Origin of the sequence: Pseudoalteromonas nanhaiensis, from assembly GCF_051235485.1 — a bacterium.
Taxonomy (GTDB): domain Bacteria; phylum Pseudomonadota; class Gammaproteobacteria; order Enterobacterales; family Alteromonadaceae; genus Pseudoalteromonas; species Pseudoalteromonas lipolytica_C.
In genome coordinates this window covers 70,203-127,873 of the sequence record NZ_JBPNYQ010000010.1, presented here as the reverse complement: position 1 = coordinate 127,873, position 57,671 = coordinate 70,203, and the positions used below count along the sequence as shown (strand labels likewise).

The window sequence follows — 57,671 nt, the reverse complement described above, 5'->3', positions numbered from 1 at the left end:
CGTATCTGCACCAGTGAGTACCACGCAACTTTGGGCACGAAATGCTTGCACATCTTGGCGCGCTTTAGGCCCTGTAATCCACTTACTTTGGCCATTATTTAGCGCAGTTTTACCGTCTAAACTGCAAGCCATTTTACAAATCACATATGGCAACCCAGTTTCCATGCGCTTTAAAAAGCCTTTGTTTAAATCGCGCGCTTGTTGTTCAAGTAAACCTGATGCTACAGCGATACCTGCATCAGCTAAAATCTGTAGACCGCGACCACTCACCGCTGGGTTTGGGTCGACCATGGCAGCTATAACTTTGCTAACACCCGCTGCTTTTAAACCTTCGGCACAAGGCGGTGTGCGTCCATAATGACTACAAGGTTCTAAAGTCACATATGCGGTGGCACCTTTTGCATTATCGCCAGCCACTGCCAGAGCATTAACTTCAGCATGGCCCTGCCCTGCTAGTTGATGAAATCCTTCACCGACTATTTCGCCATCTTTAACCAGTACACAGCCAACATTAGGGTTTGGTGTTGTAGTAAAACGACCTTGTTTAGCTAGCTCTATGGCGCGTGCCATATAAGCCGTATCAAGTTCTGTGAATGACATAGTTAATCACCTAAACGAGCGATTTCTTCACCAAACTCGCGAATATCTTCAAAAGAACGGTAAACTGATGCAAAGCGAACATAAGCCACTTTATCTAGTTTTTTTAGTGACTCCATAATGCACTCACCAATTAAATGGCTAGAAATTTCACGTTCACCCGTGGCACGAAGCTGAGATTTAATAATGTTGACCACTTCATCGACCTGCTCGGTGCTGACAGGGCGTTTTTCTAGCGCACGATGCAAGCCATTGAGTAATTTGTCTTCATTAAATGGTTCACGACTACCGTCTTGCTTTATGACTCTTGGCATCACAAGTTCTGCGCCTTCAAAGGTGGTAAAACGTTCGTGACATTCGTTACATTCACGTCGACGCCTAACCTGGTGGCCGCCGCCAACAAGTCGAGAATCAATTACTTTAGTATCTTTTGCGGTGCAAAAAGGACAATGCATAGAGTTCAACTTCCGTTTATTAAAAACAAAAAAGGCCGCTTATTAAGCGGCCTTTATAATAGCAAAAAACAACGCTATTGTTATCTTAATTACGGTTCAACCAATAATTAAGCGTAAACTGGTAATTTTTTACAGATAGCTTTAACTTTCTCTTTTACTTCAGCTTGTACAGACTCATCATTGATGTTGTCTAGTACGTCACAGATCCAGCCAGCAAGCTCTTTTGACTCTGCTTCTTTGAAACCACGGCGAGTAATAGCCGGAGAACCAATACGAAGACCAGACGTTACGAACGGTGAACGTGGGTCATTAGGAACTGAGTTCTTGTTTACAGTGATGTTAGCGTTACCTAGTGCAGCGTCAGCATCTTTACCTGTGATATCTTTATCGATTAGGTCAAGAAGGAATAAGTGGTTGTCTGTTTTACCAGAAACAACTTTGTAGCCACGCTCTTGAAGAACTTCAACCATAGCTTGAGCGTTCTTTACCACTTGAGCTTGGTACGCTTTAAATTCTGGTTGTAATGCTTCTTTGAAAGCAACTGCTTTAGCAGCGATGATGTGGCATAAAGGACCACCTTGACCGCCAGGGAATACTGCGCTGTTTAGCTTTTTGTAGATTTCTTCATCACCACATGCAGAAACGATTAGACCGCCACGAGGGCCCGCTAATGTTTTGTGAGTTGTCGTAGTAACAACGTGTGCGTGAGGGATTGGGCTTGGGTATACACCCGCTGCGATAAGACCAGCAACGTGAGCCATATCTACGAATAAGTATGCACCAACTTTGTCAGCGATTTCACGGAATTTAGCCCAATCAACGATACCTGAGTATGCTGAGAAACCAGCGATGATCATTTTTGGTTTGTGCTCTAATGCTAGCGCTTCAACTTGAGCGTAATCAATTTCGCCTGTTTCGTCATTTAGGCCGTATTGAATTGCATTGTACGTTTTACCAGAAAAGTTAACGTGTGAACCGTGAGTTAAGTGACCACCATGAGCTAAGCTCATACCTAGTACTGTATCATGTGGCTGAAGAAGTGCTTGGAAAACAGCTGCGTTTGCTTGTGAACCCGCATGAGGTTGAACGTTAGCGTAATCAGTACCGAATAATTCATTAGCACGGTCAATTGCTAGCTGCTCAACAACATCAACATGTTCACAACCGCCATAGTAACGTTTGCCTGGGTAACCTTCAGCATATTTGTTGGTAAGCTGAGAACCCTGCGCTTCAAGTACGCGTGGGCTACAGTAGTTTTCAGACGCGATCAGTTCGATGTGCTCTTCTTGACGAGCCGTCTCTTTAGTGATGGCTGCAAATAACTCTGGATCGAAATCCGAAATATTCATGCTACGTTCTAACATGGGGTCTCCTAAGGCAACGTGTATGGTATTTTTTGAAGGCTATATTGTACGCTTAAAACGCACTTTTGCCTATCTTGTAAAGATGAACATATTTAAACAGGGATTGAATTTATTTCACAGTGTTTTAATAATGATATTTTTTTATTGATACATAATAAAAATTTATAAATTTAAAACATTACATATATTTTTAAAATATGATTTAACGTAAAAAGTTCATCATGCGTTTGCATATGGGCACAATGAAACTAAGCTTGTAATACAAACCCAGATCAAGGATGTTTTGAGTCAATGTTAGCTAAGCCCATTTATGAACTTGTTCCCTACTGCTATTTGTTTTTAGGTATTGCCTGTATCGTCATACCTCATGAGCTGCTCTACACACTCATTGGTATTGTGTTATTTTTGCTGGGTGCAAACATATGGCGAATGCGCTCAGAAGCGCGAAGACGAGATCAAAAAAGTCAGCGAATTAAACAAAGAAGAGCGCGCTATTACTATGAATTTAAACCCTTTATTTTATTCATTAGTGCTCTAACTTTAACACAATGGACGCAAAACGAGATCATCTTATTAAGCTGTGCTTTACTATGTTTTAGTGCGTTAGTGATAATTGCAATGCGATTATTGAACCGCCACAGCCATTCATTATCACATTAAAAAAGAGCGGCAATGCCGCTCTTTTAATTACTTTAAGCTAGTTTATTTAAAAGCTCTGTTCTCAATAGTTGATAATCATGCTTGATGTCTTCTGCTAAACAAGGCTTAGCAAGGGCATCTGCTAGAGGCTTAGGCATTGCTAACTCAATACCTAAAATATCTTCAACACTTTCTTTAAATTTAGCAGGATGTGCCGTTGCTAAAAATATACCGGCACTGCCATCTGCTAAATTTTCTTTTAAGCCTTGATAAGCAATCGCTGTATGAGGTTCTGCGATATAACCCGTTTGATGAATTTTTTTCATCACTTCTTTGGTTTCTTCTTCGCCAACACAACTTGAGTAAAAGTCATCATAGCTAAACCAATTATTATCCAACATAAATTGAACACGTGGCCAGTTATTCGGTTTACTCACATCCATTGCGTTTGATAATGACTCAAGCGTGTCATTCGGTGCCCACTCTTTGCTTTGTAAAAAACGTGGCACAGTATCGTTTTGGTTGGTTGTTGCACTCAATTTTGCGACAGGCATACCAAGTACAGCACCGATCATCGCAGCGCACACATTACCAAAGTTACCACTTGGTACTGAGATATGTGCCTTGCTACGCTTTTCTTTTGGCAACTGGGCTATTGCTTCAAAGTAATAACACACTTGAGCGACCAAGCGACTGATATTGATCGAGTTAGCTGAGTTAAGGCCAAGTTTTTGTTTTACTTCATCGTCTAAAAACGCATTTTTGACCATGCCTTGACAGTCATCAAAACTACCATCAACTGCATAGCAGTGAATGTTATTGCCAAGTGTGGTGAACAGTTTTTGCTGCGCTAATGAAATTTTACCTTTCGGATACAGAATAACTACATCAATATTTGGCTTGTTATAAAACGCATGGGCAACGGCGGCTCCTGTATCACCCGATGTTGCCGTTAAAATCGTTACTTTTTCGCCTTGGTTAAACTGCGCCAAACACTCAGCCATAAAACGACCACCAAAGTCCTTAAAGGCAAGCGTTGGACCATGAAAAAGCTCTAAGCAATACATGTCTTTTTCAACTTCAACCAATTTCACATCAAAGTTAAACGCATTTTGCACCATCTGTGCAACAGTATCGGCAGGCATCTCATCACCAATCAGGTGTGATAAAATTTTGCTGCTACGGCTAACAAAGTCCAAATCAAGTAACGCATCAACATCTTTGATAGGCGTTAAGCTATCAGGAAAAAAGACACCCTGATTACGCCCTAACCCCGTTTTTACCGCTTCAACAAACGACACCTGTTGTGATTCATCTTTTAAATTATGTAATTGCATGTTGTTTCCTTAAATTCTTTAAAGCTCTCGTGTGCCAAGCTGATCGAGTTGACAGATGTGGCTGAAACCCTGCTCATTAATGTAATTATCGTTCAGCCAAGCTGCGCATTTTTCTGCAGCATCTAAACTTTTACACACGGTGAATAATGTTGGGCCTGCACCCGAAATACTGACTATTTCGGCACCAAGCTCTGGTAATGCTTGTTTCGCTTCGGCAAAACCTTGGATAAGGGGTGCTCGATGCGGCTCGGCTATTTCATCAGTCATGATTGATAGCGCAGCATCAAAGCGTCCCGTTAGCAGTAAACTGCTAAAAGCCGAAAGACGTTGTGCAAATTCAACACTGTCATGCATTGACAATTGTTTTGGCAGTACTGAGCGTGCTTTTGCGGTATTTAGCGAAAAGCCAGGAAAAGCCGCCACGTAATACCATTGATTATCAACAGGTAACGAAATTGATTTATTGGGAATGAGTTCGCCAGTTAATTGCAAACCACCTAAATAGCATGGTGTGATGTTATCGTAATGACGACCGCCACTAACCATAGCTTCAAAATCAGCCATCAGCTCAATGAGTTGCTCTTGTGATAAATTGGTTTGTGCAAATTTATCAAGGGCTGCAAAGGCTGCCACCACAGAGCAAGCACTTGAACCTAACCCAGAGCCAATAGGTAGATTCTTTTTAAGTTCAAGTTTTACCGCTGGCATAGCAGGCGCAACGTGTTCTTTAAAGTGAATTAAACATTGATATGCTAGGTTTTCTTCTGCATTGGCAGGCAGTTTATGGGCATAGTCGCCAGAGCATACAAAAGTATCTTGCTCAGCTGGACTTACTTCAACAACATCACCCAATAAAGTGCCATCGATAGGCGCTAAAGCAGCGCCTAATGCGTCAAACCCAACTGCAAAATTGCCGATAGAAGCAGGTGCATATACACGGATCATAACCTGCTCCTATCGTGTTAATGTTTTGAGGATGTCAGCAAATACACCTGCAGCCGTTACTTCAGCACCAGCACCATAGCCACGAATCACGAACGGACGTGGTTGATAGTATTGACTTAAAATTGCTAATGCATTTTCACCATCGCGAATATCATAAAGTGCGTGACTGCTATCGACAGCCTCAATACCGACTTTACAATGACCATTTTCAATTGTGCCTACATAACGTAGAACTTTACCTTCACTGGCTGCACTTTGAATGCGGTCGTTAAATTCAGCATCTAGACTAGGTAGCTTCGCCATAAACTCATCAACAGAGTCGCCTTCTGCAAACCCTTTTGGTAATACAGACTCTACTTCGATATCGCTCAGTTCTAATTCAAGACCTGATTCACGAGCGATGATCAACAGCTTGCGGGCTACATCTGTGCCCGATAAGTCATCACGCGGGTCTGGCTCAGTAAAACCACTTTCTTTCGCTTTTAATGTTGCTTCGCTAAGTGATAAACCATCCTGAAGCGCACCAAACATATACGATAATGAGCCCGATAGAATACCGCTGAACTTAATTAGTTCGTCACCTGCACCAAATAATGATTTGAGATTATCAAGTACCGGTAAGCCTGCACCTACGTTTGTTTCGTATAAAAACTTACGGTTATTCTTTTGTGTCGCTGCAACTAAATCTTGGTAGTACGCATACGAGCTAGTATTGGCTTTTTTGTTTGCCGCAACCACATGGAAACCTGCATTTAAGAAATCAACATATTGCGCAGCAAGTTTATCGGCTGAGCTGCAATCAACAATTACAGGATTAATAAGGTGGTTTTGTTTTACAAATTGCTCAACTAAATTAAGGTCGAAGCCTTGTTCAGAGGCTGCGAGTTTATCCTGCCAACCATCAAAAGCGATACCTTCACTGTCTAGGTATAACTGTTTTGAATTCGCAACACCGTATAAATTAAGCTTGATATTACGCTTTTCGAGCCACGCTTGTTGACGCTCTAATTGTTGGATAAGCTCTTGCCCAACTAAACCACAACCAAGTAAAAACACGTCGATTGATGGGATGTGAGTAAAGAAGTTCTCGTGACACACTTTTACTGCGTCGTTGCATAGCTCACCGTCAATCACTGCTGAAATAGCGCTTTCAGTTGAATCTTGTGCAATAGCTACAATATTCACTTGTGCTTGAGCTAATGAAGCAAAGAACTTGGCCGCTAAACCTTTGTGAGCACGCATGTTATCACCCACTAAAGTGACAATTGCAAGGTTACGTTGTACTTGTACAGGCTCGATTAAACCAGCTTGCGATTCTAATTCAAAGGCTGTTTGCAGTGCTTCTAAAGCAAGTGATAGGTCACTCTCATGCACACAAAAGCTGATACTAAATTCACACGAAGATTGAGTAATTAATACGATTGAGACATTGTCATGAGCCAAGGCATTAAATACTTTTGATGCCATCCCCACTTTACCCTTCATACCAGGCCCTGACACCGTCAACATAGCGAGGTTTTGTAAACTTGATAACGCTTTAACTGGCTCGTTAGATACACTGTCGTTACTGATCACAGAACCTTCGGCACGTGGGTTATGAGTATTTTTAATCTCGCACGGCACACCCGCTTTGGCACAAGGTAAAATCGTTTTCGGGTGCAATACTTTCGCACCAAAATAAGAAAGCTCCATCGCTTCTTTATAAGATAGCGAATCAACTTTAGAGGCTTTTTTAATATAACGCGGATCTGCGTTGTAAACACCATCAACGTCAGTCCAGATTTGGCATACATCAGCGTCTAAACACGCCGCAGCTATTGCAGCAGAATAATCAGAGCCATTACGACCAAGAGTAGTCAATTCACCTTGCTCATTCGCAGCAGTAAAGCCCGGCATAATATAAATAGTGCTTGGGGCAGCTTTTAACGCTTCTTGAAAACGTAATTTGCTTGCATTAAGGTCAGCCTCTGCATCAATGTAGCCACCCACTGAAGCAATACATTCTGTTGCTTCTAAATAACGTGCATTACTTTGTTTGAGCATACACTCCATTAGAGCAACACTAATACGCTCACCAAAGCTAATTACATAAGCGCGCACTTGATCTGGACAACATTTTAATAGCGCCACTCCATCAAGCTTATTTTTTAACTCACTTAAGTTTGGCCAGTTTGCTACTTGACCATAGTCTGCTTCTACCGCCGATTTTAGCTGCTCACAGCGATTAATTAAATTCTGCCACTGCTCACTAAAGTCTTGACCTTGTTCGGCTGTACTTGCCAATGCAACCAAAGAGTCTGTCATGCCACCCGGTGCAGATAGCACTAATAACATTTCATCTTTCAGTTCTTCTTTAACTAACTGAGCTACCTGTTGCAAACATGCGTAGTCGGCCAAGGACGACCCACCAAATTTTAATACTCGCATTATTTATGTTTCCTCATTCCATAAACGAAAAAGGCCTGTGTTCTAGTGAACACAGGCCTATAATTTTGTTGCACCGACCTATGCCACTATCCCGTAAGGATGATGGTTGTAATAATAATGGTCGTTGCGTGATTAAATGTTTTCATAGTCTGTAGACTGCCTTAAAAACAGCCAAGATGTCAACCCTTAAAAAAAGATAAATTATGCATTTAAATAATTTTAAAAGTTAACGAATACCAAATTTATGCAAAGTAGCTTTTAAGCGCACAATATCTATCGGTTTATCAATGAAGTCAATTGCACCCAATCTTACTACTCTTTGCTTCATTTCTGCTTGAATATCAGCCGAAATAACGATAACAAAGCATTCTATTTTTTCCGCCTTGATTGATTCGAGCACTTCGATTCCATCGATTTCTGGCATTGTTAAATCTAGGCACAGCAAGTCAAAACTTTGCTTTCTTAACAAGGCAAGCGCTTCTCGACCATTTGAGGCTTGTTGAATATCAGCACTGAGACAATCATCTAAACAGCGCACAACCTGTTTTCTGGCTATTGTAGAGTCATCACAGACCAGCACGGTAAAATTAAGATTATCCATGAAATAAAATCTTCGTTGTCACAATTACAACGTAAAAAAAGTCTAAAATTAAATACGGTACAAATTTATAACACACTTTTATTAGTGCAGTAAGGCTAAGTTTATTAAGAAATTAGTAACAATTAATAAACTTCCAGTAAAAAAGGATATATTTATTTATTTTTAAGCATTTATTAGCTAACTTTAGAACTAGCTGAATGTATTAATCATGTCACCAAGGAGCTATGGATATTCCATGCTACAAAAAAGCCTGTCAAAAGAGTTATTAACAAATGTACTATCGGTCTACTTTCTACTTACTTTTGTAGTGACATGTGGACAGGTTATTGCTGAATACGTTAACACCAAAGATTACATTCGCGATGAACTAACAACACTGCAAAAAACCTTTAGTCGCAGTTTAACCCGCGCTATTTGGGAACTTAATGATAAACAGACTATTACGACCGCTGAAGGTTTATTAGCAATCCCCATGATTGAAGGCATTATTGTTCGTGACGATAGTGGTGAAGTTCTTTCGCAACTTGGCCGTTCTTTAGATATACATGAACTTTACAGCCAACAGTTAGTGCAAGAAGAAGCCATTATTGAGGACACGCCTTCAGGTTTGTTCGGTTATACATTTCCACTGATTTTTGAGTTTTCAGGTAAAACGACTCAAGTTGGTGATGTCACATTGTTCTCAAGTCGAGAAGTCGTTTTTAGTCGAATCATGATTTCTATCTACTTCTTGATTGGTAATGCAATGATCAAAACCACCTTTTTGATCTTTTTATTCTTACTTGCCTTTAGAAAAAGACTCACAGAGCCTCTTTCACAATTTACAGAACAAATCGAAGATTTAGAGCTCAATGACTTAGAAGGTCGTCATATTGAAGTGAAAACCACCGAGCGTAATGAGCTCAAAGTAATGGAAGAGTCATTCAATCGCCTTATCGACAAAGTTGTACTTTATCGTGAAGAGCTCGAGCACACACAAAAAGAGTTGTTAATCAGTAATGAAAAACTCGATCAACACAATTTGCAGTTAGAACAAGAAGTAGCTCGTAAAACGTCTAATTTGAGTCAAGCGATGATGGACTTACAAGAACAAAAATACGAGCTTGAAAAGCAAAAGCTTACGCTGACCGAAGAAATCGATTTACGTAAACAGACCGAACAAGAGCTGATTGCTAAACAAAACGAGCTGCAGCGTTACCTTGATGAACTCAACATGGCACAAGAGCGTTTAGTCGGTTCTGAGAAAATGGCTGCACTGGGTGGTCTAGTTGCTGGTATCACCCATGATGTAAACACGCCAATTGGCATTGGCGTGACTGCGACTTCATTTTTACAAGAGCGCCTTGATCAAATAGAAGCTGCATATAAAGACAAAACACTCTCGCCAAAAGCGTTAGAAGAATTTATTAATGATGCCAAACAAAGCACCAGCCTATTGACGAGTAACTTAGATAGAGCCTCGGAACTGGTTGCGAGTTTTAAACAAATCGCAGTAGACCAAGCTAGTGAAGCTGTGCGCACTATCAATTTTAAAGAGTACTTAGGTGAAGTAATTCGCTCTCTTCACCCTAAACTTAAGAAAACATCCCATCATATCAATTTAGATTGCCCTAGCGATTTGACCTTAAATTTACCAGCCGGTGCGATTAGTCAGATCTTTACGAATTTGATTATGAACTCTCTGATCCATGGTTTTGAAGGCATCGAAAGTGGCGTGATTGACATAATCATCAAAGATGAAGACGACGAAGTAGTTATCGACTTTAAAGACAACGGGAATGGCGTTTCGAAAGATCAGCTCGAAAAACTGTTTGACCCGTTCTTTACCACTAAACGTGACCAAGGCGGTAGTGGCTTGGGTACGCATATTACCTTTAACCTCGTTAAGCAGACGCTCAGTGGCGATATTGAAGTATCAAGCGAAGTAGGCAAAGGCTTGCATTACCATATTAGTTTTCCGAAAAACATGCCAAAACCACTTTCAATGTTTAACTCATAAGCAATTAGAGCTAATGCCGAAATGATTCATTTCGGCATCAGTTTTTTATTGTTATGATTGGGCAAATTTATTGAAAGGATTAGCCTAATTATGTGGTTTAGTAACCTTATCTGTTACCGTTTTAAACAAGACGTTTCATACTCTCAAGAAGACTTCGACAAAGCCCTAGAGCAAGACCTATTCCGCTCATGTACAGGTCAAGAGCTTTCAACTTTCGGTTGGACAAAAGCGTTCGGTAAGCATGGTCAAACTCTGTCTCATTTCTCTCAAGACAGCATTTTAGTATGCGCTAAGCGTGAAGAAAAAGTTCTGCCAGCCGCTGTTATCAATGAAATGGTGGCAGAAAAAGTTGAGCAAATCGAAGCCGAAGAAAACCGCCCAGTAAAGAAAAAAGAAAAAGACGAACTAAAAGAAAATATTCTGCATACTTTACTGCCTCAAGCGTTCAAAAAGTCGAGCCTACAGTTTGCATTTATTGACCAAAAGAATGGCTGGGTTGTGGTTAACAGCGCAAGCTTTAATAAAGCAGAAGAGCTTTTAGCCCTACTACGTAAATCACTTGGCACACTGCCTGTGGTACCCGCATTTGCCAACTACGATTTAGATGTATTTTTAACTGACTGGTTAACTAATTTCAGTACCCCTGAGGGCTTTTCTATCGGTAACGATGCAGAGCTTGAAGAAGCCGATGACAGTGGCGCTCAGGTAAAATTAAAAGGCCATGACCTATCTTGTGATGAAGTTAAATCTCACCTAGAAAATGGTAAGCGCGTAACTAAGCTTGCTCTTGATTGGCAAGAGCGCGTTAAGTTCATGCTGCAAAACGATGGCTCTATTAAGCGCTTAAGCTATTCAGAAACATTAAAAGAAGAAAACGCCGACATTCCAAAAGAAGATATGGCGGTAAAACTTGATGCAGACTTTATCTTAGCATCAGAAGAAATTAAGCAGTTGCTAGAAGATCTGACCCAAGGCTTAGGTGACGAAGAAGATTTATAAAATTAACTCAGATAATGGTTAATATTAAAAGCGCGACTTGGTCGCGCTTTTTTGTTGTAGTTATTCAGTAAAAATTGCTTTTACTTCATTAAGCATGTCGTGATACTCATCTTCGTTGAACATATCAAGAGATTCAATCACGCCTTTGTCCATGTAGGTTTGTAATGCTGCTGACTTATCAGAAACCTGTAAGATCCCTTCTAATATCGCGCCAATCCGAATGAAGTCGACATAACATATATGCTCTGGACGATAGTTTGGATTTGCCCAACTTTCAGCAACTTCGACAAACTCATCAGTAAAGCCCCAAGCGCGCATAATTGCACCACCTACTTTACCGCCCAACTTTTGGATAGCATGAGCAAGGAAACTTGGGTTTGCGAATACTTCAGGATGCTTTTCAGCTTCAGTTAAAATTGGCAATACACCAATGTTATAAACTAGTGCCGCCAAAGTAATTGTGTCGCGATTAAGCGAGGTTTGCTTATTTCTGCGTAAGAAGAAGTCCATTAAAGTAATTGAGTGACACGCGACTTTAAGGGTTTTTTGCCACGCCTTATCCATATAGCCTTTGATCAACTCATTGTGCGACACAAACAGCTGCTCCATCGCCATTGCTGTGGCGATGTTTTTTATTTGTCGTAAGCCTATTCGTGTTACCGCTTGATGCAAATTGGTCACTTTTACTGAGCGCCCCATAAATGCACTATTAGCTACCTTTATCATTCGCGCAGATAATGCAGGGTCGTGTGAAATAACATCAGCCATGTCCATTAGGTTTACGTTTGGATTATCTGCAGCCTGCCTCACCTTCACTGCAACTTCGGGCAATGTAGGTAGTACTAATGTATCGTTATTAATTCTATCGACCAATATGGTCAGTAATGCATTTTCTGTTGACATATGTGTGCCATCCTCTTGGGGTAGCTCACTTTACAGGTAAGCTACTGACTGACATTATTAGATTAATTATAGTTTTAGTATTAACTAACTTAGCGCTAAAGTTAAGAAAATCACAGCAATAATCTATTTTTTATTATTAGCTAATAATTTTAGGCTAAATACACCCCTAAATAGAGTAAACTTGTCAGGTACGCATCAGTTTTGCTTTAATGCGTGCACGTTTTGTTTTCTAAACAATCACTCTCACCAAAAAATCGGGAACGGGCAAAAATGACATTAAATAAAATTAGCCAAGCACTTATCTTATCTGGCGCTGTTTTTCTTGGCGCATGTTCTGAACAGCCAGCAACATCATCAGAAGCGAAACCTACAACTGAGCAAAGTGCTAAAGAAAATAACCCGCAACTTATTAATATCGATCGCAATCGTTTAGATATTTACACTGACTTTACCCTTACATCAGATTTAAGCCATCTAAGCGACAACCAAAAACAAATGATCGGTAAGTTAATTGATGCATCAAAAATCATGGATGAGCTATTCTGGCGCCAAGCATTTGGCGAGAATAAAGATGCTTTCCTTGCGAAAATTAATGATCAGAAAATACAAAAATTTGCTGATATCAACTATGGTCCTTGGGATCGCTTAAATGGCGATGAAGTCTTTTTATCTGGCTATGAAGAAAAAGCAGCTGGCGCTGAGTTTTATCCTCGTGATATGAGCAAAGAAGAGCTAAACAAAGCAATTTTAGATGATAAAACAGGGCTTTACTCTGTCATTAAGCGTGACGAAAAAGGTTTACTTTATAGCGTTGCTTATTCAGTAGAATACGCACAAGAGCTTGAAAAAGCGGCCAACTTACTGCGCGAAGCAAGCCAGCTTGCTGATGATAAAGAATTTGCAAATTACTTAAGCATGCGCGCAGATGCGCTTGTGACTGATGACTTTAGAGCTTCTGATTTTGCATGGATGGATATGAAAAATAACCCAATCGATGTGGTTATTGGTCCGATTGAAACTTACGAAGATCAGCTATTCGGTTATCGTGCAGCCTATGAGTCGTATGTGCTTGTTAAAGATCTTGCCTGGAGTGAACGACTAGCTAAGTTTGCGGCGTTTCTACCTGAACTGCAAAAAGGCTTACCTGTTGACGACAAGTACAAACAAGAGGTCCCTGGCTCTGATGCAGATTTGAACGCGTATGATGTAGTTTACTATGCTGGTCACTCTAATGCAGGTAGTAAAACAATTGCTATCAACCTACCAAATGATGAGCAAGTTCAACTAGAAAAAGGCACCCGTCGTCTGCAACTTAAAAACGCTATGCGTGCTAAATTTGATAAAATCTTAGTGCCTATTTCTGAGCAGTTGATTGTCCCTGAACAACGTAAACACATTACCTTTGATGCGTTCTTTGCCAACACCATGTTCCATGAAGTAGCGCATGGTTTAGGTATCAAAAACACGATTACCGATAAAGGTACTGTTCGCCAATCATTACAAGAGCATGCAAGCGCACTTGAAGAAGGTAAAGCCGATATCTTAGGTCTTTACATGGTTGAGCAATTACTTAAGAAAGGCGAAATCACTGACGGTACATTAGAAGATTACTACATCACCTTTATGGCAGGTATCTTCCGCTCTGTACGTTTTGGTGCATCAAGCGCACACGGTAAAGCGAACATGATCCGCTTTAACTTCTTTGCTGAAGAAGGTGCTTTCTCTAAAAATGCTGACGGCCTATACAGCGTTAACATGGAGAAAATGAGCCTTGCAATGGAAAAACTGTCTCGCTTAATTCTTACCATTCAAGGTGACGGTGATTATCAAAAAGTGGATCAATTAATCGCCACTCATGGTGAAATTAAAGCAGAACTTGCAAAAGACTTAGAAAAACTAAGTAAAGCAAATATTCCTGTTGATGTTACCTTTAAACAAGGTAAAGAAGTATTGGGTCTATAAGTTTATTGCAGGCGCTCGCTTGCAGTAATTAATTGCAAAACTCAAATAAAAAACGCTGCCATGATGCAGCGTTTTTTAATAATGAGCGACAAAGCTGAGTTCATACTTTTTGTTCAAACGAACAATATCCCCGTTGATCAACATTTTTTGAAACTCAGCATTAAAAGCATTAATAAATTCATCGAGTTCACGACGCTTACTAAAACCAAAATAGCCTTGATTGACTGTCACGATTGGCGATAGCATAACCACTTTATCTTTAATATTTAAACTATCTATAACAGGTTTCGCAGCACGAGGGTGAGTCAGGATAACATCGACCCTGTCATACATTAATTGCAAAAAGCTAGCCCTGACACTGGCGACCTCAGACAGCGACAAACTCGATGCATTGCGTTTAAACTCATCACCATAGTTCCAACCGCGAATAACCCCAATAGTATCTTTTCGTAAACTGGCAAAATTACCTACCCACGTAACCTCACTATCCGGTTTGGTGTAAAAAACTATCGGGTCTTCGTAAAATGGTAAAGCACTATAATGCATGTACTGTTCACGCAAATGGGATTTGTATGGGCCAATAATGGCATCAGCATGGCCTTGTTCAACCATCTTCAAGGCACGTTTCAACGGCATAATATCAATAACTAGCGTATGACCCAGTCGACGACATATTTCGTGAGCAATATCGGCACCAAGGCCAACCACCTGGCCTTGTTCATTATGTTCTAAAATCGATGGAAAATGGCTGCCAACAAAATAATAACTTTTCGCAACGCTAGGTGCTGAACTCAAAGCAAAGAGCACGACAAAAATATACATTTTCATTACGAGGTGCTCTTATATTCTTTCATTTATTTATCCTAGTTCATCCTAGCTATTTTACATTAATTAGAAGTGTGCTTTTAGCTGTTTAATTTGCTCATCAGTATAAGGGATGGCTGGGAGCTTGCCCCACACAGGCGCAGGCCATGCTGGGTCAGATTTAAAGCGCGCGATATGGTGAATGTGTAATTGTGGCACCATGTTGCCAAGTGCAGCCACATTCAATTTATCTGGTGTGAATACCTGTTGAATCAACTTACTAAGCTTAGCTGACTCTTGTAAAAAAACGATTTGCAGCTCTTCGGATAGATCAATGATTTCTCTTAACCCTGCCTGCCTAGGAACTAAAATGAACCACGGATACTGGCTGTCATTCATCAATAACACTTTGCATAACGGCCAATCAGCAAGTTCAATACAGTCTCGTGCTAGTTCTGGGGCCAAAGAAAACAGCATATCGGCATTTTTCATCAATAAATCCTTTGATAATGGGTAAACATCTCCTACTTTATAGCATTTTGTTGCAGTTGCCTAAGCTTACCATTACCATCGTGGCAGTTTTTATTCGAGCGAAGGTACCCTTGTGCTAAAAAAAATTAAATCTCTCTCACTCGCCTTGCCAGTCATTGCAACGGCACTCAATGTAAGCGCTGAACCACTGTCTCTTGAGCGAATTTTTGACGACCCTAGCCTTGCAGGCAAAGCCCCTGTACAACTTAAATTCTCTCCTGACGGTAGCCGAGTTACTTACTTGCAGGGGAAAGCGGATGACTATAACCGCTACGACCTATGGGAATACAATTTAAAAGATAACAAAAACCGCTTATTAGTTGACTCTGCAGCACTATTTTCTGGCCCAGAAAACTTATCTGACGAAGAAAAAGCCCGCCGTGAACGCCAGCGTATTTTTGGTAAAGGGATTTTAGAATATAAATGGTCAAAAGACGGTAAAGCGCTTTTATTCCCGCTTAATGGCGACCTTTACTATTATGAGCTTGCTTCAGCAAAAAGCCGTAAATTAACCAACACAGAAGCATTCGAAACCGATGCACGTTTCTCACCCAAAGGCCACTATGTGTCGTTTATTCGTGAGCAAAACCTATATGCACTTAACTTAAAAACGGGTCAAGAAATCCAATTAAGTAAAGATGGCGGCGGCGTTATTAAAAACGGTATGGCCGAATTTGTTGCGCAAGAAGAAATGGGCCGCATGACTGGCTACTGGTGGTCTGGTGATGAGTCTAAAATCGCTTATACCCGTGTTGATGAAAGCCCAGTAAAAGAAGCAATCCGTAATGAGATTTACGCCGATGAAGTAAAGCTTTTTAACCAACGCTACCCGTTTACAGGTACCGACAACGTTAAAATTCAGTTAGGTGTTGTAAGCATTAACAACCAAAAAACTGACTGGGTTGATTTAGGCGACGATCAAGATATTTATATCGCTCGCGCAAAATGGTTAAAAGATAACAAAACACTTTCTTATCAGTGGCAAGACCGCTCGCAACATAACTTAGAGTTACGTTTTTATAATAGCGACACTAAAAAGCAAACAGTTGCCCTAACAGAAACCAGTGATACTTGGATTAACCTGCACTTTGATTTGCAGTTCTTAAACGATAAAAAACATTTCGTTTGGGCATCTGAGCGCGACGGCTTTAAACACCTGTATTTGTATCGCACAAATGGTGAAATGATCCGTCAAATCACTCAAGGCGAATGGGTTGTTGATAGTTTAAAAGGTATAGACGAGAAAAAAGGCATTGTTTATTTTGCAGGTCGCAAAGATACAGCACTTGAGAGCCACCTTTACAGCGTACCGCTATTCAAAAAAGGCGAAATTAAACGCGTAACTGAGCTAGGTGCTTACCATAATGTGGTGATTGCTAAAGATAACAAAACCTTTATCGATAACAGCTCATCAGTGAATAAGCCTGGCTCTGCAGCATTACGTAAAATTAATGGCGAATTTATCACTTGGCTTGAAGAAAACAAGTTAGATAAGTCACACCCATTAACGCCTTACCTAGCTGATTTGATCACGCCTGAATACGGCACGTTAAAGGCTGAAGACGGACAAATTATGCATTACCGTATATTCAAGCCAACTAATTACCAAGATGGTAAAAAGCACCCGGTTATTGTTAACGTATATGGCGGTCCTCATGCCCAGCGTGTAACGAACAGCTGGCGTAGTAAAAACTTATACTTCCAGTACATGGCACAACAAGGCTATGTTATTTTTCAACTTGATAACCGTGGTTCATACAACCGTGGTAAAAAGTTTGAAGACGTGATTTATAAGCACTTAGGTGTGGCTGAAGTGGCAGACCAAATTAAAGGTGTCGAGTTCTTACGCACCCTTGATTACGTTGACCCTGAGCGTATTGGTATTTATGGCCACAGCTACGGTGGTTACATGGCGCTTATGACTATGTTTAAAGCGGGCGACTACTTCAAAGCCGGTGTTTCTGGTGCGCCAGTAACTGATTGGGCACTTTACGACACTCACTACACTGAGCGTTATGTAGGTCACCCTGCAACTAACGCAAAAGGCTACGAAGCAAGTGCAGTTTTCCCATATGCCGAAGGCTTAAAAGGCCCACTGATGATTTACCACGGTATGGCTGATGATAACGTGTTATTTACTCATGCCACTAAGTTATTTAAACAACTGCAAGATCAAGAAAAACAGTTCGAAATGATGACTTATCCGGGCTCAAAACACAGTTTACGTGGTAAGAGCGTACAAACGCACTTACACCAAACCATCACAAGTTTCTTCAACCGACACTTTAACGTTGAGTAATCACGTTTTATTTCGGTAACTTAGACTAAAGGCTGATTGTTAAATCAGCCTTTTTTTTGTCTCAATGTATTCTACTATTTAACTAGATTTTCGACCCATTTTGGCTACGCTTAATACATTGCTCTTATGAGCATGACGAAGGAAGACACATGAATTTACGCCGTTTTACAATTTTTCAGCGCCTCGCCATGTTAGTGAGTGTGGTCGTGATAGGGCTGATATTTTTAAGCGTCTCGAGTTTAACGCAGCAATACAGCTCGCTAAAACATGAGCAATACATTAAAACCCAAAACCTTGTTGAATCTGCTTACTCTATTATTGAGCATAACTATGCGTTGTTTGAGCAAGGTAAACTGAGTGAGCAACAAGCAAAACAAGCAGCCCTCGAAACAATTTCAGCACTTCGTTACGACAACAACAATTACTTTTGGATCAACGATTATCAACCTGTTATGGTCATGCACCCGTTTAAGCCCGAATTAAATGGTAAATCGCTAGCGGGCAGTAAAGATCCAGATGGCGTGTTGTTATTTGTCGATATGGTTAATATCGTCAAAAAACAAGGTGAAGGTTTTATTCCTTATAAGTGGCCAAAGCCAGGTAAAGACGAGCCGGTTGATAAAATTGCCTACGTAAAAGGCTTTGATAAATGGCAATGGATTGTTGGTTCTGGTGTCTATATTGATACTATTGAAGAAGCATTCTCTTCGCTACGTAACAATGTGATTATTATCGCGGTAGTGATCATTGCCCTACTAGTTGCACTAAGCTACCTCATTGCCAATAGCATCTTGCGCCCGACACAACTTGCCGCCGACATGATGAAAGACATCTCGCAAGGTGAAGGCGACTTAACCCAAAAGCTTGATGAAAATGGCAATGATGAAGTGTCTCGTTTATCGCGCTACTTTAATTTGTACACCGCAAAAATGCGTGAGTCACTGAAACATGTTGCCCACAATGCCGAGCAAGTTAATCAGTTTGCCCATAGTGTTGATGATGCCAGTAAAACAAATCACTCTTTTATTGAGCTACAAAACGATAGCTCAACTCAAGTAGCAACCGCAATGGAACAAATGACTCATCAAATTCACGATGTTAGTCAAAATGCCGATCAAGCTGAGCATGCCGCTAATGAAGCCGCGCAAAATGCCGAAGCGGGCAAGCAGGTTCTTAACAAGACCATTACCGCCATTGAGACCTTGTCGCATAATATTGAACAAGTGAGTAAGGTAACGGCGGATCTTGCTGCAGAGAGTAACAACATTGGCTCAGTACTTGATGTTATCCGCAGCATTGCTGAGCAGACCAACTTACTGGCGCTCAATGCTGCCATTGAAGCGGCCCGTGCTGGTGAACAAGGTCGAGGCTTTGCCGTAGTGGCTGACGAAGTGCGTACATTAGCAAGTCGTACAGGTAAAAGTACTGATGAAATTCAAGCCATGATCAGTAAACTACAAACAGGCGCACAAGCTGCTGTTGATGCTGTATCGGCAAGCCAACAGTTATCAACTGAAACGGTTTCACAGGCAGGTGAAGCAAATAGCTCATTGAGTGAGATTGAGCGACTTGTCTCTATTATTAAAGATATGAACAGCCAAATCGCCCGCGCTACCGAGCAACAAACCAGCGCCGCAGATGAAGTTAATTTACGGATTAATGAGCTTTCACAATCAACCGAACAATCACTGTCGAATACCGAAGGACTCTCGAACGCCAGTGAAAACTTAAAGCAAAGCTCACAAGCGTTAAGTGATGTGGTTAACCGCTTCAAGCTCGACTAACACCACAAAAAAGCCCCGCACTGCTGTGCGGGGCTTTTACAATGAATTAGCTTGCTGCTAATTGAATAAATAGTACTACCTTAATTAAAAAGCTCTTATAGGATTAGGCTTATATTTATCATGCTGACTTAGCCATTCGTAAGGCACATTCAACTGCTCAGAGAGCATTTGCACATCATGTTTAATCCTCGAGTAATTGCTGTGGTCTATTAAAACATGAAATTTATTCTTCGAGGTATAAAAACCAAATTGAAATGAAGTTTTATTAGACGAAGAACTACTGTGAGAAATAACAAAAAACTGGCTAATATCTTCAATACGTGCAAGTTCTTCACCATCCTCTTTATAACAGCCAGAGTCAAAATCAAACTCTTTTTTCACTCGCCTTGATTTAAAAAGCCAAAAAACCAAAAAGCCAAATAAAAATAAAGATGATAAAACAATAAATAACAAAATAAACTCTCCACGAGCAAGCAAGTCATATGAAAGTTTAATTGAGAATAACGTTAGAAAAACATAAAAATAGTATTCCAACGCCCAAGATTTCAAAGTTCGCCTAACTAACACCTTATTTTTATCCACAACTAAATACCCTTCATAGCCACTGTTCGAGGTTGTTAATACCTCTTCACCTTCTTTGAACATAAATCCCTCTAAAATTGTGTTGCATTTAACTTGTTATAAAATTCGCGGCTAGTAAGTACAGAGCTAAATAAAGGTTCATCATATGAATGTTTTAATTTATGGCTTTTTTTATCTACTGCAAACAACATGTAGTTTGAAAATTCAGCATGCTTTACTTTATCAATATAATAAATTGTTTCTTTTGTTTTTAGTGTCGTCACAAATTTTATTTCACTTATATTACCAATAAACTGCATGTACGCTGTCGCTGTATAATATTTGATACTCATATCCTGCTCACCATACATAACAGGTATTAATACTTGCGGATCATAATTGTGCCAAAATTCTGTTGTATCTTTACTATGTTGCCATACTGCTTGAATATATTTGTTTATATTAGCCAAACCCTTATCTTTATTTACATTAACCTCTGCAGAGCTACCTTTGCTAAAGGTAACTTTAGAAGCTAAAGGAGTTAAATCGAACTTAACAGTAACGGGGTTTACTTTATTAACGCCGTAATCAGGAAAGTAATCCACTGTAAAATCAAAGCTTTTTGTGCTTTTAAAATGTGGTTTATGTTCAGCTAAGGCAATAACACTTGATACCATGCCAGAGTTATCACTTCCCCTTACCATCATATCGCTTACTGCACATCTTCGCTGTTGACTACAATAGACTGCATCGTACCAACTCATTGCTTTACCATTAATTCCCCAATCAAGTGAGAGCACTGCATACTCTCCCCATAGGTAGTTATTATTTAGCTCAAGAGCACTTAGCTTGTTGTAGTTTGAAAATTTATCGGGCCTGCGTTTCAATTCTTTACTAATGTTAGCCCGTGTACCATCTCCCTCAAAAAGAGTGGTCAGTAATTGTTTTGTGTTATCAGCTTTTGCAAAACGATAATACTGCTGCAGTGCTTGCAGCTCTTTACTTGGTGCCTTTTTTGTCAGTAAGCCTTGTCCACTATAATTATCAGTCTGTTGAATACTAGCAATAACAACAATCTCACCATCACCATTGCTGGCAAGTGGTACAGATACCTGCTTAGCATTAGTAGAAAAAACAACCCCTATAATGAATAGAAAAAATAGTTTATTCATAATCACTTCCTTTTATACATCCCTTAAAAAATTAGAGATAATTAATTAAAATTAAAAACTTGAATTTAAAATATAAGCCAATAAAGAACATGAAAACTTAAACTACACAAGAAGTGAAAAAATATAAAAAGAAAATAAAATCTTATTTGAGTGCAAGACCATATCCATATATAAAAATCCATTTACAAATTTAGCGTACAAGATAAAACTAACTAAAACAAAAGATAATAATTAAAAAGCCATTAAAACAGATTAATTTATTGCATTATATTTACCAAGCAATAGAAAATAACCAAGCACAAAAAAAGCCCCGCACTACTGTGCGGGGCTTTTAAAACTAAAAACTTATAGCTTTTAGCTTATAAACAATAACGAGCGAATAAGCTGCTTACTGTTGCTGCGGTAGGCTTACCATGTTGCCAATCACCACCTTCTACCCCGCTACCTGCGATATCCATATGAACATACGGTAATGGTTGCGCTGATTCAGTGCCATGTTTATCTAAGCCACCGACAATTGCTAAGAATGCCATTGGGAACTGGTGACCACGAGCAGTCACTGCAGAAGCTGCATTATTACTTGATAATACATCGTCAGCTAACGTGCGAGGACGAATGAAGTCATAATCTTCACGACGGCTACGAGATACTTCGGCGCCATCTGCCCATAAATCGCCTAAATCAGCAATTTGGCGTGAAATTTTCGCTGCGCGAGCTGGACCATTTTCAACATACGCACTGTAAGGCCCCATCGCACGTGCTGCGTGGCCTGTTAATGTTGCAACAGTGAATAACTCTGGATTTACTTCGTTTAAAGCGCGATCTTTCATTTCGCTTAGTAAGTCACCCATTGCTAAACGGCCTTCTGCATCTGTGTTACCGATACGAACGCGAACGCCTTCACGGCTGGTAATGATTTCATCAGGAACAAAACAATCAGAACCAATTGAGTTACGAACTACGGCTAAATAAGCAATCACTTTTACGCCTTTTGGTGCAAAGTCAGCCACTGATTTCATAAAGCCAGCAACCGAAGCTGCACCGCCTTTATCGCGGCTCATACCAGCCATAAAGCCACCCACTTTAAGGTCAGCACCACCGGTATCGTAAACTAAACCTTTACCAACAAACATTAGGGTGCGCTCAACGTCGCTTTCAGGAACATACTCTAGTTTTACAACACGCGGATGATGACGCTCAACAGCGTAAGATGCACGCGCTACTGTGCTCATCATTGGGTAATCTTTATCGATAGTGTTGATATCTGAAATCACTTCTACAGACACCTTGCTACCGGCAAATAACTCAACGCAATAATCAGCAAAGCGAGGTGGTGCCATACGCTCAGGCTCGGTACCACATAAGTCACGTGCAGCGTATTGACCCGCAGCAATGGCATTCACTGCTTTAACCATCGCTGCATCTGCGCCCACTAGGCTAATTTGGCTAATTGGTTCAATCGCCTGACCGTGGAACTCACGTGCTTCAAGTGGTTGCCACAGCGCTTGGCAAGCACCTAAATACGCCACTTCAAGGGCATGCTTGTAACGGCTGTCTTGATTTATATTAGCAAGTAAAATAGCAGGCTGAGTGCTCCCCGATGCTTTGGCTTCTAGTACACCTTGCTTTGCCGCGTCAAAGTAACGGCGTACATCATCATAATCACGGTTTAGAGGGCCTGTAGGGGCTAAAATCACGCGTTTAGAGTCAATGACAAGTAATGTCACTTGTTTGCCAATACGCGCGTCTACAGCTTGTTGAGCGCTAATAGCTTGGCTTAAGCTTGCGTCTGCTAAAGAAGAAAAATCATCACCGATAATAATCAATGCATCGTGATTTGCATCCGCTAATTGAGGGGCTGCAACTGCATGAGGGTATGCCATAAAAAAGGTCCTGCTGTTAGAAACATAGGACCTTATTATCATTGATTTAGAGCGCTATTGCCAGCCAAGTAAGACAGCTTACGATATGGCTGGCAAGCTAAGTTTACTGCTCTGTAATGTGTGCTGAGTCTTTACGATGCTTAACAATCACAGACCAAGCTTCAAGCATAACCAGTACACTCACAACCAGTACCAACAAATCAAGTGTCACCAGTAACCAGTTACCTTGTTGGTAGTATTCGCCCAGTTTAATAACCCCAGCAAAGAACGCCATAACTAATACAAAACTCATTGGTATAAGCGTGTATTTAGCTGGGCGATTCGCTTTAATTAGCATTACCGAGATAACCAGTAAGGTTAAGCTTGCAAGGATTTGGTTAGTCGAACCGAATAATGGCCAAATGATCATACCGCCGCTACCGTCAGCGCCACCAGCACCAAAGGCAAGCAATAAACAGCTAAGTACTGCAATGAGTGTAGCTACAATACCATTACGAATGATGCTGATATTATAAATATCGCCCCATTCTTGGATGATATAACGCTGCAGGCGCACACCAGAGTCCATCGTAGTGCCCGCAAACAATACCACCATTACGGCAAGTAATGTCGAGGCAACTTCTTGCGAAATACCCCAGCCGTTTTCTATTAGATTAGCGCCACCATTAATGAAGGCGCTCACACTACCAGCACCTAAGTGGCTATAAATTTCGTGCCATTCTTCTGGTGATACCGCAAGTGCAACACCACTTACTGCAACCAATGTAATAAGCGCAAGCATACCTTCGCCTACCGCACCTAAGTAACCAACAAAGCGGCCATCAGTTTCTTTGTTAAGCTGCTTAGAGCTAGTACCTGAAGACACAATACCGTGGAAGCCAGATACCGCACCACAGGCTATGGTCACAAATAGCAATGGAATAATACTTGGTGTATCAACCGCCGTTTGAGTATTGAAAGCAGGCGCTGTGATATCAGGCATTGAAATAAATACCGCACCATAAAGCAGTACTAATCCCACTAATAGCTGCATACCGTTGATGAAGTCACGTGGCTGTAACAGCATCCATACAGGGAGTAATGAAGCAATTGCCGCATAAATAAATAAGATGATGATCCAGTTTGCATTAGCACTTAAGCCAAACATTTCATCAGGTAATGCAATTGGCATGCTACTACCAAGGTAAATAGTGTAATAAAGGATCCCCACACCAATTAAACAAAGTGGAATTAACGACACTTTACGGCGTAGCAACTGACCAATGACTAACGCCACGACAATCGCTGACCAAGCAGGAAAAACAGCGTTAGGTTGAGATACAAATGATTTGGCAATTACCACACCAAATACCGCATTCACCATCAGCAGTACTAAAAACACCACAATCATAAATAACGCACGGGTGCGTTTACCAATTACGCTTTCAGATAAAGCGCCCATTGATTTGCCTTTGTTACGCGCACTGGCCCATAGAGCCCCCATGTCGTGAACACCAGCAAAAAAGATAGTACCAAATACCACCCAAAGTACCGCAGGCACCCAGCCCCAATATACGGCAATCGCAGGGCCAACAATTGGCGCTGCACCTGCAACAGAGGTGAAATGGTGACCCCATAACACAACTTTGTTGGTTGGCACATAATCCACACCATCCTCAAGTTCATGAGCAGGTGTGACAAAATTATCATCCATTTTAAATATTTTTTCGGCGATGAATTTCGAATAAAAGAACCATCCGAACAACATACCGACTATTCCGAGCAGCACGATTACGACCGATTGCATAGTCATCTCTCTTATTAAGTTATAATGTTGTCTAAGGTGTTGAACTAGATAGGCCTAGCACCCCAACTAGACACTAACAAACTTTCAAGCACCAAGGTGTTAACCTTTAGTCTAATATACTCAGCTGAAAATGCTCGTGAGCTTGACTCTTTATTCCGACACCTATTCCTAACAGGCGCACTGGCTGGTTGTTACCTCGCTCATAAGCTTTACTCATTAACTCAGTAAAAATGAGTTCGTCTAATTGATGGTGGCTTTGATCGGCACTGGTCACGACAAAATTGGCAAACTTGACCTTCACCGATAACTTATTGATGCGGTTGTTTAATTGCTGTTTATCAAGACGGCGAGTTAATTCATCCATCAAGCGGGGTAACTGGCTTAAACACTCATCTAAATTATTTTTGTTGTATTCATAGGTGTGCTCAACACTGAGCGACTTTCGTACTCGCTCAGTTGACACTTTGCCAACGTACTCGCCTGCACACTTTTGATATAAAGACACGCCAAAATTACCAATATGCTGCTGCATCCAATTAACCCCTTTCGCGCGCACATCAGCCCCTGTGTAAAGCCCTTTAAGTTGCAGCTTTTCTAATGTCACCTTGCCAACGCCAGGGATTTTGCCAAGCGGTAAACTCGCCAAAAAGTCATCAACTTGATCGGGCAATACCACAAACTGACCATTTGGCTTGTTTTCATCACTGGCAATTTTGGCAATAAATTTAATCGGAGCAACACCTGCGGAGGCTGTCAGCCCGGTGGTGTTATAGATTTCTTGGCGAATTTGCTGCGCCATCAGTGTTGCGCTGCCTTTGCATGCGGTACTGTCGGTTACATCTAGATAGGCTTCATCTAACGATAACGGCTCAATAAGATCAGTGTACTTTGCAAAAATAGCGCGAATTTGTGTAGAAATTTCTTTATAGACCTGCATTCGTCCCGGCACGATAACCAGATCGGGGCACAATTGTTTGGCGTGGTAGTTCGACATCGCCGAACGCACACCATATTTACGGGCAATATAATTAGCTGTTGATAGCACCCCGCGACGACTATTACCACCTATAGCCAGTGGCACATTGGCAAGCGCGGGGTTATCACGCATCTCAACGGCTGCATAAAAGCAGTCCATATCGATGTGAATGAATTTTTTCATCAGGAATACAACAACTGTTTATATATACAGTTATTATATTTAAACTTCCTGAGAGTGCAAGCTAAGAGGTTTGGCTTGTTTGTTGGTTTGGTTTTTTTCGGCTAATAAGCCGTGAACCAAATAACCAAAACGCGGCTTCTAATAACAAGCCCACGACAATTAAAGCGATGAATCCTGACATTGTGCCCATGCTGTAACACAGCAGAGCGAGCGCAAGGAGGATGAAAAGAGCGATCCACTTAGCCGCTTTCAAAGTGAGTTGCTGCATAATTAAGATCCTTCAATGTGTGTTAAACCAGTGCACACTTTACGTAAGCGTGAACTTATAAATCTAGCACAATATACTGAGCTTTCTAATTACCTTGAGCTAAAAGCTGCATATTGCTAACCTAAGTTATCTCACAATCAATGAAGATTTACTATGCAATCGTTTATAGAACAACACCCTATCAGAACAAAAATCAATGTTGCATGGGGTGAAATGGATGCCCTGCAACACGTCAACAATGTAGTGTATTTTCGCTACTTCGAAACAGCCCGTATCGATTTTTTTACTCAATTAGGTTTTCTTAAAGATTTACAAGTAACAGGTGTTGGCCCGGTGATCAGCGAAAACAATGCTCGCTATAAACGCCCGGTAACATTTCCTGATACGGTGCATGTTGGTGTTAAGATTAGTGACATTGAACAAGATCGTTTTATGATGCATTACACTGTATTTAGTGAAAGCCAAGATGCTGTAACAACCATTGGCTCATCACAAGTGGTAATGTTTAATTTTAAAACGGGTAAAAAAGCGCAGTTAAATGATGAGTTATTAGCTGCACTTAAAGCCCATTCTAGCGATTAACAAGGATCTATTATGCTTTATAGCCCACTTGGTCGAAGTGGTATTGATGTATCTCGTGTTTGCTTAGGTAGCATGACATGGGGTATGCAAAACAACCAAGCCGATGCCGATGAACAAATCGCCTATGCATTAGATAAAGGCGTTAACTTTATCGATACTGCAGAAATGTATGCAGTGCCACCTTCTCCTGACACCTATGGTAAAACAGAACAGATCATCGGTAACTGGTTAGCTCGTAACAAAGACAAACGCGATAACCTTGTTATTGCCACTAAAATTGCAGGTAACGGTTTGCCTTGGGTACGCGATGCGGGCGACATTACTCGCCAGGCAGTAGTTGAAGCTGTTGATGCTTCACTCAAACGCTTACAAACTGATGTTATCGATTTATACCAGTTACATTGGCCTAATCGTACTTCGCCACACTTTGGTAAACAGTGGCCAGGTAAAGTGCGCTTCTCGGAGGCTGACACCGAGCAAAATATCGCTGGCATGTTAGATATCCTCGAAGGTCTGAATGATTGTGTAAAAGCAGGTAAAATTAAACACTGTGGTTTATCTGATGATACTCCGTGGGGCATTAGCCAGTACCTGCGTTTAAGCGAACAACATAACCTTCCGCGTATGGTATCAATTCAAAACGAGTTTAGTTTGTTGCATGCCAAAGATTGGCCGTATTTGATTGAGCAATGTATTCATGAAGATATTGCTTACCTACCATGGTCACCGCTTGGTGGTGGCATGTTAAGTGGTAAGTACTTAAATGGTGCGCGCCCAGAAGGTAGCCGCTGGACGCTAGTACAACGTAATGGCCTATTTAGAGACACAGCACAATCGCAAGCTGCAATTGCTGAATATGTTGAAATTGCTAACGCCTTTAATTTAACGCCTTCACAGCTCGCGCTTGCTTGGTGTAATCAAGTAGATGGTGTGAGTTCAACGATTATTGGTGCAACATCGATGGCGCAGTTAAAAGAAAATATCGATGCTTTCTCGGTGCAATTAAGCGATGAAGCTAACGATAAAATCGCTGACGTATTTAACCGCTATCCGATGCCATTCTAAGCTATCTTCTAAAACATTAGTGAGTCTACCTTCAGTAGACTCACTAGCACTTATTTATCATTTTAAAGTTTTATCTACGAATTTATCCATACTTTAGTGTATAGTTGTTAACAGTACTTTAGTATTTGGGTTATCGATGAGTAAATACGTAAAACAAGTATTATGCATTGTTACTGGTATATTGCTTACCCCAATCACTTGTGCCTCAGAACAACTTTCAATTACTTGGCTTGAAAATGATGGTAAACCATTCTATATAGAGAAAAGCCAAGCTAACCCGTATGGCGGCTTGTGCAACGAAATCACCGATATGTTGATTGAAGCCTTACCAGAGATTAAACACACCAAGGTGATGTTGCCGCAAAAAAGAGGCAGTAAATACCTCGATGAAGGCCATATGGCGTGTTATGCCTGTATGATCCACCGTGAGGAAAAGACCAATCGCGCAACCTACTCGATTCCAACGACGGTCTATCCTCCATTTAGTGTTTTAAGTACCCCTGACACCGCAGTAAAGATTACGCAAAAACACGGCAACCCAGTCTCATTAATTTCTTTACTGACCGATGCCAACTTCATTTATGGTCAAAATGATGCTCGTAAGTTCGGTAACCTGATAGACACTATTGCAATTAATACAAAGCTATACGAGAGTGCTGCACTAAGTAGTACTGGTAGTAATGCTAATTACGCACTGCTTTCCCAGCTTGAACATGGCTATATTGATTACACCATTGAATACCCTTTTGTTGCTGATTACTACAATCAGACAAACCAAAAGAATATTCAAAAATTGGCCGTAAATATTCCTGAAAAAAATATGATATTCGGTGCAATAGGTTGCTCATCTAGTGCACCAAACAATTACGCCGAAAAAGTTTTAGCAAAAATAAACACTGTACTAAAAAATAAGATTTTAGCTGATGAAAAATATCAACTTAGCCAACGCATTTGGCTAGAGCAAAGCTTTCCTGAGTTTTCGTCACATTATCAGCGTTATATTTTAGAGCCACTTAACGTGATTGCCACTGATGGCTCAAAAGAGTCTGCTCAGCCGCCTGCAAAGTCACCTTAAATATAGCGCCTGAGGTTACCTTACCTACACCTTTAGGGGTGCCGGTCATGATGATGTCACCATCTTCTAAATCCATGAACTCACTAATTTCGGATAAAATTTGCTGTGCATCATGCAGCATTAGCTGAGTATCACCAAACTGCACTTCCTTACCATCTATTTGCAAATTAAATTGATACGCCAAAGCTTCATCACAACTAACAAACTCAGTAAATAGCGCTGCGCCATTAAAGGCTTTTGCACGCTCCCAAGGTAGTCCCTTTTCTTTTAATGCGCTTTGTAACGAGCGCTTAGTTAAATCAAGACCTAATCCAACTCCAGCCAACTGTTTATTTTTTATCAGAAAGCAAAGCTCAGTTTCATAATGTAGAGCTTCACCATTATGCTCGGCATAGAGCTGTTGCGAAATCGCACTATTAGGTTTCACAAACAATACCATGCTGGTAGGAGTTTCATTATTTAGCTCGGCAATGTGCTCGGCGTAATTGCGTCCAACGCAGACAATCTTACTCGGTGTATATTCTTCAGAGGCTAATTTTACTGAATGCATAATCAGATCCTTTTAAGTAAAACTTAGGCAAACACGTATATCATTGAGTAATTCTAACTGAAGATGAATGACAACAGTACTAAACTATGTAGTAGAGTAAAGCTCTTGATAAAGAGAAAGTGGTTAACAGGCAGTATGTTACCTGTTAACCAAAAGGACGTAAGGGAGGAGTTGTTACTTACAAGTATTCGTCAATTCTTGGTTATCGGTCACACCAACGCTTAAATGAGCAATCGACACCTGCCATGCTCCATTGGTTGCCAACTGCCAAGGCGAAAATACCTGCGCTAGATTAACACCTTTATCTGCAAAACAAGCTAAGTTTACAGAGATAGTTTGCCATTCGGTCGTGTCTGCTAGTCGCTCGCGAATATCAAACTGGCCTTCACAGTTTTCACCACATTGCATACCTAACATTAAAGGAGCATCAGCCGCTTTTTCCACTTTAATTAACATCTCAAGTTGACCATTTTTCTCAACGTACGAGCGTAAATCTGACGGAAACGCAGCCACTAAACGCACTGATGCAGGCTCTTTACCGTTAAAACTAATGGCACGAGCATCTTCTTGTACGTCTTTATCAAAGGTTTTTACACTTACTGCATTTACAGCAGCTCGACTACTCGTCATTGCTTGCAATTCACTGCCACTTTGCAACTGAAGTGACCAAGGTGACTTAATTGCTCGCTCAAACATTACTAGATCTTCAAGTTCACTTGTCACCTGAGAAGTTTCATCAAGATTGTCAGCAAGGGTATTCTCATCTTCATATGTTAAACCAAAGCCGTATGGCAGAAGTGGTGCGTAATCTTTATCGCCACGGTTTTGATTGCCGATTGGATCATTTGGCCATGAGAATGACAGCTTACCTTTAAAGTCATGATTGATTGAACCATCTGCATTTTTAAAAAGCACATCGCTTATGGCGTCACCTTCACTACCTGGCAGCCAAGTTGCAACAAACGCATCACTGGCATTTAGCTCTGCATTCACCCACATTGGGCGACCACTAATAAATAGCGATACCACGGGAATACCCGCTTCTTTTAGCTTTTTAAGTAGGGCTAGATCTGTTTTATTACCACGCTGATATTCAAGGTTGTCTAAATCACCATTACCTTCAGCATATGGCTGCTCACCAAACACGACAATCGCTACATCTGGCTTAGTTTCAAATTCGCCATTTAGATCATACTGAACTTGCCCACCGGCTTGCTCAACGGTCTTTTTAATACCATCAAAAATTGAAGTACCACCAGGGAAGTCACTATTTTCATTGCCTGTACCCTGCCATGTGATAGTCCAACCACCTGACTGCATACCAATATTATCAGCACCTAAACCAGCAACTAGTACATTGGCTTTTGGTGATAATGGTAACAGCTGCTGTTTATTTTTCAGAAGAACCAGTGATTCACGTACCGCTTGTTTTGCAACTTCGCGATGCTCTGCACTGCCAATGATCTCTGTTTTACCAGAAAGCGGGCGCTTAGCAGGACTTGGCTTATCAAATAAGCCTGCACGCATTTTTACACGAAGAATACGGGTAACCGCATCATCAATACGACTTTGCGCAATTTCGCCGCTCTTAACCTGCTTAATTAAGTTTTCATATAATGGTTTCCATGCATCTGTTGGAACCATATACACATCAAGGCCTGCATTAGCAGCTTGCGCACAATCTGCATTGTTACAACCAGGAATTTGACCGTGACCATTCCAATCGCCGACGACAAAACCATCAAAGCCCATTTTACCTTTTAGCACATCAGTAAGTAGGTATTTACTACCGTGAATTTTCTCGCCATTCCAGCTGTTAAATGACGCCATCACGGTTTGTGCACCTGCACCTAAACCACCAACATAACCTTGTGCATGAATTTCGAATAACTCTTGTTCAGACGCGGTGTTATTACCTTGGTCATCGCCACCTTCTGTACCGCCATCACCTAAAAAGTGTTTAACAGTACTGATCACGCGTTTATCAGACAGAAAATCTTTATCAACAGCTCCTTGTAAGCCTTTTACGATGGCTGCTGAATAAGCTTTAACGATTTCAGGGTCTTCAGAGTAGCCTTCGTAAGTACGGCCCCAACGATCGTCACGAACAACGGCGACTGTTGGTGCAAACACCCAATCAATGCCCGTCACCATTACTTCTTTTGCTGTAGCGGCTGCAATTTTCTCAATTAGCTCAGGGTTATTTGTTGCCCCTAAACCAATGTTATGAGGGAATAATGTAGCGCCAATCACATTGTTGTGACCATGTACTGCATCGGTGCCCCACATAGTTGGAATTTTGCTGCCATCTAATGAGTCATCAATTGAGGCTTGATACATTTTTTCAGCCAAATCAATCCAATCAGAAGCCTTGGCATGTTTGTCGTTATTAGGAAATGCACCACCACCATTAAGGTAAGAACCAAACCCGTATTTACGCATATCTTCAACGGTAATATCGCGAATTTCAGGTTGGATCATTTGTGCAATTTTTTGCTCAAGCGTCATACCGGCTAACATCTTAGCAATCTTAGCTTCAAGCTCAGGGTCTTCAGCGATCCCGGTTTCAATATGTGGCCAGATTTCTTGCTTCACTTTTTCTTTAACTGTTACTTCTTGCTCAGCACAACCTAACAGCCCCATACTTGCAATCATTAAAGAGCCGAGGGTGAATGTATTTTTCAATTTCATATTTACACCTTTGAAGTCTGAGTTGATACTTTTGAGCCAACTAGCGCAAAATAAGTAATGTATAAGTAGCATGCGATAGGTAAAAAGAGCGCCAGTTGCACGCCAATAGCATCAGCCATAACACCTTGCAATAATGGAATAATTGCGCCACCAACAATCGCTAAGCACAAAATACCTGAACCTTTTGAGGTGTATTTACCTAGGCCATGAAGCGCAAGGCTAAAAATAGTTGGAAACATAATTGAGTTACAAAGCCCAACTAAAAGAATCGCCCACATAGCTAGGCTGCCTTCACCTGTCATTGCGATCACAATTAACACCACAGCAAGTAAGCCATGACACGCAAGCACTTTGCCCGCATCAAATTTTTGCATCACAGCAGCGCCAATAAAACGGCCAACCATCGCACCGGCAAAATAATAACTAATATAGTGAGCGGCTTCCTTTTCAGCTAAACCAGCAATATTATCTAAAGTTAAAAAACCAACTAAAAAACTACCAATAGCAACTTCAGCACCCACATAAACAAAAATACCTACTGCACCTAAAATTAAATGGCGGTATTTCCACACACTGCCTAAGTCAACAAAATCTTCTAAGTCTTGATGTGCAGCTTCATTATCACTTTCTCTACCTAGTTTAGGCAGCTTTAAAAAAGCAAAAATAACGGCAAGAACTAATAAGCTTAATGACAGTAACAAATAAGGTAACTTTACTTGCTCTGCGGTTGCATGACTGACTTCAGATAAAATTAGCCAACCACCAAAGATAGGAGCGACGGTAGTACCAAGTGAGTTGAAAGCTTGTGTCATCGTTAATCGAGATGACGCTGTTTTTTGTGGGCCAAGGACACTCACGTAAGGGTTTGCAGATACTTGTAAAATAGTAATACCCGATGCAAGCACGAATAATGCTAGTAAAAATAATTCGTAAACATGTGCTACTGCAGCAGGATAAAACAAGGCACAACCAATGGCGGCAACCACCAAGCCCACAACAATACCAAACTGGTAACCAATACGGCTGACCAATTTACCCGCGGGGATAGACATCACAAAATAAGCACCAAAAAAGCAAAACTGCACCAACATGGCTTGCGTGTAGTTAAGCGAAAACATACCTTTTAAGTAAGGGATTAAAATATCATTCAAACACGTTATGAACCCCCACATGAAAAATAACGTGGTCAATGATGCCAGTGCAAAGTGTTGCTTAGGCATATCAGCTTGGCTAGCTGAAGCCGCAACAGGCGTTGATACATGAGCCATAATTTTATCTCTAGTTAATTATATTTATCAGTTTGTTACAGCATATCCAGAACTAAACTACTAACAACAAATAGCGAAAAATGTTGCAACATCAAATGTAAGCGCTTACATTTATATCATATTAAATATAATTAGCAATTTATTTACAATAAAAATGTAAGCGCTTACAGATAGACTGTATATGCCTTTGGCAGCCTTACATTATCAATGCGAAGGATGACTCTTCAGTGTATAAATCTATTTCTCTTTTGCCTGATTCGTTTTTGCTTAAACCAGAATTCACTTTTGGTGTAGCGACAGCGTCATTTCAAATCGAAGGCGCCCGCGACACTCGACTTGATTGTATTTGGGACACATTTTGTGAAAAACCAGGAGCTATTGCAGATCAAAGTAATGGCGACAACGCTTGTGAACACATAGCTCACTGGCAAAAAGACGTCGAAATGATTGCCGATTTAGCCGTCGATGCTTACCGTTTATCAATTTCTTGGCCAAGAGTCATGAACCAAGATGGGACTGCAAACAAACAAGGTATGGCATTTTATCTTGAGTTACTAACGGCTTTAAAAGCGCGCAACATCAAAACCTACGTCACTTTATATCACTGGGATTTACCTCAGTATCTTGAAGATCAAGGTGGTTGGTTAAACCGTGATACAGCTTACAAATTTAGAGAATATACTGAGCTAGTTACTGAGCATCTCGGTCATCTCGTAGATTCATTTGCAACCTTAAACGAGCCATTCTGTAGTGCTTATTTAGGTTACGAAGTAGGTGTGCATGCACCTGGTGTAAAATCACAACAGGCAGGCCGACAAGCCGCTCATCACCTATTACTTGCCCATGGCCTAGCTATGCAGGTTTTACGTGAAAACTGCCCAAATACAGAAGCCGGTATCGTGCTAAACTTCAGCCCTACTTATCCGCTAACTGCTGCCGATAGCAAAGCCGCAGAGCTTGCTGATCAGTATCATAATCAATGGTATATAAAAGCCGTACTAGACGGATGCTATCCTCCGCTATTTGATCAGTTAGCAGATGAAGTTAAACCAACAATACTTGCTGACGACATGGCGATTATTAGCCAAGCCGTCGACTTTATTGGTGTTAATTATTATACCCGCATACACTACAAAAATACCCCAGATGGCTGGTTTGAAGAAGCAAGTTTAGCCAATGTACGTGTAACCGATATGGGCTGGGAAGTTTATCCGCAAGGCTTAACTGAACTACTTGTATCACTGCACCAACAATACGATTTGCCTAAAATGTACATAACTGAGAATGGGGCAGCTATGGCTGATACACTCAACAATGGTGAAGTGTATGATGTTGAGCGAGTCGATTATTATCACACTCATTTAAATGCAGTTTGTGCAGCAATTCGTCAAGGCGTTAATATTCAAGGTTACTTTGCTTGGAGCTTAATGGACAACTTTGAGTGGGCGTATGGCTACGAGAAACGCTTTGGGTTAGTGTATATTGACTATGATAGCCAGCAGCGTATTTTGAAAGAAAGCGCAAAACAATATCGTGAATTATTAAGACAACGATAAAAATAACAACACACGAGAGCACACATGCTGACAAAAAAAGAAAAGATAGCCTACGGATTAGGCGATACAGCAAGTAACATTATCTTTCAAACAGTGATGTTATTCTTAACGTTTTTCTATACAGATATTTTTGGTATATCGCCTGCTGTTGTCGGCACCTTATTTTTGGTGGTGAGAGTTGTCGATGCTATTACCGATCCATTAATGGGGGCTCTAACCGATTCGACCCGCACTAAGTGGGGAAGCTACCGCCCTTACTTGCTTTGGCTTGCCTTACCATTTGGGGTGATCAGTATGATCACCTTTACCACGCCTGACCTACCTGAATCAGGTAAAGTAGTTTATGCGTTTGTTACTTACACTTTATTGATGCTGGTCTACACCGCTATTAATATTCCCTATTCAGCGTTAGGTGGCGTGTTAAGTAGCGATCCGAAAGAGCGAGTATCAATTCAATCATACCGTTTTGTCTTTGGTATGCTGGGCGGGTTAATTGTGAGTGCATGTACTTTGCCCCTAGTTAACTGGCTAGGTAAAGGTGATAACGCGACGGGCTATCAGCTAACAATGGCACTGATGAGCGGCTTAGGTGTGGTGCTATTTTTAATTTGTTTTCGCTACACTAAAGAACGAGTTACAGCACACAACAATGCGTCGCTTAGTTGGAAAACTCGTTTCAATACATTATGGCAAAATAGTCCTTTTAAAGTACTGTGTTTTGCCGCTGTAATGCTACTTACCAGTATGGTTTTGCGTACTACCTTAGCAATTTACTATGTTAAGTATGTGCTTGGCGAGGCTGATTTGGTGACCTACTTTGTAACCATTGGCATGATAGGCAATATCCTTGGATGTGCATGTGCTAACCCTCTAAGCAAGCGAGTAGACAAGAAAACTGCATACATACGCTTACAATATATTTCTGCTGTTATCAGCTGTATTGCATTTTGGTTGCCTAGCGAGCAGATTGTGTTGGCATTTGTTATCTATTTCTTTTGGTGCTTTTTCACCCAAATGGCAACCCCGCTACTTTGGGCTAAAATGGCTGATACCATCGATTACGGGCAATGGAAAACTGGCGAGCGCTTAACAGGATTAGTGTATGCTAGTGTGGTGTTTTTCATTAAGTTAGGGTTGGCGCTAGGTGGAGCAATTGCGGGCTGGCTATTGGCTTTTTATGGCTATGAGGCTAACGCAGAGCTTAGCGAGACAACATTATCAGGTATTTTGATTTCATTTACCCTTTACCCAGCAATAGGTAGTATGCTTGTCGCATTTATCATGAAAATGTATATTCTTGATAATCAAACTGTTGAGCAGATTAGTGCAGACTTATCATCGCAACATAAACAATAACTTGGTTTTTTAAAAGGACAAACATGGCCACCATTTACGAGGTGTCGAAACTTGCAGGAGTCTCACTTGCTACAGTTTCAAGAGTAATGAATAACAATGCCAATGTCAGTGACGCTACTCGTAAAAAAGTGACAGCTGCAATGAATGAGTTAGGCTATCGTCCTAACTCAATTGCACAGTCGTTGGCATCAAATTGCTCAAACAGTGTTGGCTTACTGGTCTCTGAATTACAAGGTCCATTTTATGGCCCAATGATGAGTGGTATTGAAAACATTTTTCGAAATCAAGGCAAACACCTCATTATTGCAGCTGGCCATAGTGATGAAGAACGCGAAAAACAAGGTATTGAGTTTTTAATAAGCCGCAATTGTGATGGGCTTATTTTACACGTAGAAGCTGTTAGTGATGAGTACCTAATTAAACTTAGTAAAGGCCGTATTCCATTTGTTCTGATCAACCGCTACATTAGTCAGCTAAGTGATCGTTGTATACTACTTAACAATATAAAAGGCGGTTACCTTGCTGCCAAATATGTATTAGAAAAAGGCCACAAGCAGATAGCATATATTAGTGGCCCATTATGGAAGCAAGACGCCAAAGACCGTTTAGAAGGTCACAAGCAAGCGCTTGCTGAGTTTGGTGTTCCTTTTGATGAAGAGTTGCTATATCAAGGTGACTTCATGGAATCGAGTGGCTTTGAAGGGCTTGCGGCATTGCATCAACATGGCAAACCATTTAGTGCTTTAATTTGTGCCAACGATGAAATGGCTGTTGGCGCTATGGCAAGTGCAAGAAAATTAGGGCTTACACTCCCTAAACAGTTATCTATTATGGGATACGATAATGTGTTTTTTACTCGCCATGTTTACCCTCAACTGAGTACCATAAACTACCCGATTGAAGAAATGGGCAGAATGGCGGCTAACTGGATCCTGAATCAGGTTTACCAAAAGCAAACCCCGTCATTACAGACTTTATTTGAACCAGAGCTTATTGTTAGGCACTCTATCAGTGCGCTATAAGCTCGCTGAGTATCCCTAAATTAATAGGTTTTAATAGCACTTGTTCAATATCAAGCTGTTTCATTTTTTCAGGATCAGGCTCGGCACCACTCACTACCACTAAAGCTAACCCCGCATACTCTTGGTTAATTTTAGCAGCTAAATCAAGACCTTCACCGTCTGGCAAGTGCATGTCTAACAGCACTTTATCAAAGCGTTGATCATCGTGAAGAATATCCAGACAAGCAGCACAACTATCGGCGATGACGGTTTCAACCCCCAAACTTTCAAGTAATAGCTGGGTTATTTGTGCGGCATCACCATCATCTTCAACCAATAAATAGCGTGTACTTTGCTGAGTCAATGCGAGGGAATCCTCCCGAGCAACAACAGGTTCTGTTTTACCTTGACAAATATAATGATTAAGCACTTGATAAAGTAATCCAGTATCAACAGGTTTGGCTATCATGTCATTAAAACCAAGCGCACTAAGCTCACTTTTCACGCCTTTCATTGTTGCGGCAGTAAGCGCGATGATAGGCCCCTGATAGTCCATTTTCCTAAGCTCAATGGTGGCTTCTTTGCCACCCATAACCGGCATATGTAAATCAATAAACACAATATCGAAAGGTTTGCCTGCTTGCTCTGCACTGGCCACTTTCTCGATAGCCTGCTTACCATTTTCAGCAAACTCTACATCTGCCCCAGTGCTGGTGATCATGTGTCCAACGAGAACTCGTAGGTCTTTTAAATCATCAACAACCAACACTCTCCCTGAAGTTGAAAGTGTACTTAACTTTTGCTGACAATCAGGGCTTGAATCGAAACTCAATACCTGTCGTTCAACCTCACGTATATTGCCAGGGTATATAGATAAGATAAATTCAGACCCTTCCCCTAAGGTTGATTCAAGCTCAATTGAGCCTTGCATACGAGCTAATAATTCGGCGCAAATCGCAAGACCAAGGCCTGCACCACCTACATCCCTCGACTCAACATCGGCAATCTGTTCAAAAGGTTTAAAAATCAGTGCTTGCTTTTCATGTGGAATACCAAGGCCTGTGTCCTTGATACTAAAAAACAGCATTTCTCGCTCATTGACCCAAGCAGTCCATGCGCGCACGACTATTTCACCTTGGTTGGTAAACTTAATCGCATTATTGATAATATTGATTAAAATTTGTCTTAGCCGTGTGGCATCTGTATTTATAATCAATGGCAAGGCTTGCTGTGACTCAAATTTGAGTTTTAAGCCTTTATCCAAGGCTGAGACGCGCATTAAGGTATACACATCAGCCATAAGGCTATCAAAATTAACATCACTGCAATTTAGTTCAAGTTTATCGGCGGCAATTTTAGATAAGTCGAGCACATCATTAAGTAAACTTAGCAAGTGTTTGCCATTTCTATAAATGACCCCAAGTTCATTATTTAAATGCCGATTCTTTTCGCTCTGCATTAGCAGCTCGGTATAACCCAAAATGGATGAAAGCGGTGTACGTAACTCATGGCTCAAATGTGCCAAGAAGCGGTCTTTAGAACGATTTTCTGCTTCAGCTTTTAATCGTTCAACTCGCTCATCTTCAACATCTCGGCGAGCTAAGGCGTAACGAATAGCACGGGCAAAGCGGCTTGAATTCATCTCGCTTTTTACGAGGTAATCAACCGCACCAGCATCAAGTGCCGCAGAATCGAGGGCTTCATCTGATTGCCCCGTAAGCATGATAATCGGCCCACGAAAACCGTTTGCAACAGCCCGTTTGAGCACTTCTAAGCCATCAGAGGCACCTAAACGATAATCTAACAAACAAATATCATGCTTGTTTTCGCTCAGTACACTAATGGCTTGCTCGGGGCAGCTTAACCATTCTACATCAAAGGTATGGGAACCCAATTGCTCCAAGTAATCACAAGTGAGAATATAATCATCTTCATCGTCTTCAACCAAGAGTAAGCGGGTTACCTTATCTAACATGTATTATCCTTTAATCATTGAGTGGTGTTGGCAGCTCTACAAATTCAACCCAATACTTACCAAGCGTCTTCATCAGCTCAACTAATCCCTCAAAAGTGACCGGTTTTGTAATGTATGAAGCCGCCCCTAAATCGTAACCTTTAACCATATCTTCTTCTTGCTTTGATGTAGTTAAAATCACAACCGGAATGCCTTTTAAATTAGGGTTTGTCTTGATTGCTTGTAACGCCTCACGGCCATCCATTCGTGGCATATTTAAATCTAGTAAGATCAAGCCAGGCCTTGGTGAACTTTCTTTTTCGCTAAACTTACCTTTGCGTTCAAGGTACTCAAGTAGTTCCACGCCATCTTCAACAAAATATAACTCGTTTAAAACACGGCTTTCAGCTAGAGCATCTTGTGTTAATAAACGATCATCTTCATCATCATCGGCCATTAAAATGGTAATTGGTTTAACTTTATTAAATGGCATTATGCCTCTCCTTGTAATGTGAAAGGGATGTTTCCACAGGTAATTTAATAGTAAAGCTTGCACCTTCACCTACGCGACTACTCGCAAAAATTTCGCCACCGTGACGCTCTACAATTCGTCGACAAACCGATAGGCCAATGCCTGTGCCTTTATATTGTGAACGCCCGTGTAAACGCTGAAACGGAACAAATATTTTTTCTAGGTACTCTTCAGAAAAACCAATACCGTTATCCGAAATAGTAATGATCTCCCACTCGACCTCGCTATTATGAGCTTGGCTAAACTCTTGAGTTCGCTGGTAATTAATGTTTATGACTGGCGGCACATTCTCGCGTCTAAATTTAATGGCATTCGAAAGAATATTTAAAAATAGCTGCAACATTTGGCTCGGATCAGCCTGAATATGAGGAAGTGGCTCTAAATTAACAGTTGATTCAGACTCTTTAATAGCGATCTCAAGGTCATCTAACACCTCATTTACAACGTTATTTAAATCGGTATCTACAAAGTCTTTGCCACGCGTAGTAACTCGAGAAAACTCAAGTAAGTCATTAATAAGGTTAGACATACGCTGCGCCGCATTTTTCATACGGTTAATATAATCAATGCCTTTTTCGCCGAGATCATCCTTAAACATTTTTTCTAGACGGTCGCTAAATGCTTGAATTTTTCTCAGCGGCTCTTGTAAGTCGTGGCTTGCTACAAAGGCAAACTCTTCCAACTCTCTGTTAGAACGACTTAATTCATCTGAATAGATGGTTAGCTCTTGAGTACGCTCTGCTACTTTTACAGCTAAATTTTCATTCTGTTCTTCTAGATCAGCTCTATATTTTGCTGCATTACGAGCGTTAATGCGTGTTAAAACAAACATACCGATCAGCAATAAGGTACTTGTAACAGCAGTAATTGCAAAAGTTAACTTTGCTTCGTTCTTAATTTCTAAAAGCTCAGAAAATAACTCTATTTTAAAATTAAGCTCCCGCATCTGGATTTCATCAACGGCTGTGCGTATCTCTTTGTATAAATCGCGTCCTTTATCTGTAAGTAACAATTGGCGGGCTTTTATATCTTTATTAGCCAATGCAAGATCTGTGGTTTTGGTCATCACAGCAACTTTATCATTGACTAAATAAATCATCCTTGCGATACGATCAGCTTGTCCCGGTATTTCCGAATGAAGACTTTTCACCAGCATTATTTGTGCTTGCATTGAGGCAATTGCATCATTGTATGGCATTAAGTAATCTTCACGATCAGTAAGCAAATAGCCACGCTGCCCTGACTCAGCTTGAACAACAGACAAGTGTAATCGTTCAATAGCTGTATTTAGAGAGTTGGTATTATCTAGACTGTTCTGGATCTCAGTTAATGAGCGAATACTATTAATAGCTAATATAGCGTTTGCAACCACAATACACAGCACGACAGCGATAAAGCTCGCCCAGCTAATGGTGATTTTTCCCTTCTGTTTTTTTCTTTGCATTTGCTTTCCGTTACTCACTAGCGTGGGTATCACTAATTAATTGTAATTGCTCACTACACTGTTGGCAGTTAGCAATTATTTTATCAAGTGCATCAAGTGCTTTTTGCTTTGGCATATCATTTTCTAATACAAGCTTAACTAGCTCTGCATTCATTGAAATACGATTCAATGGTGCGCGTGCATCATGGACTAACTTACGTAAAGACTCGTCATTATTCATAGCTATCCTTTATTATTTGTATTCGCCAATGCCTCCGTAAGCATTTAAACGGTTGTAGAGTGTTTTTGTGCTGATCCCTAACATCTGGGCAGCAATTGTTTTATTTCCTTGTACTTTATCCAATGTCGCGTGGATCAGTTCTTTTTCCACCTCTTCAATGGTTTGTCCTGCCATTACTTGGTTGTTTTGTGTTTCTTTATTTACTTTCGAGAAAGGAGACTCTAATGACTCAGGTAAAACAATTGCCGTACCTTTAGGATCGCTCATAATAAAAGCGCGATGTATTGCATGGCGAAGCTCACGCACGTTACCAGGCCAATCATGAGCCTCAAGCTCTTTTAACTGGCTTGCTTGCCACTTAAAGTCAGTGCCATTTTCTTCATTGAGTTGTTCTAAAAAGGCATTCGCAAGCAGTGGAATATCTTCTTTGCGCTCACGTAGCGGTGGAATATCAATGGGAAATACCGCTAAACGAAAGTAAATATCTTCACGAATAACATTGTTTTGCGCAAGATCTGTTAAAGTACGGTTGGTCGCAGAAATAACCCTACAATTCACCGCTTGCTCTTTTGTACCGCCCACTCGGGTTACTTTTTTGCTCTCAAGCACACGTAATAAGTTTGGCTGCATATCAATCGGCATTTCGGTGACTTCATCTAAAAACAACGTACCACCAGCAGCTTGTTCAAACACACCCTCTTTACGCGCAATCGCACCTGTAAACGCGCCTTTTTCATGACCGAAAAGTTCGCTACCAATCAGCTCTTTTGAAAATGCGCCGCAGTTGGTAGCCACGAGTGGACCATCGCACTCGGTTGCGTTATGAATAGCCTGCGCAACAACCTCTTTACCGGCACCACTTTCGCCCATTAACATCACATTGGCTGATGTTGCTGCCACACGCTCAATCATAGTATAGAGTTTTTTCATCACTTCTGACTCACCGATTAAGGTGCCAAAATGACGCTTAATTGAAGGAGCTGACTTTTTCTTATCAGACGCTTTTTTAGGGTTTAAAACACGCTCAATGTCTTCGCGTTGTAGCGGCTTTACCAAATGCCCCACATTAGCTTCACACATCTCGGCTAATTTACCTTTTACTGATGGGTGACCAGAAATAAGCGTAACTCGCGGAGATTGACCTATTTTTTTTAGGTGTTCGAGTAAGTGTAAACCACTGCCGTCTGGTAACATAAAATCTAAAAAGACGTGGTCAAACGTATTATTTTCAAACCATTGCTCAGCTTCGGCAAGATTGGCAGCAGTATTAATGTTATGCCCAAGGAATTCAACGATGTGACAAACAACATCACTAAATTCACTGTCATCATCAACCAAAAGTACATTCAACATATTAATTCCCTAAGCTTTTTTCATCATTCTACGCAAAGTTTTTCTGAAAAGAAAATACTACACATAGAGTGCATATGCAGTTATTTATTCCGACATTTTACCCCAATAAGTTCCATTTTGGGGTAAAAAAATAAATCTAACATCATTTACACGCTATAGTAACAACTCAAATATTAAATTAAGCTGTATTTGATTAAATACAAGAAGTTTTATGGCACATGAAGTTATTAAAAAAAGTACTCCACCCAAGTTTAAGTGAACAGTATGGTAGTGTGTTTATTCGCAACACAGCACGAGCCATTGTATTGAAAGGTGAACAAGTACTACTTTTATATACCGCCCGTTATGATGACTACAGCTTACCTGGCGGTGGTATCGATGACGGTGAATCTATCGAGCAAGGGCTACTCAGAGAGCTTCATGAAGAAACTGGCGCGCAACAAATAAAGATTAAACATCCCCTTGGTTTATATGAAGAGATCAGGCCTTGGTACAAAGACGATTTTGATTGTGTGCATATAAAATCTTACTGTTATTTTTGTGAAATAAGTGATGAATTTGCAGATCCAAAAATGGAACACTACGAAGTTCAAAACGGTATGCAACCCAAATGGGTAAACATATTTGATGCCATAGCACACAATGAAACAACTATGGCAATGAGTGATAAGCAGGGATTATCGATACAGCGCGAAACTTATTTACTCAAGCTGATTGCCAACACGCTTTAAGCTTATTTTGCTATAAAAGCACGGTATATTTTACTATACCGTGCTAACACCTTTTAATACTTATACAGCCTTAGGTGAAGCGTAGTAGCGCCATATTCCTAATAAATTACTCAATAGAAATACCGTTTCCATTACCACTGCGACTGGGGAAAACACGATCGCATTATGTGTTATCCAACACAGTGTACCAATAACCATCATAAGCCTTAATGATAGGTCTTTGCCTTGGAACGACGCGTAGGTTTGAATTAAAGTTGCAACTAAGGCAATAAAACTTACCCAGTTATACCAAGTTAGGCTCACAGCGGTAATACTTACCGACATAAAAGTAACCATCACCCAGGTTTTACGAGCAAAAATACAATATGCATAGCGCACTGCCGCTATTAGCATTAAGCTTGCGGCACTTAAATTATCAAGTAGCAAAAAGTGAACTGATGTGAGTAATACCGAACTAAACAAACAGGCTAAAATAACGTGCCTTTGCCTAAATTGAAAAGATGCTAAATCGAGTAATGTGGCGATTGCAACTAAGCACTGGGATAAAATAAACATAACGACTCCTGAAAAACCAGCAGTGTAATGTTCACCGTTTTGCCACACCTTAACTTAAGTTAAGACGCCCTCTAATTCGTGATAAAGAAATAGCTGAGATCCCTAAATACATAGCAACCTCACTTAAACTCAATTGCGAAAGCCAATGCGGTTTATTATCCAGCAAATACTGATACCTTTGCTCTGGCGTATTAAGTAGTAAAAAGGCTTCTTTTGCCTCCTTAAATAATAACTGCTGAGTAATTAACCTATGTTTTAATTCTTGCCAATCAGGGCCATCAAGTAAAGCCAAAGGTACTTTAATAAGCTCAGCATCTCGTATCACTTTAAGCTGGTAAAACGCATTAGTTTTGGTCAACCAGTTGCCATAGAGCAGTGCAAACTCATCTTGAAAATAAAACTCTTTGCACTTTTCTGAGCCCTGCTCTGATGCATGTATTGCCGCAAGTACGCCAGAAACAATCAAATAACCCACATCTTGTTGATTGCCTTGTTGCAATAGAACATCACCTTTAGCATAACGCTTCATTATGCATTGCCCAGCAAGCTTATGGCGAAACTCACTGGCAAGCTGATGATAACTATCACCTAGCGGAAGTAACTGGGTATCACTCAAGATTGCCAACCTTGCATTAGTAATTCAGTAATTTGCTTAGCGTTAATGCCTTCTCTGGCAATAAAGCGCTCACCACACCAAAGCGGTGTAAAGCCACTGTCGCCATTTGCTTCCGATTTTGAGCGCAATGCCGTCATCGCAATTGACGCATAAGGAAAAGGTGGCGCTTGCTCTGGCATCGCACCTAACTGTTGCATCACTCGATTACGTATTCCTCGCGCCGGACGACCAGAAAACAAAGTCGTCAATTCAGTTGAATCTGGCGAAACTTTTTTTAATGCTTCACGATGTAATGTGCCTGTCGTAGCTTCTTCACACAGTAAGTAAGCGCTCCCAACCTGAACCGCAGTAACGCCTAATGCTTGGTACTGGGCTACATCTTCAGCTGTGCAAATTCCACCCGCAGCAATAACGGGTATATCAAGCTCTACACACTCTCGCACTAATTGTACTGTGGTTGGTTGCAGCGATAAATCCATTGATAAAAAATGGCCGCGGTGGCCGCCTGCTTCAATCCCTTGTGCAATAACTGCATCGGCACCGTTTGCTTGTAACCAATGTGCTTCATCAAGGGTTGTGGCGGATGAAAGAACGACCCCGCCCCACGCTTTAATTTGAGAAAGAATATCTTTACTTGGCAAACCAAAATGAAAGCTTACAACTGGCGGCTTATAAGGCGCAATTACATCAATAACCTGCTGATTAATAGGCTGGCGTGAAGCGTTACGGGTAAATTGTGAGGCATCTATAGCAAACTCCTCAAAATAAGGTGCAAGCACATTATGCCAAGCAGTCTGCTGCTCCAGTGTATAGTCAGGTGTATGATGACAAAAGAAATTAAGATTATAGGGTTTGTCTGTATGCTGACTAATATAATCAAGCTCTGACTTTAATTGCTCAGTCGAAAGCATAGCGCAAGGTAACGAACCAAGCCCCCCAGCTTCACATACAGCCACTGTCAATTTGGCATTTTGCACACCCGCCATCGGCGCTTGAATAATTGCCAGCTCGGTATTTAACACAGAATTTATCATTACGTATTCCTTGTAAGTTTTGCAGCCTATTGCAGTTTTTACATATCAAAGCAAATAAAACACTAAAGAAAAAACAACTAAAAAATTAAAAAAAACAATAAGATAAAAACAAATGCAAGTCGGTATTACCTTTGCAGGTTACACATTACATTTTAAAGGAGGTAATAATGACTGATACTGTAACTACAATCAATCCAACCAATGAACAACCCCTAGAAACCTATAGTTTAATATCATTGCAAGAAGCCAATGCAGAAATCGACAAGTGTCATCAGGCATTTTTATCATGGCGTGATACCACACTCGAACAACGTGCAACACTCCTCAATCAACTTGCTGAGGTTATTGAGTCTAATAAACAAGAATTAGCTCAATTGATGACCGATGAAATGGGCAAGTTATATCAACAAGGCCTTCAAGAAGTTGAGCTGTGTGCTGCAATTTGTCGCTACACTGCTGAACAAGGACCTACAGTTCTTGCTGATGAAAGCCGCGATATGCAAAATGGCCGTGCAATTATCAGCTATCAGCCAATTGGTGTTATTTTAGGTATTCAACCTTGGAATTTCCCACTTTACCAAGTCATTCGCTATGCTTGCGCTAACATTATGGCGGGCAATACCACGGTTCTTAAACACGCAGGTAATGTATTTGGCATGGCCGAAAAGATTGAGCAACTGTTTTCGCAAGCAGGTTTTCCAGACTATTGCTTTAAGAACCTACTTATCGGTGGCAGTACAGCAAGTGAATTGATTGAGCATAAAGCTATTCGCGGTGTCACATTTACTGGCAGTGACGAAACCGGTAAAAAGGTCGCTGAGCGTGCGGGTAAACAGGTCAAGAAAACCGTATTGGAACTTGGCAGTAATGATGCCTACGTCGTGCTTGATGATGCAGACTTAAACACAGCGATCACGGCATGTACTCAAGGACGTTTAATTAATAACGGCCAAACCTGTGTTGCCGCAAAACGCTTTATTGTGGTTGATGCCTTATACAATGATTTTAAAGCTTTAATTAAAGAGCAATTTGAGCAAGTCGTTCTTGGCGATCCGAATGATGAAAAAACCACGCTTGGTCCAATGGCTCGTAAAGATCTACGCGATAAACTACATCAACAAGTAACTGAGTCGGTAGAAGCCGGCGCAAAAGTGCTTACTGGTGGCTATATTCCAGAACACTCGGGGTGCTATTACAGCCCAACGCTACTTGAGAATATCAAACCGGGCATGCCCGCCTATGATGATGAATTATTTGGCCCTGTAGCATCGCTTATCAGAGCAAAAGATAATGATGAGGCAATGCAAATTGCTAATGACTCGCGCTATGGTCTTGGCGGCGGTATTTTCTCAAAAGACGAGCAAGCTGCCATTGAGCTAGCAAAGCACCACTTTGATACCGGTATGGTAAATATCAACGGCTATGGGCTAGCCCAGCCAAACCTGCCATTTGGTGGTGTAAAAGACAGTGGCTATGGCCGTGAACATGGCGGCTTTGGGCTACGAGAATTTGTTAATATCAAAACCATTATGGTCAACGACTAAACACAAAAAAGGGCTCTACGGAGCCCTTTTAAATACCTAATCATTATCATTCTTCAAACATTGGCACCTGTTGCTTTGACACTGTTGGCATTTTTAACTCATCCACCGCTTTTTCTTTATCTATTTGCTCTTGCTGTTTTTGATTGTCAGAATCTGGGTTATAAACAAGCTCAGTAAGAAGCGCAAAATGATCAGAACCATATTTTGCCAACCGCTCAATGCGTTTCACACTAAACTCATTACTATGAAAAAGGTGATCTAGTGGCCAGCGCATAAAGAAATAACTGGCATGAAAGGTATTAAAAAAACCTCTCCCTTTACGTGGGTCTAACAAACCACTGATACGCATAAACAAGCGGGTACTACGCGACCATGCAACATCATTTAGATCACCGGCAACGATACAAGGTCGCTGCCTGTTTTTAAGTGCTTTCGCTAAAATAATCAGCTCAGTATCACGGGGTCGTGAACTGTCTTCTTCTGTGGGACTCGGAGGAGCAGGATGAATAAAGTGTCCTTGCATTTCAACACCATCAGCGTCTTCAAATAAAATATGGATCGAGGGAATTTCGCTTTCGATAAGCTCACACACTTGTTGTTGTTTGATTTTAAACTTGCTGTACAAGTGCATGCCATAGCGATTATCTTTTGGGCAGTAGACACGATACGGATAATCTGGCTCTAAACTACTCAGTTTATTTTGCCAAGTTTGATCAGACTCTAAGGTTATGAATAGGTCTGGTTGGTGCGTTCTAACTAAACCTATGAGTTTGTCGAATTCAGTGTTCGACATCAGTACATTTGCCGACATAATACGAATACTGTGCTTATCATCTTTATTGCTTGAGGCAACTTCTTTATTAGCCAACCTTGTGTAAGGGTAAATCCAACCAACTTGCAGTAGCAGAACTAGGATACTAGCCAGAGCAAAACCAATAAAAAGCAATGACTCCGTTCGACTGATTAAATAACATGATGCAACTAAACACATTCCTGCAAGGTAAACCACTTGCAAACGTACAAAGTCACAACTACGAATTAAATAATGTTGGGAGTATGAAAATGGCAGGATTGAGACCACCAGCAGCAGAGCTAGCAGTATACTCAATCCATAAGTCATACAGCTTTGTAGCAAAACTAGCGACTCAATATTGATACAATTTCGCGAGTGTCTTCAACTAAACGAACAACAGTATTGTCTACCTCAATAGAAATTAATCCATCGCGATCACGCGAGTTAATTATTTTACCGCGGCGGTAAATATCACGATCGAGAATGTCGCCCTTACGAAGTTTTTTCTGCCAACCTGGTGGTAAATCACCACCGTTATCTAGCTTTTTCTCTAGACCCGGTGGAAGACTCTTTCCTTTGTCTTTGTCCTTATCTTTTGCCAATACACCTGTTGTGGCTAGACTTAATCCCAACACAGCAACCGTTAATAATGCTTTCATGCAAATACTCCTTTTTTATATACACTTTTAAGCGTAGCAAGTTTTCCTGAACAAGGTATGAAATAACCAAAAAAAGCCGCATTAGCGGCTTCTTACAGGATTAACGATGACGAGTAACGATTGATAATATCTCTCGCGTATCATGTACTAAATGAATCAGGCGGTCATCGATTTCGATGGCAATAATACCATTTCGATCACGGCGCTTAATTACACGCCCATGTCGATAAATATCACGGTCCAGGATGTCACCGTGGTGAAGACGTTTATACCAACCTGGTGGTAAACCACCACCATGTCCTACTTTTTTGTATAAACCGGGTGGTAAATCACGGTAGCTATAACGGTCATACCTATCGTGGCGATCATGATGATGGTGATGCTTGTGATGCTTCTTATGTTTATGATGCTTTTTACGCTCATGTTTGCGCTCATATCTATCATGGTCACGGTCATGTTTTGCGTATGCTTCCATCGGAATAAAGCTTAGACCCAAAACAGCAACAGAGATAGTTAGTAATTTATTCATAATTGAGACCCTCAACTTTGCTCATGTTGAAAGCCTAACGTTTGTTGCTGAATCATAGATGAAGGGTTACAATTTAAAAACGCAACTGTTTACATATCAACACATTAGAAAGCCAATCTTTACATTTCTTTAAACTTCTTTGGTCATCATAGCCAATTTTATGACTCGATTTTGACTTTTTACAACGCTAATTACCGAAAATAGGGCAGTACTTTTCATGCTGATTTAAAGTGCGAATTTTTAGCGTCATAAACACAACGTAAAAAGTTATTAATCGCGAAAGCTTTTACCCATCCTAAAAAGCAGTTACCCTTTGATTTTGTTGTACCTAACCAAAGGGTTTTCATGAAGTTGTCGATACTCTCAGTGCTTGTGAGCACCTCATTAATTAATCAGCAAGCGATTGCTAATAATGAGCTAGAACATATTACAACAACCGCCTCGCGCAGCGAGGTATTGGCAGATCCACTGCCTGTTGTGGTAAGTAGTATTTCACAAAAGCAACTGGCACTTATCGCTCCAACCCATATTGAACAAGCCCTAAAGCAAGTTGCCGGTGCTAATCTTCAACATGGTAACGGCCAAGAGTATTTACCCGCTTTACGTTCGCCTGTGCTATCAGGTGCCGGTGCTTGCGGTGGTTTACTTACTGCTGAAGATGGTATTCCACTTCGCGCAGCTGGCTTTTGCAACATCAATGAATTATTCGAAGCCCACACTGAAATGGCTGATCGTATCGAAGTACTGAAAGGCCCCGGCTCTGCTCTTTATGGTTCAAACGCAGTGCATGGTGTGGTCAACGTGATCACCCCTGATACAACCTATGACCACAACCAACTTGGTTTTGATTACGGTTCGTTTGGCTATACCCGCTATAAACTAGGTACGGGTCGTGACTTTGGCAAGCAAGGCTTAGGCATTAATGCCACGATCACCCGAGATACGGGTTATCGCGATGACGAAAGTGTTGATCAAGAAAAGCTCTCGCTACGTCACCGTTTTGATGGCGAAAAACTAAGTGTAAGTACAGGCCTTACTTATACCCATTTAGATCAGCAAACTGCTGGCTACATCGAGGGCTTTGAAAGCTATAAGGATGAGCAAATAGCACAGTCTAACTTTGACCCTGATGCATTTCGTAAGGCCCGCTCTTTGCGTGTTTGGTCAAAGCTAAATTGGACACAAAATGAAGCTAACAGCTTTACCCTAACGCCTTATATTCGCGACCAAAACATGACCTTCTTTAAGCATTTTTTACCGGGTACTCCCCTTGAAGAAAATGCTCAGCAAGGTGTTGGCCTACAATCTAGCTGGCAGCATAAGTTGACCGCTTCTAGCCTGTTAACTGTTGGCTTTGATGGTGAGCTTACTGATGCTGATTTTTTACAATATCAAGACGGCCCCACTCAAGGCTCAGCGTTTTTAGTCGCCACCGTGCCACAAGGCAAACATTATGACTATCAAGTAACAAGTACCCTATTGGCACCATTTGTTAACCTTGATTGGCAACTTGATGAGTTACTTATCAGCCTTGGTGGCCGATACGAGCGTATGCGATATGACTACAACAACCATATGTTGGCTGGTCGCACAAAAGAAGATGGTACTCCATGCGCAATGGGCGGATGTCGCTATTCTCGACCAGAAAGCGGCGAAAATCGCTTTACTAACTTTTCGCCTAAGCTTGGTTTAAGCTATCAATATGCTGAAAACCAGTTTATTTATGCCAATGCTTCAGAAGGTTATCGAGCACCGCAAGCGGCAGAGCTTTATCAGTTACAACGCGAACAAAATGTCGCAGATCTGAAATCTGAAACAGCTAAAAACCTAGAGCTTGGTATAAAAGGTCAACAAGCACAGCTGCATTATGTAGTTAGCATTTATGCAATGAACAAAAAGAACACGATTTTCCGTGACAGTGATTTTTATTACGTCAATGATGGCCAAACCCAGCATCGTGGTGTTGAGCTTGAATTAGCCTATGCCATTACGCCAAGCTTATCGATGCAGTTAGCCGCAAGCCACGCCAAGCATACATACAGTTATGACCAGTTACTCAGCGGGATAAATATTAATGGCAATTTCATCGATACTGCACCACGTAACATCGCAAACTTACAGCTACTTTGGCAAGCAAACGACATAACGCGTGTTGGACTTGAGCTACATACCACCAGCAGTTACTTTACTGATCCTGAAAACCTGCATAGTTACGAAGGCCACTCGCTAGTTAACTTAAGAGCGGCGTGGCAATTAACAGCAAACTTTACGGTGACTGCACGAGTGAACAATTTAACCGACGAGCGTTATGCTGAGCGTGCTGACTACACCACATTTAGTGGCGACCGCTACTTTCCGGGTAGACCGCGCAATGCCATGTTATCAGTAAGTTATCAGTTTTAAGTAACCGCATTTTTTGGTGAGCTATCTCATAGTTCACCCACGCTGTTTAGTGTTTTGGTATGATAAATGTACCTCTTGCTATGATTTCTAAACAGCGTGACATCATCTCAAAACTTATTTCGTAACCTTGTTTTAGTGCTGGGCATTTTTCTTATTGCAGCCAGTTTAAGAGCGCCGATCACTGGCATTGCACCAGTACTTGAACAGATCATTGAACAATTTAAGTTAAATGCATCGCAAGCCGGTATGTTGACGACTCTACCTTTAATCGCGTTTGCTATTGCCTCGCCTATGGCGGCAAGTCTTGCTAAAAAGTGCGGCCTTGAAGTATCACTATTTATTGCTCTTGTACTAATAGGCATAGGGGTTGTATCTCGTGTTATTGATTCTGCCACTGTGCTATTTATTGGCACCGCAGTGATTGGCGTAGGTATCGCGATTGGTAATGTGCTATTGCCAAGCCTGATAAAAAGAGACTTTCCACATAAAGTGGCAGTGATGACATCTAGTTATGTTTTAGCAATGGGCATATTTGGTGGCAGCTATTCAGCACTCATCATTCCACTGGCAGAATATAAAGAACTTGGCTGGCAATTGGCACTCGCAAGTTATGGCTTATTGGTTGTACTGGCAATAGTGGTGTGGTTACCGCAACTTAAGCAACATACCATGCCAAAACAGTCTCATGTACCTGGTAGCACACAAAGCAAAATTTGGCACTCAGCACTTGCTTGGCAAATCACTTTGCTGCTCGGTTTTAACTCATTTTTCACTTATATCATGCTAGGTTGGCTACCCAGTATACTTATAGAAGGTGGCCATAGCGCTCAGCATGCAGGTGCTTTGCAAGGCGCCTTTCAAGTTGCCTCGGCACTGCCGGGTATTGTGCTTATTCCACTACTTGCCAAATTAAAAGATCAACGCATCTTAACCCTAAGCCTGGCGTTACTTGGTGCGCTTTGTTCAGTCGGGTTATTAGTTGCACCTAGTTTTGCGACACTCTGGTCGATCACGCTAGGTTTTTGCTCAGGTGCGTGTTTTATCTTAGGCTTATCATTTGTAAGTTTGCGAACTCATGACTCAATGCAAGCCGCGGCATTATCAGGAATGGCACAATGCATCGGGTATTTACTAGCTGCAACAGGCCCTATTATTGCGGGGTCCTTACATAGCTATTTTAATAACTGGGCAGGAGCACTTTGGCTGTGTATTGCATCAAGCCTACTGTGTGCATTGTTTGGTTACTTAAGTGGCCGAAATGTCACTATCGAGCAACAATAAAAATGAAACCGCACCTATTTAGGTGCAGTTTCAAAGGCACTCATATCACTTAGGTTATCGAGCCAAGGTTTATGTGAACGATACCAAATATGGGCTTTAGGGATAAGCTCATCAGCTTGCTCTACAGCGCCAATTCGTAAGCCATAAATACGCTCGCCAGCTCCTACAGAAGTCGCGTACAAGGCTGTACCACAGTTACCACAAAACCCTTGCGCACGCTGATTACCACTTTCAGCGATTTTTATATATTCTTTTGGTGGAGCACCTGTTAAGGTAACCCCATCTGGCACAGACACCACAACCGTGCGAAAAGGCGCACCCGAGATAATTTGGCAGTCAGTGCAGTGACAGTTAATCACTTTATTTTCATCAACTTCTGCATGGTAAGTTACCTCACCACAATGACAACGACCGGTAACCTTCATATTAAACTCCTTGTTGAGATGACTGCTCTTTTACTGGGTAGTGATTGGCATGTTTTAAGCTTTGTAAGTCATTAAAACGTACCCCATGCTGGGCCATAATAGGATGTATTTTTTTGCTGATCAATTGCCTAATGTAAAAGGGCTGATTCGGCACAAAATGATGGATTGTATGCGTGCGGCCAAAATCAAAACAAAATAACTGAAATGGTAAAAACCAGCGACTGGTGATCACTTGCGTTTGCTCAAGCAAGTTATTTACACCGCCATAATAATGCATGGAAGATGTCACTAAGTTAAGAGAGCTCGAACGAATCATATTAGGCACAATAAGTACCACCATTAAAAACTCTGCCATCGCCAGTAATTCAGCTCCCCATGTTGGCAATGTAAATGGCTGCACAAACTGCACAGCGTAATAAGCAATTACCCCATAAAGAATCGCAAAGTACGCGGTTGTAATCGGAAAGCCTGCATTAAACACGCGTAAAAACTTAAAACCGCTAATTTCTTTACTAAATCGCTTGGTATTCACAAGCAAACCTAGCAGGCCATCAATAATGACCAAGCCTCTCAAAAATGGCGATTTAATGCCATTGCCCACTAAACGCTCTTCTAAATCTTGTGAGGTGCCGGATACTTTATGGTGATGTAAATGAATTTTTCTGCGATACCAAGGGTTAACCGTATTGGGTCGCATAAGCCACACGGTTAACATCATTAGGTTATGAATATAAGGGCGATTACTAAAATACTGCTTGTGGATCAGGTCATGCTCTAGCTCATGCGATATCGAGGTAATAAAAGCAGCCAGAATGATACACAGCCATGCAGGTATAATAGCTAGGTAATAAAGTCCCGCAACGCCAATCAGTACGCTTAACGACATTAGTAAAATAACCATCGCAATGGTGTTTTGCTGGTTGAGTATAGGGAAACGTGTTCTAAGCGACTGCTCTTCGACCTTAATGGCAGTAACAATCGCCTTTATGTTTTGCTTTGCGGTTAATTTTGACATCACAAGCTTTGCTAACTGGTTGATATCAAAATCATACCGTAATTACCTACCGCTCTCGAGAAAATTGCGTTAAAAATGGCACTACATCATTTGCTGGCAATGGCTTAGAAAAGTAATAGCCTTGAATATAATCACAACCCGCTTCAGTTAGAACCGCTAGCTGCTCACGCTCTTCGACCCCTTCAGCAACAACTTTAATACCTAACACCCGACTCATTTGAATAATCGATTTAACCAGCGCTTCGTCACCTAAATCAACATGCACTTCATCAATAAATGACTTATCAAGCTTTAGTACATCAACCGGGAAGCGGCGCAAATAACTAAGAGACGAGTAACCGGTACCAAAATCATCTAATGAAATTAAACACCCTGCTTGCTTCAACTGCTTTAATACATCGAGATGGTTTGTATTTTCTGGCGCTAGCACACTTTCAGTTAACTCAAATGAAATCTTTGATGGTTTAACACCCTGTTTTTTAATGATTTCAAGCCATGTATTACGCTCAGGGTTAAACTCAGTAAACTCAAATAAAGAGCGATTCACGTTAAAAACAAAGTTTTCATAACCTTCTGCTTCTAACGCTTTTATTTGCTGACAGGTTTTAATCAACACAAGTTCACCGAGAGGTATAATCACTCGAGACTCTTCAGCTAACGGAATAAACTCAACAGGTGATACCCATTGCCCTTGATTATTCCAACGCACCAAACTTTCGAATTTAGCAACCGTGTTATTTTCAACATCAATAATCGGCTGAAAATACACCTCTAACTCGTTATTTTTAACCGCTTGCGTTAATTGCTCAACTAATAGGTTATGCTTTTTAACTTTAATATCCATATCTTTACAGAAAAATAAGTACTCTTCTGCAACTTGCTTTGCATTTAATGTAGCCAGCTCTGCTTGTCTTATTAAACGACGAGCAATTTTTTCTATTTTATGTTGCGATGTTGTATCACTGGTTTGTTCTAATCTGCTAATACCCAATGTAACTGATATTTGTTGATTGATACCACCAATTGAAAAAGGCTCAAGCAATAACGTAGTAACCTGTTTACATACATGTTCAAGTTCACTCGTGTGCTGATAGGTCTGCAAGATAGCAAAACTATCGCCATCTATTCGCGAAAAAGCACATTCTTTAAAATGGCGTTCAAGTCGCTCTGCTAACTTACATAAAACCCTATCACCAAATGTTAAGCCGTATACCGTGTTAATATCTTGGAACTTGTCGATATCAAAGTAAATTACAGCTAAATTGGTATCCGCATCGTCTTGATAAGACAGCGACGACACAAGCTGGCACAAGTACTCTTTAAAATAAAAGCGATTGGTTAAACCGGTGAGCTGGTCATGATTCGCATGAAAGTAGATTTTCTGTTCTGCTTCTTTCTTCTCAGTGATATCAAGAATAAACGCCACATAACAATCTTCACCATTATTTTGCATTTTGGTTATAGATAAAAATTGTGTATACAGCGTACCTTGTTTAGTCTTGTTAGTGATTTCACCGGACCACTTACCCTCAGTATTAATTTGGTGCCACATTGCTTTGTAAAAATGAGGATCATATTTGTTTGAGCTTAAAATTTTTGGGTTTTGCCCTAAAACTTCATCCAACGAGTAGCCCGTCATTTCCGTAAATGCGGTATTCGCGTAGGTAATATGTACATTGTGGTCGCAAATAAAAATTGCTTCGTGGCTTTGTTCTATAAGTTGATTTGCAAAATCGAGTTTAGCAATAAAGCGGTCTTTCTCAATTTCACGTTGAATAAGGCCGGTAAATAATGAGAAAAACGATTCTATTTGCATCGCGTCGTTTATTTCATGCTGAAATAGCGCGACAAGAATAGTATCAGTTTTGCCAGACACGCTTTGTAGAGGTACCCCTACATAAGCTTCAACTCCCATATCAACGAGCATCTGATCGTTTGGAAATAACTGCTGAACACCAGCACTATAACTAGAAATACTGCCGCATTTTACATCGTTACAGGGGGTACAGCGGATATCGTAGCTGATGTTCTCAACAATTTCGTCATGCGCAGCCAAAGCGATGGTCGTCGCATGTAACGTTGACTCATCAACTTGAGCTAAAAAAACATAAGAGGCACCAAGTACTTCAGACAAGGAAAGGCATATTGCATTATAAAAGTTTTCACTTTTAAGATTAGATATACTTTCAACAATACGTTTTAAGTCGTATGTACCCACGCGATGCCACCCTACCGATTCAATGCACTAAGTGATTGACTTCACTTATACTTAGACCACAAATTGTATTATAAGATTGTTCTAAACACCATCGGACACTAGTCTAAAATGGTGACATTGCGAGCAAAAAAGCACACATTTTTCGGGGTTATTTAATAATTAAGCATAGTTCGAACTTGACCGCTTATAAATAGAACAAAAGTTGCTTTAATAGTGGCTGAATGGATACTTTATAACGAATTGCAAGCACTAGACAAAGTTCCCCGAAGGAATAGCTTTAGCCTTGATTGTTTTGTGTATGGTTAGGTTTGCTTGGTTAGTCACTAAAGTACCTTTACGAACTGGATTGCTGAAGATAGCTTGCCCCGCGTGGCGCTCAAGTCCGCTAAAGACTTTTCAGGCATAAAAAAACCCTAACCAATTGGCTAGGGTTAAAAAGTGGTACCAGTAGGCGGACTTTTACTTACTCCAGTGCCACGCCCCGCGTGGCGCTCAAGTCCGATAAAGACTTTTTCAGGCATAAAAAAACCCTAACCAATTGGCTAGGGTTAAAAAGTGGTACCAGTAGGCGGACTTTTACTTACTTCAGTGCCACGCCCCGCGTGGCGCTCAAGTCCGCTAACTACTTTTCAGGCATAAAAAAAACCCAGCAAAACTGCTGGGGTCATAAAAGTGGTACCAGTAGGCGGACTTTTACTTACTTCAGTGCCACGCCCCGCGTGGCGCTCAAGTCCGCTAACTACTTT

Annotated in this window: 48 protein-coding genes and 1 pseudogene (1 of these 49 only partly in view); 16 read left to right on the top strand and 33 right to left on the bottom strand. The window is 41.0% G+C overall.

All coding sequences use genetic code 11. The annotated features are described in order from the left end of the window. The 3 genes from ribD to glyA all read right to left on the bottom strand — a co-directional run. A protein-coding gene (gene ribD / locus ACSFVZ_RS10945; protein ID WP_138558309.1) for a bifunctional diaminohydroxyphosphoribosylaminopyrimidine deaminase/5-amino-6-(5-phosphoribosylamino)uracil reductase RibD crosses the window boundary here: on the bottom strand, positions 1–600 show its 5' portion. 540 nt of this gene lie to the left of the window's left edge; only the first 600 of its 1,140 coding nucleotides appear in the window; the start codon lies at positions 598–600; its stop codon lies beyond the left edge, outside the window. Between the two features lie 2 nt (positions 601–602). Beyond that, positions 603–1,052 carry a transcriptional regulator NrdR gene (gene nrdR / locus ACSFVZ_RS10940; RefSeq protein ID WP_054552576.1) on the bottom strand — a complete coding sequence of 150 codons (450 nt, stop codon included), beginning with the start codon at positions 1,050–1,052 and terminating at the stop codon, positions 603–605. A 107-nt stretch (positions 1,053–1,159) separates the two neighbouring features. After that, entirely contained in the window at positions 1,160–2,416 is a 1,257-nt protein-coding gene (gene glyA, locus ACSFVZ_RS10935; RefSeq protein ID WP_135923686.1) for a serine hydroxymethyltransferase, read from the bottom strand. A gap of 291 nt (positions 2,417–2,707) precedes the next feature. Between glyA and ACSFVZ_RS10930 the strand changes: the two genes are divergently transcribed. Further along, positions 2,708–3,076 (top strand): hypothetical protein, encoded by a 369-nt coding sequence (locus ACSFVZ_RS10930; protein WP_135923685.1) that lies wholly within the window; start codon positions 2,708–2,710, stop codon positions 3,074–3,076. Positions 3,077–3,108: 32 nt separating this feature from the next. Here ACSFVZ_RS10930 and thrC read toward each other — a convergent pair whose 3' ends face one another. The 4 genes from thrC to ACSFVZ_RS10910 form a co-directional block, all read right to left on the bottom strand. After that, the gene (thrC, locus tag ACSFVZ_RS10925; RefSeq protein WP_435558849.1) at positions 3,109–4,392 is read right to left on the bottom strand and encodes a threonine synthase; all 1,284 of its coding nucleotides are present in this window, start codon (positions 4,390–4,392) and stop codon (positions 3,109–3,111) included. 18 nt (positions 4,393–4,410) lie between these two features. Beyond that, positions 4,411–5,337, bottom strand: coding sequence for a homoserine kinase (thrB, locus tag ACSFVZ_RS10920; RefSeq protein WP_135923683.1), 927 nt, complete (start codon positions 5,335–5,337; stop codon positions 4,411–4,413). 9 nt (positions 5,338–5,346) lie between these two features. Continuing rightward, positions 5,347–7,764: a bifunctional aspartate kinase/homoserine dehydrogenase I gene (gene thrA, locus ACSFVZ_RS10915; RefSeq protein WP_435558847.1), complete on the bottom strand. Its 2,418-nt coding sequence runs from the start codon at positions 7,762–7,764 to the stop codon at positions 5,347–5,349. 226 nt (positions 7,765–7,990) lie between these two features. Beyond that, positions 7,991–8,365 carry a response regulator gene (locus ACSFVZ_RS10910; protein ID WP_135923681.1) on the bottom strand — a complete coding sequence of 125 codons (375 nt, stop codon included), beginning with the start codon at positions 8,363–8,365 and terminating at the stop codon, positions 7,991–7,993. 235 nt (positions 8,366–8,600) lie between these two features. Here ACSFVZ_RS10910 and ACSFVZ_RS10905 point away from each other — a divergent pair, with 235 nt between their 5' ends. Both ACSFVZ_RS10905 and rdgC read left to right on the top strand, forming a co-directional pair. Beyond that, the gene (locus ACSFVZ_RS10905; protein ID WP_135923680.1) at positions 8,601–10,364 is read left to right on the top strand and encodes a sensor histidine kinase; all 1,764 of its coding nucleotides are present in this window, start codon (positions 8,601–8,603) and stop codon (positions 10,362–10,364) included. A 90-nt stretch (positions 10,365–10,454) separates the two neighbouring features. Beyond that, a complete protein-coding gene (gene rdgC / locus ACSFVZ_RS10900; RefSeq protein WP_435558846.1) occupies positions 10,455–11,363 on the top strand; it encodes a recombination-associated protein RdgC in 909 nt (302 codons plus the stop codon). Between the two features lie 60 nt (positions 11,364–11,423). Here the strand turns inward: rdgC and ACSFVZ_RS10895 are convergent, their stop codons facing one another. Next, positions 11,424–12,266 carry an HDOD domain-containing protein gene (locus ACSFVZ_RS10895; protein ID WP_135923678.1) on the bottom strand — a complete coding sequence of 281 codons (843 nt, stop codon included), beginning with the start codon at positions 12,264–12,266 and terminating at the stop codon, positions 11,424–11,426. Between the two features lie 270 nt (positions 12,267–12,536). Here ACSFVZ_RS10895 and ACSFVZ_RS10890 point away from each other — a divergent pair, with 270 nt between their 5' ends. Next, positions 12,537–14,228, top strand: a complete 1,692-nt coding sequence (locus tag ACSFVZ_RS10890; RefSeq protein WP_135923677.1) for a DUF8614 domain-containing protein — start codon at positions 12,537–12,539, stop codon at positions 14,226–14,228. Positions 14,229–14,303: 75 nt separating this feature from the next. Here ACSFVZ_RS10890 and ACSFVZ_RS10885 read toward each other — a convergent pair whose 3' ends face one another. Then, positions 14,304–15,056 carry a substrate-binding periplasmic protein gene (locus ACSFVZ_RS10885; protein ID WP_138558315.1) on the bottom strand — a complete coding sequence of 251 codons (753 nt, stop codon included), beginning with the start codon at positions 15,054–15,056 and terminating at the stop codon, positions 14,304–14,306. 63 nt (positions 15,057–15,119) lie between these two features. Continuing rightward, complete coding sequence (locus ACSFVZ_RS10880; protein WP_135923675.1) at positions 15,120–15,524, bottom strand: HIT domain-containing protein; 405 nt, start codon at positions 15,522–15,524, stop codon at positions 15,120–15,122. 112 nt (positions 15,525–15,636) lie between these two features. Between ACSFVZ_RS10880 and ACSFVZ_RS10875 the strand changes: the two genes are divergently transcribed. Both ACSFVZ_RS10875 and ACSFVZ_RS10870 read left to right on the top strand, forming a co-directional pair. Next, on the top strand, positions 15,637–17,862 hold the full coding sequence (locus ACSFVZ_RS10875) for a S9 family peptidase (protein WP_435558845.1): 2,226 nt from the start codon (positions 15,637–15,639) through the stop codon (positions 17,860–17,862). 149 nt (positions 17,863–18,011) lie between these two features. Then, positions 18,012–19,646 (top strand): methyl-accepting chemotaxis protein, encoded by a 1,635-nt coding sequence (locus ACSFVZ_RS10870; RefSeq protein ID WP_235381833.1) that lies wholly within the window; start codon positions 18,012–18,014, stop codon positions 19,644–19,646. A gap of 84 nt (positions 19,647–19,730) precedes the next feature. On the opposite strand, the gene ACSFVZ_RS10865 is transcribed toward ACSFVZ_RS10870, so the two are convergent. The 6 genes from ACSFVZ_RS10865 to ACSFVZ_RS10840 all read right to left on the bottom strand — a co-directional run bounded on the left by ACSFVZ_RS10865 (position 19,731) and on the right by ACSFVZ_RS10840 (position 26,475). Beyond that, positions 19,731–20,291 carry a hypothetical protein gene (locus ACSFVZ_RS10865; protein ID WP_295508246.1) on the bottom strand — a complete coding sequence of 187 codons (561 nt, stop codon included), beginning with the start codon at positions 20,289–20,291 and terminating at the stop codon, positions 19,731–19,733. Between the two features lie 8 nt (positions 20,292–20,299). After that, positions 20,300–21,379 carry a hypothetical protein gene (locus ACSFVZ_RS10860; protein ID WP_435558844.1) on the bottom strand — a complete coding sequence of 360 codons (1,080 nt, stop codon included), beginning with the start codon at positions 21,377–21,379 and terminating at the stop codon, positions 20,300–20,302. Between the two features lie 359 nt (positions 21,380–21,738). Beyond that, positions 21,739–23,262, bottom strand: a complete 1,524-nt coding sequence (locus ACSFVZ_RS10855) for a M17 family metallopeptidase (RefSeq protein ID WP_235381830.1) — start codon at positions 23,260–23,262, stop codon at positions 21,739–21,741. Between the two features lie 103 nt (positions 23,263–23,365). Further along, the gene (locus tag ACSFVZ_RS10850) at positions 23,366–25,048 is read right to left on the bottom strand and encodes a carbon starvation CstA family protein (RefSeq protein WP_135923668.1); all 1,683 of its coding nucleotides are present in this window, start codon (positions 25,046–25,048) and stop codon (positions 23,366–23,368) included. 106 nt (positions 25,049–25,154) lie between these two features. Further along, positions 25,155–26,207 (bottom strand): DNA polymerase IV, encoded by a 1,053-nt coding sequence (gene dinB, locus ACSFVZ_RS10845; protein ID WP_435558843.1) that lies wholly within the window; start codon positions 26,205–26,207, stop codon positions 25,155–25,157. 61 nt (positions 26,208–26,268) lie between these two features. Beyond that, the gene (locus ACSFVZ_RS10840) at positions 26,269–26,475 is read right to left on the bottom strand and encodes a hypothetical protein (RefSeq protein ID WP_435558842.1); all 207 of its coding nucleotides are present in this window, start codon (positions 26,473–26,475) and stop codon (positions 26,269–26,271) included. A gap of 153 nt (positions 26,476–26,628) precedes the next feature. Between ACSFVZ_RS10840 and ACSFVZ_RS10835 the strand changes: the two genes are divergently transcribed. The 3 genes from ACSFVZ_RS10835 to ACSFVZ_RS10825 all read left to right on the top strand — a co-directional run bounded on the left by ACSFVZ_RS10835 (position 26,629) and on the right by ACSFVZ_RS10825 (position 29,197). Beyond that, positions 26,629–27,057 carry an acyl-CoA thioesterase gene (locus ACSFVZ_RS10835; protein ID WP_135923665.1) on the top strand — a complete coding sequence of 143 codons (429 nt, stop codon included), beginning with the start codon at positions 26,629–26,631 and terminating at the stop codon, positions 27,055–27,057. Positions 27,058–27,069: 12 nt separating this feature from the next. Further along, positions 27,070–28,122: an aldo/keto reductase gene (locus tag ACSFVZ_RS10830; protein ID WP_135923664.1), complete on the top strand. Its 1,053-nt coding sequence runs from the start codon at positions 27,070–27,072 to the stop codon at positions 28,120–28,122. A 136-nt stretch (positions 28,123–28,258) separates the two neighbouring features. After that, positions 28,259–29,197 carry an ABC transporter substrate-binding protein gene (locus tag ACSFVZ_RS10825; protein WP_199526862.1) on the top strand — a complete coding sequence of 313 codons (939 nt, stop codon included), beginning with the start codon at positions 28,259–28,261 and terminating at the stop codon, positions 29,195–29,197. Here the strand turns inward: ACSFVZ_RS10825 and ACSFVZ_RS10820 are convergent. From ACSFVZ_RS10820 to ACSFVZ_RS10810, 3 genes are all read right to left on the bottom strand, one after another. Next, on the bottom strand, positions 29,136–29,747 hold the full coding sequence (locus ACSFVZ_RS10820) for a fumarylacetoacetate hydrolase family protein (RefSeq protein WP_435558841.1): 612 nt from the start codon (positions 29,745–29,747) through the stop codon (positions 29,136–29,138). The genes ACSFVZ_RS10825 and ACSFVZ_RS10820 overlap by 62 nt on opposite strands. A gap of 174 nt (positions 29,748–29,921) precedes the next feature. Continuing rightward, positions 29,922–32,438, bottom strand: a complete 2,517-nt coding sequence (locus tag ACSFVZ_RS10815; protein WP_435558839.1) for a glycoside hydrolase family 3 protein — start codon at positions 32,436–32,438, stop codon at positions 29,922–29,924. 2 nt (positions 32,439–32,440) lie between these two features. Next, complete coding sequence (locus tag ACSFVZ_RS10810) at positions 32,441–33,706, bottom strand: sugar MFS transporter (protein ID WP_135923660.1); 1,266 nt, start codon at positions 33,704–33,706, stop codon at positions 32,441–32,443. A gap of 227 nt (positions 33,707–33,933) precedes the next feature. Here ACSFVZ_RS10810 and ACSFVZ_RS10805 point away from each other — a divergent pair, with 227 nt between their 5' ends. From ACSFVZ_RS10805 to ACSFVZ_RS10795, 3 genes are read left to right on the top strand one after another with little or no spacing between them, the layout of a single operon-like run. Beyond that, a complete protein-coding gene (locus ACSFVZ_RS10805; protein WP_135923659.1) occupies positions 33,934–35,262 on the top strand; it encodes a GH1 family beta-glucosidase in 1,329 nt (442 codons plus the stop codon). A gap of 24 nt (positions 35,263–35,286) precedes the next feature. Beyond that, the gene (locus ACSFVZ_RS10800; protein WP_235381816.1) at positions 35,287–36,618 is read left to right on the top strand and encodes a glycoside-pentoside-hexuronide (GPH):cation symporter; all 1,332 of its coding nucleotides are present in this window, start codon (positions 35,287–35,289) and stop codon (positions 36,616–36,618) included. Between the two features lie 23 nt (positions 36,619–36,641). Then, complete coding sequence (locus ACSFVZ_RS10795; RefSeq protein WP_199526859.1) at positions 36,642–37,640, top strand: LacI family DNA-binding transcriptional regulator; 999 nt, start codon at positions 36,642–36,644, stop codon at positions 37,638–37,640. On the opposite strand, the gene ACSFVZ_RS10790 is transcribed toward ACSFVZ_RS10795, so the two are convergent. The 5 genes and pseudogenes from ACSFVZ_RS10790 to ACSFVZ_RS10770 all read right to left on the bottom strand — a co-directional run bounded on the left by ACSFVZ_RS10790 (position 37,627) and on the right by ACSFVZ_RS10770 (position 43,122). Continuing rightward, complete coding sequence (locus ACSFVZ_RS10790) at positions 37,627–39,594, bottom strand: response regulator (RefSeq protein WP_135923656.1); 1,968 nt, start codon at positions 39,592–39,594, stop codon at positions 37,627–37,629. The two genes, ACSFVZ_RS10795 and ACSFVZ_RS10790, sit on opposite strands and share 14 nt — an antisense overlap. 10 nt (positions 39,595–39,604) lie before the next feature. Further along, a complete protein-coding gene (locus ACSFVZ_RS10785; RefSeq protein ID WP_135923655.1) occupies positions 39,605–40,066 on the bottom strand; it encodes a response regulator in 462 nt (153 codons plus the stop codon). After that, positions 40,066–41,549: pseudogene (locus tag ACSFVZ_RS10780) on the bottom strand (sensor histidine kinase). Before ACSFVZ_RS10780 ends, ACSFVZ_RS10785 begins: the two are co-directional and overlap by 1 nt. Before the next feature lie 10 nt (positions 41,550–41,559). Next, complete coding sequence (locus ACSFVZ_RS10775) at positions 41,560–41,769, bottom strand: histidine kinase (RefSeq protein ID WP_135923653.1); 210 nt, start codon at positions 41,767–41,769, stop codon at positions 41,560–41,562. Positions 41,770–41,781: 12 nt separating this feature from the next. Then, on the bottom strand, positions 41,782–43,122 hold the full coding sequence (locus ACSFVZ_RS10770) for a sigma-54-dependent transcriptional regulator (RefSeq protein ID WP_135923652.1): 1,341 nt from the start codon (positions 43,120–43,122) through the stop codon (positions 41,782–41,784). A gap of 218 nt (positions 43,123–43,340) precedes the next feature. Between ACSFVZ_RS10770 and ACSFVZ_RS10765 the strand changes: the two genes are divergently transcribed. Next, complete coding sequence (locus tag ACSFVZ_RS10765) at positions 43,341–43,853, top strand: NUDIX hydrolase (RefSeq protein ID WP_135923651.1); 513 nt, start codon at positions 43,341–43,343, stop codon at positions 43,851–43,853. 60 nt (positions 43,854–43,913) lie between these two features. On the opposite strand, the gene ACSFVZ_RS10760 is transcribed toward ACSFVZ_RS10765, so the two are convergent. From ACSFVZ_RS10760 to ACSFVZ_RS10750, 3 genes are read right to left on the bottom strand one after another with little or no spacing between them, the layout of a single operon-like run. Continuing rightward, positions 43,914–44,408 (bottom strand): YgjV family protein, encoded by a 495-nt coding sequence (locus ACSFVZ_RS10760; RefSeq protein ID WP_435558837.1) that lies wholly within the window; start codon positions 44,406–44,408, stop codon positions 43,914–43,916. Between the two features lie 49 nt (positions 44,409–44,457). After that, a complete protein-coding gene (locus tag ACSFVZ_RS10755) occupies positions 44,458–45,024 on the bottom strand; it encodes a Crp/Fnr family transcriptional regulator (protein ID WP_199526856.1) in 567 nt (188 codons plus the stop codon). After that, positions 45,021–46,058: an NAD(P)H-dependent flavin oxidoreductase gene (locus ACSFVZ_RS10750; RefSeq protein WP_435558836.1), complete on the bottom strand. Its 1,038-nt coding sequence runs from the start codon at positions 46,056–46,058 to the stop codon at positions 45,021–45,023. Before ACSFVZ_RS10750 ends, ACSFVZ_RS10755 begins: the two co-directional genes overlap by 4 nt. A gap of 167 nt (positions 46,059–46,225) precedes the next feature. On the opposite strand from ACSFVZ_RS10750, the gene ACSFVZ_RS10745 reads away from it, so the two are divergent. Then, the gene (locus tag ACSFVZ_RS10745) at positions 46,226–47,602 is read left to right on the top strand and encodes an NAD-dependent succinate-semialdehyde dehydrogenase (RefSeq protein WP_435558835.1); all 1,377 of its coding nucleotides are present in this window, start codon (positions 46,226–46,228) and stop codon (positions 47,600–47,602) included. A 46-nt stretch (positions 47,603–47,648) separates the two neighbouring features. Here ACSFVZ_RS10745 and ACSFVZ_RS10740 read toward each other — a convergent pair whose 3' ends face one another. From ACSFVZ_RS10740 to ACSFVZ_RS10730, 3 genes are all read right to left on the bottom strand, one after another. After that, complete coding sequence (locus tag ACSFVZ_RS10740; protein WP_435558834.1) at positions 47,649–48,722, bottom strand: endonuclease/exonuclease/phosphatase family protein; 1,074 nt, start codon at positions 48,720–48,722, stop codon at positions 47,649–47,651. A gap of 17 nt (positions 48,723–48,739) precedes the next feature. Further along, complete coding sequence (locus ACSFVZ_RS10735; protein WP_135923645.1) at positions 48,740–49,054, bottom strand: hypothetical protein; 315 nt, start codon at positions 49,052–49,054, stop codon at positions 48,740–48,742. 100 nt (positions 49,055–49,154) lie between these two features. Beyond that, positions 49,155–49,583: a hypothetical protein gene (locus ACSFVZ_RS10730; protein ID WP_435558832.1), complete on the bottom strand. Its 429-nt coding sequence runs from the start codon at positions 49,581–49,583 to the stop codon at positions 49,155–49,157. A gap of 345 nt (positions 49,584–49,928) precedes the next feature. Between ACSFVZ_RS10730 and ACSFVZ_RS10725 the strand changes: the two genes are divergently transcribed. Together ACSFVZ_RS10725 and ACSFVZ_RS10720 are read left to right on the top strand one after the other, a co-directional pair. Then, positions 49,929–51,986 (top strand): TonB-dependent receptor, encoded by a 2,058-nt coding sequence (locus ACSFVZ_RS10725; RefSeq protein ID WP_435558831.1) that lies wholly within the window; start codon positions 49,929–49,931, stop codon positions 51,984–51,986. 96 nt (positions 51,987–52,082) lie between these two features. Further along, positions 52,083–53,267 (top strand): MFS transporter, encoded by a 1,185-nt coding sequence (locus tag ACSFVZ_RS10720; RefSeq protein ID WP_435558830.1) that lies wholly within the window; start codon positions 52,083–52,085, stop codon positions 53,265–53,267. A 14-nt stretch (positions 53,268–53,281) separates the two neighbouring features. On the opposite strand, the gene ACSFVZ_RS10715 is transcribed toward ACSFVZ_RS10720, so the two are convergent. The 3 genes from ACSFVZ_RS10715 to ACSFVZ_RS10705 are packed head-to-tail and all read right to left on the bottom strand — an operon-like array spanning position 53,282 to position 56,925. After that, positions 53,282–53,692 carry a GFA family protein gene (locus ACSFVZ_RS10715; protein ID WP_435558829.1) on the bottom strand — a complete coding sequence of 137 codons (411 nt, stop codon included), beginning with the start codon at positions 53,690–53,692 and terminating at the stop codon, positions 53,282–53,284. Between the two features lies 1 nt (position 53,693). After that, positions 53,694–54,707 carry a fatty acid desaturase gene (locus ACSFVZ_RS10710; protein WP_435558828.1) on the bottom strand — a complete coding sequence of 338 codons (1,014 nt, stop codon included), beginning with the start codon at positions 54,705–54,707 and terminating at the stop codon, positions 53,694–53,696. A gap of 46 nt (positions 54,708–54,753) precedes the next feature. Next, entirely contained in the window at positions 54,754–56,925 is a 2,172-nt protein-coding gene (locus ACSFVZ_RS10705; RefSeq protein WP_435558827.1) for a putative bifunctional diguanylate cyclase/phosphodiesterase, read from the bottom strand. Between the last annotated feature and the right edge of the window lie 746 nt (positions 56,926–57,671).

Excerpts from the sequence above, each read along its gene's own strand:
- ACSFVZ_RS10800 (WP_235381816.1), top strand. The coding sequence starts at position 35,287 with ATGCTGACAAAAAAAGAAAAGATAGCCTACGGATTAGGCGATACAGCA.
- ACSFVZ_RS10880 (WP_135923675.1), bottom strand. The coding sequence starts at position 15,524 with ATGAAAAATGCCGATATGCTGTTTTCTTTGGCCCCAGAACTAGCACGA.
- ACSFVZ_RS10810 (WP_135923660.1), bottom strand. The coding sequence starts at position 33,706 with ATGGCTCATGTATCAACGCCTGTTGCGGCTTCAGCTAGCCAAGCTGAT.
- ACSFVZ_RS10830 (WP_135923664.1), top strand. The coding sequence starts at position 27,070 with ATGCTTTATAGCCCACTTGGTCGAAGTGGTATTGATGTATCTCGTGTT.
- ACSFVZ_RS10775 (WP_135923653.1), bottom strand. The coding sequence starts at position 41,769 with ATGAATAATGACGAGTCTTTACGTAAGTTAGTCCATGATGCACGCGCA.
- rdgC (WP_435558846.1), top strand. The coding sequence starts at position 10,455 with ATGTGGTTTAGTAACCTTATCTGTTACCGTTTTAAACAAGACGTTTCA.
- ACSFVZ_RS10785 (WP_135923655.1), bottom strand. The coding sequence starts at position 40,066 with ATGCCATTTAATAAAGTTAAACCAATTACCATTTTAATGGCCGATGAT.
- ACSFVZ_RS10890 (WP_135923677.1), top strand. The coding sequence starts at position 12,537 with ATGACATTAAATAAAATTAGCCAAGCACTTATCTTATCTGGCGCTGTT.
- ACSFVZ_RS10750 (WP_435558836.1), bottom strand. The coding sequence starts at position 46,058 with ATGATAAATTCTGTGTTAAATACCGAGCTGGCAATTATTCAAGCGCCG.
- ACSFVZ_RS10715 (WP_435558829.1), bottom strand. The coding sequence starts at position 53,692 with ATGAAGGTTACCGGTCGTTGTCATTGTGGTGAGGTAACTTACCATGCA.
- ACSFVZ_RS10895 (WP_135923678.1), bottom strand. The coding sequence starts at position 12,266 with ATGTCAACAGAAAATGCATTACTGACCATATTGGTCGATAGAATTAAT.
- ACSFVZ_RS10855 (WP_235381830.1), bottom strand. The coding sequence starts at position 23,262 with ATGGCATACCCTCATGCAGTTGCAGCCCCTCAATTAGCGGATGCAAAT.
- ACSFVZ_RS10740 (WP_435558834.1), bottom strand. The coding sequence starts at position 48,722 with ATGACTTATGGATTGAGTATACTGCTAGCTCTGCTGCTGGTGGTCTCA.
- ACSFVZ_RS10815 (WP_435558839.1), bottom strand. The coding sequence starts at position 32,438 with ATGAAATTGAAAAATACATTCACCCTCGGCTCTTTAATGATTGCAAGT.
- thrC (WP_435558849.1), bottom strand. The coding sequence starts at position 4,392 with ATGCAATTACATAATTTAAAAGATGAATCACAACAGGTGTCGTTTGTT.
- dinB (WP_435558843.1), bottom strand. The coding sequence starts at position 26,207 with ATGAAAAAATTCATTCACATCGATATGGACTGCTTTTATGCAGCCGTT.
- ACSFVZ_RS10725 (WP_435558831.1), top strand. The coding sequence starts at position 49,929 with ATGAAGTTGTCGATACTCTCAGTGCTTGTGAGCACCTCATTAATTAAT.
- ACSFVZ_RS10825 (WP_199526862.1), top strand. The coding sequence starts at position 28,259 with ATGAGTAAATACGTAAAACAAGTATTATGCATTGTTACTGGTATATTG.
- ACSFVZ_RS10840 (WP_435558842.1), bottom strand. The coding sequence starts at position 26,475 with ATGCAGCAACTCACTTTGAAAGCGGCTAAGTGGATCGCTCTTTTCATC.
- nrdR (WP_054552576.1), bottom strand. The coding sequence starts at position 1,052 with ATGCATTGTCCTTTTTGCACCGCAAAAGATACTAAAGTAATTGATTCT.
- ACSFVZ_RS10760 (WP_435558837.1), bottom strand. The coding sequence starts at position 44,408 with ATGTTTATTTTATCCCAGTGCTTAGTTGCAATCGCCACATTACTCGAT.
- glyA (WP_135923686.1), bottom strand. The coding sequence starts at position 2,416 with ATGTTAGAACGTAGCATGAATATTTCGGATTTCGATCCAGAGTTATTT.
- ACSFVZ_RS10770 (WP_135923652.1), bottom strand. The coding sequence starts at position 43,122 with ATGTTGAATGTACTTTTGGTTGATGATGACAGTGAATTTAGTGATGTT.
- ACSFVZ_RS10790 (WP_135923656.1), bottom strand. The coding sequence starts at position 39,594 with ATGTTAGATAAGGTAACCCGCTTACTCTTGGTTGAAGACGATGAAGAT.
- ACSFVZ_RS10905 (WP_135923680.1), top strand. The coding sequence starts at position 8,601 with ATGCTACAAAAAAGCCTGTCAAAAGAGTTATTAACAAATGTACTATCG.
- ACSFVZ_RS10820 (WP_435558841.1), bottom strand. The coding sequence starts at position 29,747 with ATGCATTCAGTAAAATTAGCCTCTGAAGAATATACACCGAGTAAGATT.
- ACSFVZ_RS10870 (WP_235381833.1), top strand. The coding sequence starts at position 18,012 with ATGAATTTACGCCGTTTTACAATTTTTCAGCGCCTCGCCATGTTAGTG.
- ACSFVZ_RS10765 (WP_135923651.1), top strand. The coding sequence starts at position 43,341 with ATGAAGTTATTAAAAAAAGTACTCCACCCAAGTTTAAGTGAACAGTAT.
- ACSFVZ_RS10710 (WP_435558828.1), bottom strand. The coding sequence starts at position 54,707 with ATGTCAAAATTAACCGCAAAGCAAAACATAAAGGCGATTGTTACTGCC.
- ACSFVZ_RS10860 (WP_435558844.1), bottom strand. The coding sequence starts at position 21,379 with ATGAATAAACTATTTTTTCTATTCATTATAGGGGTTGTTTTTTCTACT.
- ACSFVZ_RS10730 (WP_435558832.1), bottom strand. The coding sequence starts at position 49,583 with ATGAATAAATTACTAACTATCTCTGTTGCTGTTTTGGGTCTAAGCTTT.
- ACSFVZ_RS10885 (WP_138558315.1), bottom strand. The coding sequence starts at position 15,056 with ATGAAAATGTATATTTTTGTCGTGCTCTTTGCTTTGAGTTCAGCACCT.
- thrA (WP_435558847.1), bottom strand. The coding sequence starts at position 7,764 with ATGCGAGTATTAAAATTTGGTGGGTCGTCCTTGGCCGACTACGCATGT.
- ACSFVZ_RS10735 (WP_135923645.1), bottom strand. The coding sequence starts at position 49,054 with ATGAAAGCATTATTAACGGTTGCTGTGTTGGGATTAAGTCTAGCCACA.
- ACSFVZ_RS10745 (WP_435558835.1), top strand. The coding sequence starts at position 46,226 with ATGACTGATACTGTAACTACAATCAATCCAACCAATGAACAACCCCTA.
- ACSFVZ_RS10865 (WP_295508246.1), bottom strand. The coding sequence starts at position 20,291 with ATGTTCAAAGAAGGTGAAGAGGTATTAACAACCTCGAACAGTGGCTAT.
- ACSFVZ_RS10930 (WP_135923685.1), top strand. The coding sequence starts at position 2,708 with ATGTTAGCTAAGCCCATTTATGAACTTGTTCCCTACTGCTATTTGTTT.
- ACSFVZ_RS10795 (WP_199526859.1), top strand. The coding sequence starts at position 36,642 with ATGGCCACCATTTACGAGGTGTCGAAACTTGCAGGAGTCTCACTTGCT.
- ACSFVZ_RS10850 (WP_135923668.1), bottom strand. The coding sequence starts at position 25,048 with ATGCAATCGGTCGTAATCGTGCTGCTCGGAATAGTCGGTATGTTGTTC.
- ACSFVZ_RS10835 (WP_135923665.1), top strand. The coding sequence starts at position 26,629 with ATGCAATCGTTTATAGAACAACACCCTATCAGAACAAAAATCAATGTT.
- ACSFVZ_RS10910 (WP_135923681.1), bottom strand. The coding sequence starts at position 8,365 with ATGGATAATCTTAATTTTACCGTGCTGGTCTGTGATGACTCTACAATA.
- thrB (WP_135923683.1), bottom strand. The coding sequence starts at position 5,337 with ATGATCCGTGTATATGCACCTGCTTCTATCGGCAATTTTGCAGTTGGG.